The sequence below is a fragment of the Streptomyces mutomycini genome (assembly GCF_001700505.1).
GTDB classification, from domain to species: Bacteria; Actinomycetota; Actinomycetes; order Streptomycetales; family Streptomycetaceae; genus Streptomyces; species Streptomyces mutomycini.
The window spans coordinates 1-56685 of record NZ_MAPV01000022.1; the positions used below are offsets into that span (position 1 = coordinate 1).

General features: G+C 71.9%; 54 protein-coding genes (1 of these 54 only partly in view). 23 read left to right on the plus strand and 31 right to left on the minus strand.

The window, feature by feature from the left end; translation table 11 throughout:
- Window positions 1–580: 580 nt before the first annotated feature.
- Together BFF76_RS02560 and BFF76_RS02565 are read left to right on the plus strand one after the other, a co-directional pair.
- The gene (locus BFF76_RS02560; protein ID WP_079122293.1) at window positions 581–1420 is read left to right on the plus strand and encodes a GNAT family N-acetyltransferase; all 840 of its coding nucleotides are present in this window, start codon (window positions 581–583) and stop codon (window positions 1418–1420) included.
- A gap of 24 nt (window positions 1421–1444) precedes the next feature.
- Window positions 1445–2590 (plus strand): PP2C family protein-serine/threonine phosphatase, encoded by a 1146-nt coding sequence (locus tag BFF76_RS02565; RefSeq protein ID WP_053930061.1) that lies wholly within the window; start codon window positions 1445–1447, stop codon window positions 2588–2590.
- 212 nt (window positions 2591–2802) lie between these two features.
- Here the strand turns inward: BFF76_RS02565 and BFF76_RS02570 are convergent, their stop codons facing one another.
- Together BFF76_RS02570 and BFF76_RS02575 are read right to left on the minus strand one after the other, a co-directional pair.
- Complete coding sequence (locus BFF76_RS02570; RefSeq protein ID WP_244167204.1) at window positions 2803–3300, minus strand: hypothetical protein; 498 nt, start codon at window positions 3298–3300, stop codon at window positions 2803–2805.
- A gap of 101 nt (window positions 3301–3401) precedes the next feature.
- On the minus strand, window positions 3402–4670 hold the full coding sequence (locus BFF76_RS02575) for an esterase/lipase family protein (RefSeq protein ID WP_065847025.1): 1269 nt from the start codon (window positions 4668–4670) through the stop codon (window positions 3402–3404).
- Between the two features lie 32 nt (window positions 4671–4702).
- Here BFF76_RS02575 and BFF76_RS32835 point away from each other — a divergent pair, with 32 nt between their 5' ends.
- Window positions 4703–4858: a hypothetical protein gene (locus tag BFF76_RS32835; protein WP_167359463.1), complete on the plus strand. Its 156-nt coding sequence runs from the start codon at window positions 4703–4705 to the stop codon at window positions 4856–4858.
- 49 nt (window positions 4859–4907) lie between these two features.
- On the opposite strand, the gene BFF76_RS02580 is transcribed toward BFF76_RS32835, so the two are convergent.
- Together BFF76_RS02580 and BFF76_RS02585 are read right to left on the minus strand one after the other, a co-directional pair.
- On the minus strand, window positions 4908–5129 hold the full coding sequence (locus BFF76_RS02580) for a hypothetical protein (protein WP_141695562.1): 222 nt from the start codon (window positions 5127–5129) through the stop codon (window positions 4908–4910).
- A gap of 203 nt (window positions 5130–5332) precedes the next feature.
- Entirely contained in the window at window positions 5333–5839 is a 507-nt protein-coding gene (locus tag BFF76_RS02585; RefSeq protein ID WP_031095819.1) for an NUDIX hydrolase, read from the minus strand.
- 208 nt (window positions 5840–6047) lie between these two features.
- On the opposite strand from BFF76_RS02585, the gene BFF76_RS02590 reads away from it, so the two are divergent.
- Complete coding sequence (locus BFF76_RS02590; protein WP_065847029.1) at window positions 6048–9539, plus strand: phosphodiester glycosidase family protein; 3492 nt, start codon at window positions 6048–6050, stop codon at window positions 9537–9539.
- 213 nt (window positions 9540–9752) lie between these two features.
- Here BFF76_RS02590 and BFF76_RS02595 read toward each other — a convergent pair whose 3' ends face one another.
- The 4 genes from BFF76_RS02595 to dhaK all read right to left on the minus strand — a co-directional run bounded on the left by BFF76_RS02595 (window position 9753) and on the right by dhaK (window position 12771).
- Window positions 9753–10223 (minus strand): ATP-binding protein, encoded by a 471-nt coding sequence (locus BFF76_RS02595; RefSeq protein ID WP_141695563.1) that lies wholly within the window; start codon window positions 10221–10223, stop codon window positions 9753–9755.
- Between the two features lie 495 nt (window positions 10224–10718).
- A complete protein-coding gene (locus tag BFF76_RS02600; protein ID WP_031095824.1) occupies window positions 10719–11129 on the minus strand; it encodes a PTS-dependent dihydroxyacetone kinase phosphotransferase subunit DhaM in 411 nt (136 codons plus the stop codon).
- On the minus strand, window positions 11126–11743 hold the full coding sequence (gene dhaL, locus BFF76_RS02605; protein ID WP_031095826.1) for a dihydroxyacetone kinase subunit DhaL: 618 nt from the start codon (window positions 11741–11743) through the stop codon (window positions 11126–11128). Before dhaL ends, BFF76_RS02600 begins: the two co-directional genes overlap by 4 nt.
- A gap of 35 nt (window positions 11744–11778) precedes the next feature.
- A complete protein-coding gene (gene dhaK / locus BFF76_RS02610; protein WP_065847031.1) occupies window positions 11779–12771 on the minus strand; it encodes a dihydroxyacetone kinase subunit DhaK in 993 nt (330 codons plus the stop codon).
- Window positions 12772–13043: 272 nt separating this feature from the next.
- Between dhaK and BFF76_RS02615 the strand changes: the two genes are divergently transcribed.
- Window positions 13044–14132, plus strand: coding sequence for an NAD-dependent epimerase/dehydratase family protein (locus tag BFF76_RS02615; protein ID WP_065847082.1), 1089 nt, complete (start codon window positions 13044–13046; stop codon window positions 14130–14132).
- A 71-nt stretch (window positions 14133–14203) separates the two neighbouring features.
- Here BFF76_RS02615 and BFF76_RS02620 read toward each other — a convergent pair whose 3' ends face one another.
- Both BFF76_RS02620 and BFF76_RS02625 read right to left on the minus strand, forming a co-directional pair.
- On the minus strand, window positions 14204–15316 hold the full coding sequence (locus tag BFF76_RS02620) for a sensor histidine kinase (protein ID WP_031095831.1): 1113 nt from the start codon (window positions 15314–15316) through the stop codon (window positions 14204–14206).
- Between the two features lie 5 nt (window positions 15317–15321).
- Window positions 15322–16092 carry a response regulator transcription factor gene (locus BFF76_RS02625; RefSeq protein WP_065847033.1) on the minus strand — a complete coding sequence of 257 codons (771 nt, stop codon included), beginning with the start codon at window positions 16090–16092 and terminating at the stop codon, window positions 15322–15324.
- 114 nt (window positions 16093–16206) lie between these two features.
- On the opposite strand from BFF76_RS02625, the gene BFF76_RS02630 reads away from it, so the two are divergent.
- Genes BFF76_RS02630 through BFF76_RS02645 form a run of 4 tightly spaced genes read left to right on the plus strand, consistent with a single transcriptional unit; the run spans window position 16207 to window position 18619 of the window.
- The gene (locus tag BFF76_RS02630) at window positions 16207–16947 is read left to right on the plus strand and encodes a glycosyltransferase family 2 protein (RefSeq protein ID WP_381823259.1); all 741 of its coding nucleotides are present in this window, start codon (window positions 16207–16209) and stop codon (window positions 16945–16947) included.
- Window positions 16944–17603 (plus strand): TIGR04282 family arsenosugar biosynthesis glycosyltransferase, encoded by a 660-nt coding sequence (locus BFF76_RS02635; RefSeq protein ID WP_053930064.1) that lies wholly within the window; start codon window positions 16944–16946, stop codon window positions 17601–17603. The genes BFF76_RS02630 and BFF76_RS02635 overlap by 4 nt, the downstream gene beginning before the upstream one ends.
- The gene (locus BFF76_RS02640) at window positions 17600–18385 is read left to right on the plus strand and encodes a class I SAM-dependent methyltransferase (RefSeq protein ID WP_065847035.1); all 786 of its coding nucleotides are present in this window, start codon (window positions 17600–17602) and stop codon (window positions 18383–18385) included. The genes BFF76_RS02635 and BFF76_RS02640 overlap by 4 nt, the downstream gene beginning before the upstream one ends.
- A 54-nt stretch (window positions 18386–18439) precedes the next feature.
- On the plus strand, window positions 18440–18619 hold the full coding sequence (locus tag BFF76_RS02645) for a hypothetical protein (RefSeq protein WP_042836810.1): 180 nt from the start codon (window positions 18440–18442) through the stop codon (window positions 18617–18619).
- A gap of 76 nt (window positions 18620–18695) precedes the next feature.
- Here BFF76_RS02645 and BFF76_RS02650 read toward each other — a convergent pair whose 3' ends face one another.
- Complete coding sequence (locus BFF76_RS02650; RefSeq protein ID WP_065847037.1) at window positions 18696–19967, minus strand: molybdopterin-dependent oxidoreductase; 1272 nt, start codon at window positions 19965–19967, stop codon at window positions 18696–18698.
- A gap of 165 nt (window positions 19968–20132) precedes the next feature.
- Between BFF76_RS02650 and BFF76_RS02655 the strand changes: the two genes are divergently transcribed.
- A complete protein-coding gene (locus BFF76_RS02655) occupies window positions 20133–21545 on the plus strand; it encodes a hypothetical protein (protein ID WP_065847039.1) in 1413 nt (470 codons plus the stop codon).
- A gap of 45 nt (window positions 21546–21590) precedes the next feature.
- Here the strand turns inward: BFF76_RS02655 and BFF76_RS02660 are convergent, their stop codons facing one another.
- Both BFF76_RS02660 and BFF76_RS02665 read right to left on the minus strand, forming a co-directional pair.
- Window positions 21591–22784: a glycoside hydrolase family 26 protein gene (locus BFF76_RS02660; RefSeq protein ID WP_065847041.1), complete on the minus strand. Its 1194-nt coding sequence runs from the start codon at window positions 22782–22784 to the stop codon at window positions 21591–21593.
- 140 nt (window positions 22785–22924) lie between these two features.
- On the minus strand, window positions 22925–24187 hold the full coding sequence (locus tag BFF76_RS02665) for a cytochrome P450 (protein WP_065847043.1): 1263 nt from the start codon (window positions 24185–24187) through the stop codon (window positions 22925–22927).
- Between the two features lie 190 nt (window positions 24188–24377).
- Between BFF76_RS02665 and BFF76_RS02670 the strand changes: the two genes are divergently transcribed.
- A complete protein-coding gene (locus BFF76_RS02670; RefSeq protein WP_031095849.1) occupies window positions 24378–24851 on the plus strand; it encodes a tyrosinase family oxidase copper chaperone in 474 nt (157 codons plus the stop codon).
- 18 nt (window positions 24852–24869) lie between these two features.
- Window positions 24870–25730 (plus strand): tyrosinase family protein, encoded by an 861-nt coding sequence (locus BFF76_RS02675; RefSeq protein ID WP_065847045.1) that lies wholly within the window; start codon window positions 24870–24872, stop codon window positions 25728–25730.
- 37 nt (window positions 25731–25767) lie between these two features.
- Here the strand turns inward: BFF76_RS02675 and BFF76_RS02680 are convergent, their stop codons facing one another.
- The 9 genes from BFF76_RS02680 to BFF76_RS02720 all read right to left on the minus strand — a co-directional run bounded on the left by BFF76_RS02680 (window position 25768) and on the right by BFF76_RS02720 (window position 35552).
- Window positions 25768–26049, minus strand: coding sequence for a chaplin (locus BFF76_RS02680; protein ID WP_053930071.1), 282 nt, complete (start codon window positions 26047–26049; stop codon window positions 25768–25770).
- A 111-nt stretch (window positions 26050–26160) separates the two neighbouring features.
- Window positions 26161–27324 (minus strand): GNAT family N-acetyltransferase, encoded by a 1164-nt coding sequence (locus BFF76_RS02685; RefSeq protein ID WP_065847047.1) that lies wholly within the window; start codon window positions 27322–27324, stop codon window positions 26161–26163.
- Window positions 27321–27989 carry a YveK family protein gene (locus BFF76_RS02690; RefSeq protein WP_065847048.1) on the minus strand — a complete coding sequence of 223 codons (669 nt, stop codon included), beginning with the start codon at window positions 27987–27989 and terminating at the stop codon, window positions 27321–27323. The genes BFF76_RS02685 and BFF76_RS02690 overlap by 4 nt, the downstream gene beginning before the upstream one ends.
- Window positions 27986–29140, minus strand: a complete 1155-nt coding sequence (locus BFF76_RS02695) for a glycosyltransferase (RefSeq protein WP_065847050.1) — start codon at window positions 29138–29140, stop codon at window positions 27986–27988. Before BFF76_RS02695 ends, BFF76_RS02690 begins: the two co-directional genes overlap by 4 nt.
- Window positions 29137–29907 carry a polysaccharide deacetylase family protein gene (locus BFF76_RS02700; protein ID WP_031095860.1) on the minus strand — a complete coding sequence of 257 codons (771 nt, stop codon included), beginning with the start codon at window positions 29905–29907 and terminating at the stop codon, window positions 29137–29139. Before BFF76_RS02700 ends, BFF76_RS02695 begins: the two co-directional genes overlap by 4 nt.
- Window positions 29897–31528, minus strand: a complete 1632-nt coding sequence (locus tag BFF76_RS02705) for a lipid II flippase MurJ (RefSeq protein ID WP_053930075.1) — start codon at window positions 31526–31528, stop codon at window positions 29897–29899. The genes BFF76_RS02700 and BFF76_RS02705 overlap by 11 nt, the downstream gene beginning before the upstream one ends.
- Window positions 31525–32886 (minus strand): O-antigen ligase family protein, encoded by a 1362-nt coding sequence (locus tag BFF76_RS02710; RefSeq protein WP_053930076.1) that lies wholly within the window; start codon window positions 32884–32886, stop codon window positions 31525–31527. The genes BFF76_RS02705 and BFF76_RS02710 overlap by 4 nt, the downstream gene beginning before the upstream one ends.
- A gap of 3 nt (window positions 32887–32889) precedes the next feature.
- Window positions 32890–34380 (minus strand): sugar transferase, encoded by a 1491-nt coding sequence (locus BFF76_RS02715; protein WP_065847052.1) that lies wholly within the window; start codon window positions 34378–34380, stop codon window positions 32890–32892.
- A complete protein-coding gene (locus BFF76_RS02720; RefSeq protein ID WP_053930078.1) occupies window positions 34377–35552 on the minus strand; it encodes a glycosyltransferase family 4 protein in 1176 nt (391 codons plus the stop codon). The genes BFF76_RS02715 and BFF76_RS02720 overlap by 4 nt, the downstream gene beginning before the upstream one ends.
- A gap of 621 nt (window positions 35553–36173) precedes the next feature.
- On the opposite strand from BFF76_RS02720, the gene pgm reads away from it, so the two are divergent.
- The gene (pgm, locus tag BFF76_RS02725; RefSeq protein ID WP_053930079.1) at window positions 36174–37820 is read left to right on the plus strand and encodes a phosphoglucomutase (alpha-D-glucose-1,6-bisphosphate-dependent); all 1647 of its coding nucleotides are present in this window, start codon (window positions 36174–36176) and stop codon (window positions 37818–37820) included.
- Between the two features lie 39 nt (window positions 37821–37859).
- On the opposite strand, the gene meaB is transcribed toward pgm, so the two are convergent.
- From meaB to BFF76_RS02745, 4 genes are all read right to left on the minus strand, one after another.
- The gene (gene meaB / locus BFF76_RS02730; protein WP_053930080.1) at window positions 37860–38849 is read right to left on the minus strand and encodes a methylmalonyl Co-A mutase-associated GTPase MeaB; all 990 of its coding nucleotides are present in this window, start codon (window positions 38847–38849) and stop codon (window positions 37860–37862) included.
- An 11-nt stretch (window positions 38850–38860) separates the two neighbouring features.
- Window positions 38861–41098: a methylmalonyl-CoA mutase gene (gene scpA / locus BFF76_RS02735; protein ID WP_051834659.1), complete on the minus strand. Its 2238-nt coding sequence runs from the start codon at window positions 41096–41098 to the stop codon at window positions 38861–38863.
- Complete coding sequence (gene mutA / locus BFF76_RS02740) at window positions 41098–42954, minus strand: methylmalonyl-CoA mutase small subunit (protein ID WP_065847054.1); 1857 nt, start codon at window positions 42952–42954, stop codon at window positions 41098–41100. The genes scpA and mutA overlap by 1 nt, the downstream gene beginning before the upstream one ends.
- Before the next feature lie 163 nt (window positions 42955–43117).
- Window positions 43118–45502, minus strand: coding sequence for an ATP-binding cassette domain-containing protein (locus tag BFF76_RS02745; protein ID WP_065847056.1), 2385 nt, complete (start codon window positions 45500–45502; stop codon window positions 43118–43120).
- 373 nt (window positions 45503–45875) lie between these two features.
- Between BFF76_RS02745 and BFF76_RS02750 the strand changes: the two genes are divergently transcribed.
- A complete protein-coding gene (locus BFF76_RS02750) occupies window positions 45876–46370 on the plus strand; it encodes a DUF6325 family protein (protein WP_031095878.1) in 495 nt (164 codons plus the stop codon).
- A 106-nt stretch (window positions 46371–46476) separates the two neighbouring features.
- Complete coding sequence (locus tag BFF76_RS02755) at window positions 46477–47271, plus strand: tyrosine-protein phosphatase (RefSeq protein WP_031095880.1); 795 nt, start codon at window positions 46477–46479, stop codon at window positions 47269–47271.
- 80 nt (window positions 47272–47351) lie between these two features.
- Here BFF76_RS02755 and BFF76_RS02760 read toward each other — a convergent pair whose 3' ends face one another.
- Together BFF76_RS02760 and BFF76_RS02765 are read right to left on the minus strand one after the other, a co-directional pair.
- A complete protein-coding gene (locus BFF76_RS02760) occupies window positions 47352–47891 on the minus strand; it encodes a hypothetical protein (protein WP_031095883.1) in 540 nt (179 codons plus the stop codon).
- Entirely contained in the window at window positions 47888–48463 is a 576-nt protein-coding gene (locus BFF76_RS02765) for a hypothetical protein (RefSeq protein WP_031095885.1), read from the minus strand. The genes BFF76_RS02760 and BFF76_RS02765 overlap by 4 nt, the downstream gene beginning before the upstream one ends.
- Window positions 48464–48691: 228 nt before the next feature.
- Here BFF76_RS02765 and BFF76_RS32840 point away from each other — a divergent pair, with 228 nt between their 5' ends.
- The gene (locus BFF76_RS32840) at window positions 48692–48853 is read left to right on the plus strand and encodes a hypothetical protein (protein WP_167359464.1); all 162 of its coding nucleotides are present in this window, start codon (window positions 48692–48694) and stop codon (window positions 48851–48853) included.
- Between the two features lie 45 nt (window positions 48854–48898).
- Window positions 48899–49381, plus strand: coding sequence for a GNAT family N-acetyltransferase (locus tag BFF76_RS02770; protein WP_053930086.1), 483 nt, complete (start codon window positions 48899–48901; stop codon window positions 49379–49381).
- Window positions 49382–49457: 76 nt separating this feature from the next.
- Here BFF76_RS02770 and BFF76_RS02775 read toward each other — a convergent pair whose 3' ends face one another.
- The gene (locus tag BFF76_RS02775; protein WP_031095891.1) at window positions 49458–49844 is read right to left on the minus strand and encodes a VOC family protein; all 387 of its coding nucleotides are present in this window, start codon (window positions 49842–49844) and stop codon (window positions 49458–49460) included.
- Window positions 49845–50144: 300 nt separating this feature from the next.
- On the opposite strand from BFF76_RS02775, the gene BFF76_RS02780 reads away from it, so the two are divergent.
- Window positions 50145–50693, plus strand: a complete 549-nt coding sequence (locus BFF76_RS02780) for a DUF6328 family protein (protein WP_051834660.1) — start codon at window positions 50145–50147, stop codon at window positions 50691–50693.
- Window positions 50694–50735: 42 nt separating this feature from the next.
- On the opposite strand, the gene BFF76_RS02785 is transcribed toward BFF76_RS02780, so the two are convergent.
- Together BFF76_RS02785 and BFF76_RS02790 are read right to left on the minus strand one after the other, a co-directional pair.
- On the minus strand, window positions 50736–51563 hold the full coding sequence (locus BFF76_RS02785) for a VOC family protein (RefSeq protein WP_031095895.1): 828 nt from the start codon (window positions 51561–51563) through the stop codon (window positions 50736–50738).
- Between the two features lie 194 nt (window positions 51564–51757).
- Window positions 51758–52096, minus strand: coding sequence for a DUF6479 family protein (locus tag BFF76_RS02790; RefSeq protein WP_031095898.1), 339 nt, complete (start codon window positions 52094–52096; stop codon window positions 51758–51760).
- An 88-nt stretch (window positions 52097–52184) separates the two neighbouring features.
- Here BFF76_RS02790 and BFF76_RS02795 point away from each other — a divergent pair, with 88 nt between their 5' ends.
- From BFF76_RS02795 to BFF76_RS02815, 5 genes are all read left to right on the plus strand, one after another.
- Window positions 52185–53150, plus strand: coding sequence for an LLM class F420-dependent oxidoreductase (locus BFF76_RS02795; RefSeq protein WP_031095899.1), 966 nt, complete (start codon window positions 52185–52187; stop codon window positions 53148–53150).
- Between the two features lie 298 nt (window positions 53151–53448).
- The gene (locus BFF76_RS02800) at window positions 53449–53844 is read left to right on the plus strand and encodes a hypothetical protein (protein ID WP_031095901.1); all 396 of its coding nucleotides are present in this window, start codon (window positions 53449–53451) and stop codon (window positions 53842–53844) included.
- A 34-nt stretch (window positions 53845–53878) separates the two neighbouring features.
- Complete coding sequence (locus tag BFF76_RS02805; protein WP_065847058.1) at window positions 53879–54451, plus strand: 2Fe-2S iron-sulfur cluster-binding protein; 573 nt, start codon at window positions 53879–53881, stop codon at window positions 54449–54451.
- On the plus strand, window positions 54448–55443 hold the full coding sequence (locus BFF76_RS02810) for an FAD binding domain-containing protein (RefSeq protein ID WP_031095904.1): 996 nt from the start codon (window positions 54448–54450) through the stop codon (window positions 55441–55443). The genes BFF76_RS02805 and BFF76_RS02810 overlap by 4 nt, the downstream gene beginning before the upstream one ends.
- Before the next feature lie 41 nt (window positions 55444–55484).
- A protein-coding gene (locus BFF76_RS02815; RefSeq protein WP_065847060.1) for a xanthine dehydrogenase family protein molybdopterin-binding subunit crosses the window boundary here: on the plus strand, window positions 55485–56685 show its 5' portion. It continues 896 nt past the right edge of the window; only the first 1201 of its 2097 coding nucleotides appear in the window; the start codon lies at window positions 55485–55487; its stop codon lies beyond the right edge, outside the window.

Below are 56685 nucleotides of genomic sequence, written 5' to 3' on the forward strand. Positions count from 1 at the left end.
GTCCTCGATCCAGGGAAGTCCGTCCGGAGCGCCTGCTCGTTCCGCGGCTGCGGTCGGTGCAGTATGCATGGTCATCCCGTCACGCTCCTCGGATTGTGGGCCGTGAGGTTGAGACGCCTGCCCGATCGGCCACAACTCATGCGCAATCAAAAGGATTTGAGTAACACGTACCCAGGAATCGGCCGCGGACAGCCTGATCGTCCCCAGGGGCCGTCGCTGCGGCACCGCGTGAGCCCGGCAGCGCACAGAACCGCCCCACCGGTACGGGGGAGCCCGGTGGGGCGGTCGTACCCAGAGTGCCACAGGCCGGTGCCGGTTGGGGCAGTATCGCGCGCAGTGGTGCACTATTCGCCGGACCGGACGCGGCGCGGCCGGCCTGACGCGGTGTGGTCTGCGGTACATGCCGGGCGCCGCGCGCGAGCGGAGAGCGCGCCGGCGACGCGGCGTCCACCCAGTTCCCCCGCCGCACGCTCGTGGACGGCCCGGCGTCCGGGTGCCCGGGTGCCCGGGAATAGGCGAGGGGCGGATCAGCCTTACATCCCTGTCGCGGATACCCGTACCGACCGGAGTGAGAGAGCCCATGCCCGAGGCCACGCCCCTGCGCACGAACCCGCCCGGGGCGGGGACAGCGAACCACTCCGCGTCGTGGGCCACCGGCCCCCGTACGGGAGCCGAAAGGCCCCATCCGCTGGACAATCCTGTCCGCGCCGCCCTGACCGGTCCGCACGCCCACTTCGCCGAACGGCGAGGGCGCATCCTGCGCTACCGCCCCGACGTCACCCCCTGGCTCGCCCTGCCGGACGACCCCGACGCCCAGGACTGGGCCGACGTCGCCGCGCTGGCGGGCCCCGGCGGGTCCGTCACCCTCACGGCCTTCCGCGAGCCCCCGCCGGCCGAGTGGGAGGTCGTCTTCCAGGCCGAGGGCGTCCAGCTGGTGAGCGAGGCGGACACCGCCCCCGACCCGGAAACCGTGGTCCTCGGCCCCGCGGACGTGCCGGAGATGCTCGACCTGGTCGAGCGCACCCGTCCCGGCCCGTTCCTGCCGCGCACCGTTGAGCTCGGCACCTATCTCGGGATCCGCCGCGCCGGGATCCTCGTCGCGATGGCGGGGGAGCGGCTGCACCCGCCCGGCTGGACCGAGATCAGTGGCGTGTGCACCGACGGGTCCGTGCGGGGCCAGGGACTCGCGACACGCCTCGTCGGGGCCGTCGCCCACGGCATCAGGGAGCGGGGCGAGACGCCCTTCCTGCACGCCGCCGCGTCGAACACCTCCGCCATCCGGCTCTACGAATCCATCGGCTTCACCCTGCGCCGCAGGACCTCATTCCTCTCGGTGACCGTCCCCGCGGACTCGGAGCCGCCCGCCGACGCCGAGACCCGGGGCCCGGGGGCGGGTAGCTTGGAACACGTGGGGCGGTAGGGACGGACAGGCGGGAGGCATGCCGTGGTCATGGGGTTCCTCCGCCCGTCGGCGGCGCGCAGACCGCCGCTGCCCGGTTCGGATCCGGGAGACACGGAGGCGGGCGCCGCCCGGATCGGGAACTGGGCACTCGCACTCTGGCTGTTCCTGCTGACCGTGGCGGTCGTCCTGCTGGACGCCCTCACCGGCGAGGACCTCCCACTGGTCCCGCTCCTGGTCGTGCTGCCCGCGCTGGCGTCGGTCTTCTGCACGGTCCGCCAGACCACCGCCGTGGCGGTATGGGTCATGCTGGTCGTCGTCGCCTCCCGGATCGCCTCGACAGGCCCCTTCTGGGACGTGGCCTTCCTCATCGGCTTCACGGCCCTCGCCAGTGGCCTGGGAGTCGCCGCCTGCGCCGCGCGGATCCGGCACGCCACCGAGGTCGCGCGGCTGCGCTCGGCCGCCGTCGCGCTGCAGCGCCAGATCCTGCGCCCGCTCCCCATCGTCACGCGGCAGCTCCGTGCCCACGGCCTCTACGAGCCGATCGAAGGGGACCGTTTCGTCGGCGGTGACATCTACGAGGTCGTGCAGTCGCCCCACGGGACCCGGGTGATCATCGGGGATGTCCAGGGCAAGGGGCTCCCCGCGATCGGGGCAGGGTTCGCCGCGCTCGGCGCGTTCAGGGAGGCGGCCGTGAGGGAACCCGAGCTCACCGCCGTGGCCGACTCCGTCGAGGACGCGGTCGTCCGGCACAACGCTTTCTCCGCCGAGACCGGTGAGACCGAACGCTTCGTCACCGCCCTGGTCCTGGGGTTCGACGGCGGTGACCGGATGCAGGCCGTCAACTGCGGGCATCTGCCGCCCCGGCTGCTGTGCGACGGGGCTGCGTCGGTGGTCACCCTGCACCGTACGTCCGTACCCCTGGGCATGGCGGATCTCAGCGGTGAGGCGCGCGCCACCGAGTGGGTCGGCTTTCCACCGGGAGCGTCCCTGCTGGTCTGCACCGACGGGGTGACCGAGGCGCGCGACGCCACGGGTGGCTTCTACCCGTTCGACGAGCGGCTGGGACGATGGGTCGGCCGCGAGCCGGACCAGGTCCTGGACGCGCTCCAGGCAGACCTGGAGACTTTCTCCGGCGGAGTGCGCCGTGACGACGTGGCGGTGCTCGTCCTGAGCAGGCCGCCGGTGTGAACACGGATGAAGCACGTCGTCACCTACTTCAGTACTCCAGCCGGAACGGCCGCGGCACACGAGCCGCCCTGCGGGGCGTACACCGACCCGGTTCAAGCCCTCACGCGCGCTCGCGGCCCAAGTGCAGAAAGTGCCATGGGTTCGTACTACGACTTCTCTGATACGCGGCCGGGACGCCGACCACTTGCCGCCTGACTCACCGGAGCGCCCTCTCAGTCGTCGGCGATCTGCAGGACCAGTGTGAAGTGCTGACCGTCCATTCCTGCGAGCAGGCTGTCGAACAGTGGGGTGAGTCCATTCACTGCGCCGCATTCGGCGTCGTGGTTGGTCCACCATCCGGCCGTCGGTCCGAGCAGGGACACCACCCGGTCCGCCGCGCGCTTGGCGGTCTCGACGGGCAGGTGCCGGTGGCTCGGCCAGACCAGGTCGACGGCCGCGACCTGGGCCAGGAACGAGGCGGCTCCGTGCGTCTCCACCGCTTCCAGAGAGGCGCAGATCTCCGGGACGGACGCCGGGGTGTACCCGGGCAGGAATCGCCGCCAGGCATCGTCCGCCGCGATCGCGGCCAGCAGTGTGCGGATCCGGGCTGCCAGCTCTGGAAGGTCGGGTTCCGGCTCGGTGAATCGCCCGGCTGCCACGTACACCCGCATGGGCGTGGACAGCTCTGCCATGCCGGCTTCCAGCTCGGTCAGCACCCCCGTGGATGTCACAGCGTGATTCTGCCGTACACCATCGCTCAGTCACATGGGGGTCCGGGACCGTACGGTCCCGGACCCCCACGAGGGGACTTCCGTCGGCGGTTGGCCGGTGGTCACGCTTCCTTGAGCTTGTTCACGATCCACTCGCCGAGTTCGCGGGTCATGGTGGTGTGGCCTTCGTTGGTGGTGGCGCAGTGGTAGTCGTGGAGGTCGCTGTGCTGGGGGTCGATCTTGCTGTAGAGGGCGTCGTGGTTGTCGATGCGGGCTGAGGACACGGCGCTGACGGTGGGGACGAAGGTGGAGGCGTTGTGCGTGAGTTCAGCCTCGGTCTTGTTGACGAGGCCGGCCAGCATGGCGGCGATGCCGAAGTTGGCGGCGTGGTTCAAGGCGGGAGCCTGGGGGAAGAGTCCGCCGGGTGCACCGTCGAGTTCGGGGAAGCCGGTGGTGCGGATCTCTGTCGGCTCCTGGCCCGGCCTGTCCATCCGGGCGACGGTCTGCGAGCCCGTGCCCTGGGCGTCGAGCCGGCCGATCAGATGCGGTCCGTAGGCTTCCATCGCGGGGTGGCCGGAGGGGATGTCGTTCCCGGCACCGGTGCCGGTGCCGTTGGCGACGCCGAGCAGGCGGGGAATCTGGGGCCAGTCGCCCATCTGCTCCAGGGCTTCCAGGAAGTCGGTCCGGTCCTGGTGCTGGCCGGAGGCGACGTCGAGGGTGGTCCCGGTGGCGCTCTCCAGGTGCCAGCGCAGCATCTGGCGGGCGGCGGGGCTGTTGACCAGGTTGGAGAAGGAGTTGAGGACCGGCTTGCCGACGCCTCCCCAGTTGTCCTTCACGTAGTGGGCGAACGCCTGGACTCCCAGGGGCAGCCATGCGCCGCGGTGCGGGGTGTCGTAGGAGAGGTAGGTGGCGGTTTCGTGCCGCATCCGCTGGCGCTCCAGCTTGGCAAGCGCGTAGCGGGTGATCAGCCCTCCCATGCTGAAGCCGCCGACGGTCAGCGGGTGCTCGCCCTCGCGGTCGGCGATCGCCCGCATGATGCACTGGATCGCTACCTCGGCGTTGTCGAGGATGGAAGCGGTGCGGTCGGCGAAGCCCAGCAGCACGACGTCGAAGCCGGCCTCGCGCAGCGTGGAGACGAACGGGTACTCCCCGTTCTGCAGGCCGTCGTACAGATCGTCGACGTTGGTCCCGCCGGGGGCGAAACCGTCGGCGAGGATCACCGGACGCTTGAGGGTCTTGTCGCCAGGTGAGCAGTAGAAGACCCAGGCGGTCCCGCTGGTGGTCCTGCTCCCGAGGTCCCACTTCGTGTCCCAGGGGGCGGGGGCGGCTTGCGCGGCTGCGGGCGCAGCCTCTTCAGGGGAGCCCCAGATGTTGACGACAGGCTTGGACATGCTTCGGCGTCTCCTTGGCGGTGCGGACGATCATGGCGATCACCGCCATCGTGTCGACGTTCGTGCCCGCCTACCACCCGAATCAGGTCGAATCACTCTCGCGGGTACGAAACGCCCTGTTCATGCCCGCCCGCCCGCACATCTCGCGTATGCGGGCGGAGCGGCGGACCTGGCTGGTCAGGCGTTGAAGAGGGCTGACGGGTGACCCCTCCACTGCGATCTGGAACGCGCCGGGCATCAGGGGCGGTGCAGTACGCGCCCGGGTTGCCGGTTGGGCGCTGCCTCGGGGAGGTGCCACAGGATGGGCAGAGCGGTGACTGCGACGAGGGCGACCATCGCTCCGGGCACGAGGCTCCAGCCGGTGGCCAGGATGGGATCGTCGCTCGTCACCAGGCCCGCGGCGGCCTCACGTTCCTGCACAGCCCGGCGGCCCTGTGCCTCGTCGGGGACCGACGTCACGTCGGACCACCCCGGACGCAGGCGCTGCAGTTCCTCCATCGCCTGCGGCTCGGCCCCTGTGACGGCGATCTTCGCGTGATGGGGCGTGCCGTGTGCCGTGACGCCCGCAACCAGCGGGTGGGTCCGGTCGGACGCTCGTCCCGCGGGGTGGGGGGTGAAGCGGAAAGCCTCGAACTGCGGGCGGGCCGGGCCGTGACGGACCTCTACGCATCCGAGGGGGCGCGCCCCTCACGCACGTAGGCACGCAACCGCTCGACGAAGACCCGCTGGCCCGCCACCAGCCGTGCGAGGGCGACGTCCGGTGCGCACCAGGCGAACCGGTCCATCTCCGGGAACTCACGCAGCACACCGGACCCCTTCGGCCACTCCATGCTGAAGGTGCCGGGGACCGCCGCGTCAGGGTCCAGCCCGGCTTCCACGGCCCATACGGTCACGGTCTTGCCCCCCGACTGGCGTGTCTCACCCAGCGACACCCAGGTGCCGTCCGGGAGGGGCAGGCCGAGTTCCTCCTCGAACTCCCTCCGCGCGGCGGCGGCGGGCTCCTCGTCGGGTCCGTACTCGCCCTTGGGGATGGACCAGGCGGCCGTCTCACGGCGGGCCCAGAACGGTCCGCCCATGTGGCCGATCATCACTTCGGCGTCCGGGTGGCCGTCCCTTCCGGTGACGACCCGGAAGAGCAGAATCCCCGCGCTGCGCCTGACTGTCGACATGTCGTCAAGTGTGCGGGGCTGCGGGGCGGAAGGCCACCGGCGCGGGGATCAGTGAAGCCCCGCCGTCCGGGACCGCGGAGGTCACCCCTCTGCCGCGCGCTGTTCCTCCTGATGTCCCCGTTGTCCTCTGGTGCGTCCCACCGAGCCCGGTCATGCTGTCCGCCGACACCGTATTCCGCGTGCAATCCGCTCCGCACCAGGAGGATTTGTGGGCCCAGGCACTTTCCGCGGCACCCGGCGGTCACTCGTGCTGCTGGCGGCCGTGGCGGCGACGGCGGCCGGGGCCGTCGCACCCGCAGCAGCCGACTCGACACCCGACCCCCGCCCGCACACCACCGCCGAGATCCTCAGACCCGTCGCCCCGCCGGCCGCGAGCGGCTCGTCCGGGCAAGCGAGATCCGTCGTGGACGGCGACGGCATCGAGACCGCTCGCGCCTCCCGCCCCGTCGCCCCCGGCGTGCGTCTGAGCTCGTACGACCGCCTCGAGTCCGACAAGTGGCTGCGGGTCGACACCCTCTCGGTCGACCTGGACGGCAGCGGAGTACGCGCCGACTACCTCTCGTCGGGCAAGGTCGCGGACCGGCACACGGTCTCCGAGCTGGCCGCCGGGCATGACGCGGGGAAGGGGCGTCGTACAGTCGCTGCGATCAACGCGGACTTCTTCGACATCAACCAGACCGGAGCGCCCCAGGGGCCCGGGATCAAGGACGGCCGGACGGTCCACTCCCCGGCCCCGGGTGTCAACCGAGCGGTGGGCATCGGGCCGCAGAACGCCGGCCGCGTCCTGCAGCTGTACTTCGAGGGCACAGTGACCCTCCCTTCCGGCGCGCACCCGCTGGCGGCGTACAACGCGGCGAACGTTCCGGCCCAGGGCGTGGGCGCATACACCTCGGCCTGGGGCAGTGCCGACCGGGCGCTGACCGTCGACGGCGCACAGCCCGTGGCGGAAGTCGCGGTGCGGGACGGCAAGGTCGCCTCCGTGTCGGACACCCCAGGAGCGGGCCCGGTGCCCGAGGACACCGTGGTCCTCGTCGGCCGTGAGGCGGGAGCGGGGCTGCTGGCCGCCCTGGAGCCCGGTGACCCGGTCGGCATCGAGTACCGGGCCCGCACCGACAGCGGAGCCGTCCCCCGCACCGCCGTGGGCGGCCGGGAACTGCTCGTCGTCGACGGGGTGGCACAGGACCACGAAGGCGAAGGCAACAACACCGCGGCGCCCCGCACCGCGGTCGGGTTCTCCGCGGACGGCCGGACCATGCAGGTCATCACAGTCGACGGCCGCCAGACCGACAGCGGCGGTGTCACCCTCACCGAACTCGGTGTGATGATGCGCGAGGCCGGCTCTCACAGCGCGCTGAACCTCGACGGGGGAGGCTCGTCGACCCTCGTCGCGCGCGAGCCGGGCAGTGACGCGCTCCAGGTCGAGAACAGCCCGTCCGACGGCAGCGAACGCACCGTCCCCAACGGTCTCGCCCTGACCGCTCCCGACGGCAGCGGGCGGCTCGAGGGCTTCTGGGTCGAGACCCGTACACCGTCCGGCGCGGCCCCCGGCGACGACCCCGTCGGCGGCGGGCACCCCGAGCGGGTCTTCCCCGGCCTGACCCGGCAGCTCACCGCCGCAGGCCATGACGAGACGTACGGCCCTGCCGAGGGCGCCCCGCACTGGCGTGCCGTCAGCCCGGCCGTCGGCATCGTGGACGCCCGGGGCACGTTCACCGCGCACCGCAGCGGCACCACCGACGTCCGCGCGGAACGCGCCGGCGTCCATGGCGACACCCGGCTCACCGTCCTGGACCGGCTGGACCGTATCCGGCCCACCACCGCGCGCGTCGGACTGGCCGACGAGGAGGCCACCGGCAGCTTCGGCATCGTCGGATTCGACGCCCACGGCACGAGCGCGCCCGTCGAGCCGGGTGACCTCACCCTCGACTACGACCGCACGCTGTTCGCCGTCGCCGACGACGGCCTGGGGTCCTTCACCGTCAGGTCTCTCACCGGCTCCGGGGCAGGCCGGATCAAGGCCACGGTGGCCGGCGTGGCCACGACCCTCGCCGTGAGCGTCGGCCTCACCGAACAGCCCGTGTCGGACTTCGACGACGCCGGATCCTGGAAGTTCAGCCAGGCCCGCGCGGACGGCGCGCTCGCCGCTACGCCGGACGGGCACACGGGCACCGGCCTCCGCCTCACCTACGACTTCACCAGGTCGACGGCGACGCGCGCCGCCTACGCCGCTCCGCCGCAGCCCGTCGCGGTGCCGGGCCAGCCGCAGGCGTACACCCTCTGGATCAAGGGGGACGGCAACGGAGCCTGGCCGACCCTGCACCTCAAGGACGCGGCAGGCTCCGACCAGCTGCTGCGGGGTCCGTACATCACCTGGACCGGCTGGCGCCAGGTCACCTTCGCCGTGCCGCCGGGCGCGGCGATGCCTTTGTCGGTGCACCGCTTCTACCTCGCCGAGACGGCGGCGGCCCGGCAGTACACCGGCGAGGTCGTCATCGACGACCTGACCGCCCAGGTGCCTCCCACGGTCGAGCTGCCCGAACAGAGCCGATCCGCCGACCCGTTGATCGACACCGCGGCGGTCACGGAGGGCCGGGACTGGCAGTTCGCGGTGATGTCCGACGCCCAGTTCGTCGCACGCGACCCGGACAGCGCGATCGTCGAGCAGGCCCGCCGCACCCTGCGCGAGATCAAGGCGGCGCGTCCCGACTTCCTGGTCGTCAACGGCGACCTCGTCGACGAGGGTTCGCCCGCCGACCTCGCCTTCGCCCGGCAGGTCCTCGACGAGGAACTGGGTGACTCCCTGCCCTGGTACTACGTGCCGGGCAACCACGAGGTGATGGGAGGCAGCATCGACAACTTCATCACACAGTTCGGTCCGGCCCGGCGGACGTTCGACCACAAGGGCACCCGGGTCATCACGCTCGACACGTCGAGTCTCAGCCTGCGCGGCGGCGGATTCGCCCAGATCAAGGAATTGCGCGCCCAGCTGGACGCGGCGGCGAAGGACTCATCCGTCGGCTCCGTGATGCTGATCGAGCACGTGCCCCCGCGCGATCCGACCGTCCAGCAGGGCAGCCGGCTGAGCGACCGGAAGGAGGCGGCCCTCGTCGAACAGTGGCTCGCCGGCTTCCGCCGTACGACGGGCAAGGGCGCGGCCTTCATCGGCAGCCATGCGGGGGTCTTCGACGCCTCGCGCGTGGACGGAGTCCCCTACCTGATCAACGGGAACTCCGGCAAGGCACCGGCAGGGCCCGCGGACGAGGGCGGATTCACCGGCTGGTCCCTGATCGGCGCCGACCGTGTGGCGCCCGGCGAACAGGCGACGGCGCGCCGGCAGCCGTGGCGGGGCGGATCCGACTGGGTCTCCGCGCAGACCCGCGCCCACGTCGACGCGCTGGCCCTGGACGCCCCCACCGCGCTCGTCGCGGGGGAGCGCACGACGGTCGGGGCGTATGTCACCCAGGGCACACGGACCGTGCCGGCGGCCTTCCCGCTGAGCGCGGACTGGACCGGCTCACCCAACATCCGCATCGGGAAGCCGGACGGCGCCCGTCCACGCCACATCGCGACGCTGGACCCCGCGACGGGCACACTCACCGCGCTCCGGCCGGGCAGCGTCACGCTCGCGGTGACGGTCAACGGCGTCACCCGGCAGACAGAGATCCGGATCGCGGCCACGGCGGTGACACCCGCCGCCTGACGCCCGCCGCTCCGCCGCTCGAAGCCCCACCGCACGGCTCCCGGACCGCTCCGGGAGCCGTGCGGTGTCCCCGGTCCCGTACGCACCCGAGTCGCCGCGTCCTGCCGTGGCCCGGCCTGGTGCGCCGCCCTCGCCACCACGGTGAGGCCCGCCCACGCCCGGCACCCTGCTGTGCGAGGGCCGTGTCCGGCTCGCGACGCCGTCGGGGCGGGTTCACATCAGGGGGACGAGGACGGTGATCCGCTTGCCGTCCGGGCGAGGGCTGATGGCCACGTGCCTGGACAGACGGCAGACGAGCGGCCATCCGAACCCACCTCGCGTGAGGCCGTCCGAGGCGGACGGTGCCGATGTCGTCGGTTGTTCCGGGGAGCCGTCCTCGATGTCGAGGCGGAGTCCGTCGTCGACGAGCGCGGCCCTGAAGCCTGTCAGGCCCCTGCCGTGCCGAATCGCGTTGGTGACGAGTTCCGAGGTCACCAGCAGTGCGTCCGCGACGACGACGTCGAGGTCCTCGTTCCTCAAGTCGCAGAACGCGGCGCCGAGAAGCTCGGCCACGCGTTCCCTTGCCTCACCGGGGGTTCTGGGAACGGCTTGCCGGGCGAAACCGTGATCAGCGCTGCCGGCGGTGCGCCCAGCGATCGCTCCGGGCATCTCACCGCCCTCGGGGAGCGCGCCTGTGTCTGTCATCGTCTGCATCGGCTGCCCCATTCCCGCCGTCCCATGCCGGATGGGGCGGACCTGGTCCGAGGAGCTGGGAGGAGTCGTGACCCGCTCCCACCGGCACTCCCACCAGGGCGATCGGGCTTCGGCTCCTCACGCTTCGGTGCCCAGGCCGTTGTGTAGCCTGTCGATCTGTTCGAACGGGAGGGCTGGACGTGGAGCAGCTGGTGGACCCGACTGTCGCGCAGGCGCTTCACGCCGGAGGCGGCGAGGCCGTCCGCCTGTACGTCGCCTGATGAACACCGGCTCCAGTCCCACTCGCTGAGCGGTGACGCCTCAGATCTGTGGCACACGAACGTCAGGGCCGGCCGGGACAGATTCCGTGCGGTAGTGCGCCGCCTGCCCCGCTGAAGCGTGTGCAGAAGGCGCGCGGAGGTCTCGTCACCTCTGCGAGCCCCCCGACCGCGTCATCGACCACCGCGCCCGATGTCCACCGGCGTACGGAAGCCGGCTCGGCCACCCTCATGCCTTCCGGTAGTCGTACGCGTCCGTGGCCGCGGCCTCCACGGTCCCCAGATCGCCCCCCGCCGACGCCGTCACCAGTGCCGCGACCGCGCCCTCCACGAACGGGGCGTCCACCAGCCGCGCCCCTTCGGGCAGTTCGTCGCCCTCCGCCAGCATGGACTTCACCGTGAGCACCGCGCTCCCGAGGTCCACGATCAGCGCGACCCCGGCGCCCCTGTCGACCGCCCTCGCAGCCGCGGCGATCAGTTCCGTGCTCGTCCCCAGGCCGCCGGCCGAGGTGCCCCCCGCCGCTGCCACCGGTGCCGTCGCACCACCGGCCGCCAGCCCTCTGGCCAGCTCGGCGACGGCCTCCGCCACCGGCCGGCTGTGCGAGACCAGCACGATCCCGACCTGCTTCTCCTCGCTCATGCGCCGCCTCCACCGTTCGGTCCGGCGGCCTCGGCGAGTGCCCCGACCAGCAGCGCCGCCGAAGCCGCCCCCGGGTCCTGGTGCCCGATGCTGCGCTCGCCCAGATAACTCGCCCTGCCCTTGCGGGCCAGCAACGGCACGGTCGCCAGGGCGCCGGCCAGTGCCGCGTCCCGGGCCTCCCCGAACGAGCCGCCCAGCACCTCCACCGCAGGGAGCAGTGCGTCGAGCATCGTCTTGTCCCCGGCCTGCGCCCCGCCGAGCTGCGCCACCGCGGCCACCCCTGCCCCGAGGGCCTCGGCCAGCTGATCCGAGGTCACCTCCGGCGCATCGCCCAACGCCTTCCCGGTACGGCGCAGCAGCGTCCCGTACAACGGCCCCGACGCCCCGCCGACCGTCGAGATCAGATGCCGGCCGGCCAGTGTCAGCACGGCCCCCGGTGCGGCGGGGGCCTCCTTCTCCAGTACGTCGCTCACCGCGGCGAAGCCGCGCCGCATGTTGCTCCCGTGGTCGGCGTCCCCGATCGCGGCGTCGAGCTCGGTCAGCCGGTCCGCCTCACGGTCGACGGCGGCCGCGGTGGCGGCCATCCAGCGACGGAAGAAATCGGTGTCGAGCACAAGATCTCCTGTTCCTCGTACGGTGGAAAGTCCGTTCACCGGCCCCAGCGCAGCGCGGGCGTCCGTACCGGTGCGTCCCAGAGCCGCACCATCTCCTCGTCCACCTGGCAGAGCGTCACCGAGCAGCCTGCCATGTCCAGCGACGTCACATAGTTGCCCACCAGCGTACGAGCGACCGCCACCCCCCGCTCCGACAGCACCCGCTGCACCTCCGCGTTGAACCCGTACAGCTCCAGCAGCGGGGTCGCGCCCATCCCGTTGACCAGCACCAGCACGGGACCGCTGGGGCGCAGGTCCTCCAGCACCGCGTGGACCGCGACATCGGCGATCTCGCCGGACGTCATCATCGGGCGGCGCTCCCGGCCGGGCTCGCCGTGGATGCCGATACCCAGTTCCAGTTCGCCGGCGGGCAGGTCGAACGTCGGCGTGCCCTTCGCCGGAGTGGTGACGGAGCTGAGAGCCACCCCGAAGCTCCGAGAGGACTCGTTCACGCGCCGGGCCATGCACTCCACCCGCTCCAGCGGCGCACCCTCGTCGGCGAGGGCACCGGCGATCTTCTCGACGAACAGTGTCGCCCCGGTGCCGCGCCGGCCCGCCGTGAACGTGCTGTCGGCCACCGCCACGTCGTCATCGACCAGGACCCGGGCGACCTGGATACCCTCGTCCTCGGCGAGTTCGGCCGCCATGTCGAAGTTCAGCACGTCCCCCGTGTAGTTCTTCACGACGAACAGCACGCCGGCGCCGCTGTCGACCGCGGCGGCCGCCCGCACCATCTGGTCCGGCACCGGCGAGGTGAACACCTCCCCGGGACACGCCGCGGACAGCATCCCGGGCCCGACGAACCCGGCGTGCAGCGGCTCGTGCCCCGACCCGCCGCCGGACACGAGTCCCACCTTCCCGGCCACCGGGGCGTCACGCCTGACGACGACGCGGTTCTCGACGTCCACGACGAGCTCAGGGTGGGCGGCGGCCATTCCGCGGAGTCCGTCCGCGACGACTGTCTCCGGCACGTTGATGAGCATGCGCAACGGTTCCTCCTGGGGAGTGCGTGACGGTCGGCCGTCAGCGTGAATCCGGTCCTCTTGTCTCAGGTGCGTACGGCACCAGTATCGAAGAGACCCGGATGACGGGGAAGCGACGCGTCCGAGTGACCTGCCCCGAGCAGTCGGAGAGCGGCTACGGCCTGACCACCTTCCGGGCGGAGCCCGGCGGATCCGCGTCCCGTGGGCGTTCTTACGGTCCGGTGACGTGGGCGTGCCGCACCGTCCGTCCCGGCTTCCGGCGGCCTAGCGTGGCGGCCATGCGCGTACTGGTCACCGGCGGAGCCGGGTTCATCGGGTCACACATCGTCCGGACTCTCGCCTCCGCCGGGCACGAACCGGTGGTCCTCGACGCACTGCTTCCTTCCGCGCACGGACCGGCCGGGTCCAGCGCTTCGGCGGCGGGTGACCTGCCACCGGGTGTCCGGACTGTCGTCGCGGACGTGCGGGACGGGGCGGCGGTGGCAGGAGCGCTGTCCGGGATCGACGCCGTGTGTCATCAGGCGGCGATGGTAGGTCTCGGCAAGGACTTCGCGGACGCGCCGGAGTATGTCGGGTGCAACGACCTCGGCACCGCAGTGCTGCTCGCGGAGATGGCGGCGGCAGGGGTCCAGGGCCTGGTGCTCGCCGGTTCGATGGTGGTCTACGGCGAAGGGCGCTACGACTGCCCCCGGCACGGGTACGTCAGGCCCGGACCCCGGGCGGTGGCCGACCTGGACGCCGGCCGGTTCGAGCCGCGGTGCCCCGCCTGCGGTGCGGAGCTGGTGCCGGGGCTGGTCACCGAAGCGGCGGCGGGCGACCCGCGCAACGTGTACGCGGTGACCAAACTCGCGCAGGAGCACCTCGCCGCCGCCTGGACGCGGGCGACGGGCGGCCGGGCCGTCGCGCTGCGCTACCACAACGTGTACGGCCCCGGGATGCCGCGCGACACGCCGTACGCCGGTGTCGCGTCGTTCTTCCGCTCGGCCCTGGCCCGGGGTGAGGCACCCCAGGTGTTCGAGGACGGCGGCCAGCGCCGCGACTTCGTGCACGTACGGGACGTGGCGGCGGCCAACGCCGTGGCTCTCGCGGTACTCGGGGAGCGGGGGCCCGGCACCTTCGACGCCTACAACACGGGCAGCGGCACTCCGCACACCATCGGCGAGATGGCGTGCGCCCTGGCAGCGGCCCATGGCGGTCCGGCACCCGTCGTCACCGGTGAGTACCGGCTCGGTGACGTCCGCCATGTGACCGCGGATTCACGACGCCTCCGTGAGGAGCTCGGCTGGAAGCCGGAGACGGATTTCGCCGAGGGCATGCAGGAATTCGCCCTGGCGCCCCTGCGGAACACCGGCCGAACGGACGGGTAGGGCGGCGGGCCGGCCGTCCTGGGCCGGTGCCGCCGGGTGTGTGCCGTCGCTGCCGGGCCGGGCTTCCGGCCTCAGCCCGATGCGGCCGGGAGGGTGACTTCGAAGCAGCAGCCACCGGCCACGTTCCGCACGGCCGTCCGGCCGGAGTGCGCCTCGACGATCCCGCGGACGATGGCGAGTCCGAGGCCCGCTCCCGCCGGCGGGGTGCGGGCCGGGCTGCCCCTCCACCCCGTGTCGAACACGCGCGCGAGATCCTCCTCCGGGATTCCGCCGCACCCGTCGGTCACCGACAGCACGAGGCCGTCGGGCGACCGCCGCGCCGTCACCGCGACCGTGCCATCGGACGGGGTGCGCCGGATCGCGTTGATCAGGAGGTTGCCCATGACCCGGCTCATCTCCTTGCTGTCGACCTCCACGGGCACCGCGTCGACCTGGTCGCCCACGAGGAGGACCCCGCGCTCGCGGGCCAGCGGATCGGCCCCGGCGAGCGCGTCGCCCACCAGGTCGTGGGCGGACACCCGGGTGGGGGTCAGCGTGAGTGACCCCGCATGGATCCGGGAGAGCTCGAAGAGGTCACCGACCATGTCGTTCATCCGCTCCACCTCCCTGCGGATCTGCCGCAGATAGCGCCCGGAGTCCGCGGCCATGCCGTCCTCCAGAGCCTCGGACATGGCACGCAGACCGGTCAGCGGGGTCCGGAGATCATGTGAGATCCAGGCGACGAGTTCCCGGCGCGAACTCTCCAGGGCACGCTCGCGCCTCCGGGAGCTCTCCAGTTTCGCGCTGGTGGCCGCCAGCTCACGCGTGAGCGCGTCGAGTTCCGCGGTTGCCTGTCCCTCCGGGGCCGCGAACGTACCTCCCTCGCCGAAGGAGCGAGCGGCCAGCGTCAGGTCCCTGCTCCTGGCTGCCACCCAGCGGCCCAGCAGCATCGCCGTCGCGAAGGAGACCGAGGCGGCCATGGCGACGACGGTCGTCACCACCGTCAGATCGTGAGGGGAAAGGAACATGGCCCAGGCCACGGTCAGGGTCCCGGCGAGCATCGCCGTCACCGCCACCGCGGCGACAACGGTCAGGGAGACCACCAGGGGACGGTGCCGTAGCAGCCGCAGCGCCAGGGCGCCCAGCAGCCCGGCCGCGGCGGCGCCCAGAAAGGCGAAGAGAGCGATGAGCAGGATGTCGGCCACGTCGCTCAGTACCCGGAGGCGTCGTGGTCCGGCAGATCCATTCGGTAGCCCACACCCCACACCGTCTGGATGAGACCGGGACGGGCCGGCTCGGTCTCCACCTTGCCGCGCAGCCGCCGCACATGGACCGTCACCGTCGACAGATCGCCGAAGTCCCAGCCCCAGACCTCCCGCATCAGCTCCTCACGGGTGAACGCCTGTCCCGGGTGGCTCAGGAAGAACGCGAGCAGATCGAACTCGCGCAGCGTGAGGCACAGGTCCCTGCCGTCACGTGTCGCGCGGCGGGCAAGAGGCTCCAGACCGATGCCGGCTCCGCCGAGCCGGGCGGGGGCGGCGGAGCCGGCGCGCCGGCCCCGCCGCAGCACCGCCTCGACCCGCAGCACGAGTTCGCGCGGGCTGAAGGGCTTGGTCACGTAGTCGTCCGCACCGGTCTCGAGCCCGAGGATCCTGTCGTCCTCGTCCCCTCTCGCCGTCAGCATGATGACCGGCACGGGGCCCTGGGCGCGCATCCGGCGGCACACCTCGAAGCCGTCCATGCCGGGCAGCATCAGGTCGAGCACCACCAGATCGGGCCGCAGTGCGGCGAAGCGTTCCAGCGCCGCGGGCCCGTCCTCCGCCTGCTCGACGTCGTAGCCCGCGCGTTCCAGATACCCGGCGGCGACCTCGGCCACGGTCGGATCGTCATCCACGACGAGCACGCGGCCGTGCGGCACAACGTGCCCGCGACCGGTCGGTGCCACGGTGTCGGGGTCCGGCGGGGAGGAGATGTTCTGCATGGTGTCACTGTGGCACTACCGGCCGTTCGCACGCATGGTCCCGGGCTGCCACATGGCCGACGTCCACGTTTCGTAAGAATCCGAAGCCCGGAATGTCGGTTTTCGCTCCGTAGGGTGATCGGCGTGACTCACTACGCACCGGCTGAACCCGCCGGCCCCGTCCACGCCGACATCGTGTTGCCCTGCCTCGACGAGGCCGAAGCCCTGCCCCGGGTACTGGCGCGCGTTCCCGAGGGGTGGCGGGCCATTGTCGTCGACAACGGCTCCACCGACGGGTCGGCGGACATCGCGCGCTCGCTCGGCGCGACCGTCGTGCACGAACCCCGCCGCGGCTTCGGCTCCGCCTGCCACGCGGGGCTGCTCGCGGCAGAGGCGGAATACGTCTGCTTCTGCGACTGCGACGGCTCGCTTGACCCGGCGCTGCTCCGCGGCTTCGTCCGACGGATCGCCGACGGGGAGAGCGACCTGCTCCTCGGCCGGCGCCGCCCCACGACCCGCGGTGCCTGGCCTCTGCACGCGCGGGCGGGCAACACCGCCCTGTCCAGCATGCTCCGCCGCCGCACCGGCCTGCGGCTCCGCGATCTCGGGCCGATGCGGGCCGTACGCCGTGAGACGCTGCAGGCGCTCGGCCTGACGGACCGTCGCAGCGGATACCCGCTGGAGATGGTCGTGCGCGCCTCGGACGCCGGACTGCGCGTCACCGAGACGGACGTGCCGTATCTGCCCCGGACAGGGAAGTCCAAGGTCACCGGCACCTGGCGGGGGACCTGGCACGCGGTCCGGGACATGAGTGCGGTGCTCCGGCAGCCGGGGACGCCGGCCCCGATCAGCGCCCGGACAGAGGCGACCCGATGAGCGCACGGACACCGCAGGCCGGCGCGACGACGCTGCTGGTCATGGCCAAGGAGCCGGTCCCCGGCCGGGTCAAAACCCGGCTCACGCCGCCCTTCAGCCCGGCCCAGGCCGCGGAGATCGCCGCCGCGGCGCTGGAGGACACGCTGCGGACCGTGCTCACCCTGCCCGCCCGGCGGCGGGTCCTGGTCCTCGACGGGCGCCCCGGTCCCTGGATGCCCCCGGGTTTCGACGTACTGCCGCAGAGGGCGGGCTCCCTCGACGAACGCATCGCCACCGCATTCGGCGCCTGTACGGGACCGGCCCTGCTCATCGGGATGGACACGCCGCAGATCACCTCCGCCCTGCTGGGCCCCGCGCTCTCCCCGGGCGGCTGGGACGGATGCGACGCCTGGTTCGGACCGGCCGAGGACGGTGGCTTCTGGGCCCTGGGCCTGGCCGCGCCCGACCCCGCTCTCGTACGAGGCGTCCCGATGTCCCGCCCCGACTCGGGCAGACTTCAGCGGGCCAGGCTGACGGACGCGGGCCTCGACGTCCGGGACCTGCACCCCCTGCGCGACGTGGACACCGCCGAGGACGCGCGGCACGTCGCCGCCGCCGCGCCCCACGGCCTGTTCGCCGAGGCATTCACCCGCATGGGCGGGGCGGTGGTCCGATGAGCACGCTGCTGCCACCGGCAACCCCGGGCCCCGCGCCCTGGGCGACCGATCCGTACGCGCGAGCTCTGAGCCAGGGCCGGGGCCCGCTCTTCCTCCGCCGGGACGACGGGTGGCTGCTGCCACTGGACGTCGAACGCTGGTGCGCGGACGCCGACGCGGCGGACCTGTCGGCACTCCACCGCGCTGAGGGGCCGGTTCTCGACATCGGCTGCGGGCCCGGGCGGCTGGTCGCCGCGCTGGCCGCGCGAGGACACCGCGCCCTGGGCATCGACGTGAGCGAGGCCGCCGTCGGCCACACCCAGCGGATCGGCGGATCGGCTCTCCGCCGCAGCGTGTTCGAACCGCTGCCCGGGGAGGGCCGCTGGGGCACCGCCTTGCTCATCGACGGCAACTTCGGAATCGGCGGCGACCCGCGGGCCCTGCTCCGACGGGTCGCCACCGTACTGGCACCGGGGGGACTGCTCATCACGGAGGCCGCGCCCCACGACGTGGATGAGCAGGTCCAAGTGAGTCTCGACGACGGCCGGCCACAGGCAGGCACCGCACCCCACTTCCCCTGGGCCCGTGTCGGCGCGTCCGCGCTGCTCGGGTACGCGCGGTCGGAACACTGGAGGCCCGTCGATCAGTGGGAGGCCGACGGCCGCCCGTTCCTCGCGCTGCGCCGCCGCGCCCGGACGGTGCACAGAATGAGCCGGAGCGCCGACACCGCGAACAGCGTGGCCGTGATCAGAAGCCAGTTCCCCAGAAACCTGTCGGGGGACATCCCGCTCGCCGGTTCGTAGCGCTCCGTGTGACGTGTGATCAGGGGAAACCACACCAGTAGGAGCAGCCCGGACATGAGCAGCGGCACACGTACGAAGTTGACCGCACCGGGCCGTCGCGCGAAGGGGAGCCGCAACGCCCGGTCCGCCACCGAGTACAGCGGCACCAGCACCAGGTCGTGCACGAACGCGGCGCCCACGAACCACACCAGGATCATCAAGGTGTCCCCGTCGAGCAGCCGTACCCCGGCGTAGCCCGCGAGGGCGAACGAGGAGACCATCAGCAGCAGGTGCAGTGGCCCCTCCCCGTACCAGCGGCGCAGCAGCCTCGTCACAGCTCTCCGAACGTCAGGCGGCCGACCCATTTGGTGTTCATCACGCCTGGGGCGGCCGGCACGATGACGCGCGCCGGGTAGCCGTGATCCGGTGACAGGTCCTCACCGTTGACGCCCAGCGCCAGGAGTGAACGCGGATCCCGCACCTGGTTGTCCCGGAGCGCCACCGTCCGGAACGGCCCGCTGCGCTGGATGGACGCCACCAGCACCCCCGGCGGTCCGTCCGGGAACCCGGCGAGCGCGGCGAGGTCGCGCAGGCGGACCCCGCGCCACCACTGGTCGGAGGTCGACCAGCCTTCCACACACGCGATGGGCAACGACGCGCTGTGCTGTCGCATGGCCAGCAGTTCCGTCCGCGACAGCCGGATCTCCCCGGCCGGTCCGACGACCGTGAGCCGCCATGGATCCCCCGTCACGTCCGGGGTGATGCCCGCCTTCGCCGCGGTCTTGTTGATCTGGAAGCCGTTGGGTCCGGAAGCCGGCTCGGCGCCGCCGCGCGGCGTCAGCAGGGCGGTCCGCCGCAGCCCGCCGTCGAAACTACGGCCGGCGGAGGTGGCCAGCAGAAGCAGCGACCCCGCCCCCACGACGGCCAGGGCACTGCGCCGGGAGACGGTCGGCTCCGAGGGACGCGGTGAGGCAAGTTCGTCGTCCTGCCCCGTGGGGAGCCCCTGGCGCAGGACCTGCAGCGCCCGGGGGAGCTTGAGGCAGGTATGGGCGAGGAACGCGGCGAAGAAGACCCAAGCACCGTAGAAGTGCAGTGGGTAGAAGGACCCGGGGAACAAGTACTCCAGCTGGATGTTGAGCAGGCCCGTGACGAACTCGAAGAGCGCCCCGCCCACCAGCAGCAGCAGCGACAGCCGCTCCAGCGCATGACCGGCCGACCGGGCCGGCGGCAGTGCGAAGAGCTTCGGTGCCACCGACCACAGCTTGGCCAGCAGGACGGGCACGAGCACGATGCCGAGGGTGACGTGGATCCCTTGCGTCATCCGGTACAGCCAGTGGGGGCCCGTGGGCCAGGCGAACAGGTAGAAGCCCAGCCACCCCTTGTCGGGCGTCTTGTCGTTCACGGCGGCCAGGTCCGGGTTGTACGCCGCGTACGACAGAAGGCCGGTCACGAACAGCAGGGTGATACCGGCGAGGAGTGCAAGGCCGAGTACGGCCGTGAAGCGGACCCCGCGCACCGGACTGCGCCAGAACGCGGGCTCGGTGGGAAGAGGAGGGCCGGGGGAGGGGAGGCGCACTCCGGCGTAAGGGCGTCTGTCGCGCATGTCGTCGACGCTATGCCGTGCACACCGCCCCAGGGGCGTACGACTCCTGACGAAAGTCTGACATCGGCCCACGCCGGGGCGGGCGTCCCCGCAGCGGATCTGACGGTTCGGTGACGCGGGGGCGTCGTACCTCACTGGGGCCCCGCCGGTGCGTAGCGTGCCAGCGTGACGACCGAGGAACGCAGCGCCCCGACCCGTACCGCCGAACCCGCCGAACCTGCCGCCCCGACCGGTACCGCCGGAGGGCGCCGGGACCTGGCAGCGGCCGCAGCCGGAGTGCTGCTGGTCGCCCTGGCCATCGGGGCCGGATGGCTCATCCAGCAGGGTGACGGCAGCCTGCAGGTCCAGTGGCCGCCTCTCCTGGCCTCCTGGGACCCGCACCTCGGTCCGGGCACCCCGGCCGCCGTGGCCGTGGCGGTGGCGGTGGTCGCGTACGGCCCACGGCTCGCGGGCCGACTCCCCTGGCGGGCGCTGCTCCTCACCTGCTGGGCCGGCTCGGTGGCCTGGATCCTCTCGCTCGCCCTGATCGAGGGCTGGTACCGGGGGGTAGAGCGCAGGCTGACCACCAAGCACGAATACCTGCGGGTGATCGACCGTTTCGACGACATCGGCGCCGCCCTGCGCGGCTTCACCGACCACATCGTGATCGGACCGCCGGGCAACTGGCCCGCCCACGTCGCCGGGCACCCGCCGGGCGCCACGCTCACCTTCGTCGGCCTGGACCGGGCCGGACTCGGGGGCGGCGCCTGGGCCGGTACGTGGTGCATCGTCCTCGGAGGCTCCGCCGCGGTGGCCGCGATGGTCGCGCTGCGTGCCCTGACGGGCGAGCACCTCGCCCGGCGCGCGGCTCCGTTCCTCGTCCTCGCCCCGTTCGCCGTCTGGACCGGAACCTCGGCTGACGGCTACTTCACCGCCGTAGCGGCGTGGTCCGTGGCACTGCTGGCCCTCGCGGCCACCCGCACGGCCCGGCACCCGGCGGGCGCGGCGCTGGGCTCCGGGCTGCTGTTCGGGCTGACCTGCTACCTCAGCTACGGTCTGACGCTCCTCGCCGCGCTCCTGACAGCCGTCCTCCTGCTCGGCCGCACTGCTCGTCCGATCGTGCCCCTCGCGCTGGGCGCACTGGTCGTACCCGCGGCCTTCACCCTGGTGGGCTTCAACTGGTGGGCGGCCTACCATCTGCTGGTCGAGCGCTATTACCAGGGCGCGGGAGGAACCCGTCCATATTCCTACTGGGTCTGGGCGAACTTCGCGTGCACCACGCTCGCCGCGGGGCTCGCCACCGTCGCGGGTCTGCGGCGTGCGGCGGTGGCGAGCCCCGCCGCCGTACGCGGACTGCGTTCCGGCGCGTCTACCGGCGCCCAGCGGCTGGCGTTCCTCACCCTTGCCGCACTCCTGACGCTCGTCGTCGCGGACCTGTCCGGGATGAGCAAGGCGGAGACGGAGCGCATCTGGCAGCCATTCGTCGTCTGGCTGATGCCCGCCGCCGCTCTGCTCCCGGACATCGGCCGACGCGGCTGGCTGACCGCCCAGGCGGTCGTAGCGCTGCTGGTCAACCACCTCCTGTGGACCGGGTGGTGAGCGACGGGCGGGGCAACAGCGGGGAAGGGCCAGGCAGACAGCCCCTCAGCCGGGCAGACAGAATTCGTGATCGGTGAGCCACTGGCCGAACCAGTCGCTCAGCGGGAACGCGGCGCACCATCCGGTCTCGTTGGGGTCCGGTGCCGGCTCCGTCGGTGCGGGCTTGCCGGGCTTGGGCGCCGTCGGCGTCCCGCTCGGGTCCGGCGCGGGTACCGACGGCCCGGCGTCCGGCAGCCCGCTCAGCATCTCCCTGAACACCGCGGAGGACTCGGGGTTGTCGGCGCACTGCCACACCCCGTGCGGGCAGTAGTCCGTGATCGTCTGATACACCGGCTTGTGCTGGTCCATCCACTCCAGCATGCGGCGCATGTACTCGGGGTTGTCGCCGTTGCGGAACAGGCCCCACTCGGGGAACGAGATCGGCTTTCCGTGCTCGGCCGCGAAGTCGACCTGCTTGCGCAGCCCGTACGGTTCGTTCACCTGTTCGTCGAAGGTCCGCGCGGGAGGCTGGTCGTAGGAGTCCATGCCGATGATGTCCACGACGTCGTCACCCGGATAGCACTCCGTCCATGGCACGGCGTCCCGCCCTCTGCTCGGTGCGAAGTCGAAGCGGAACTCCTGGCCGGAAACGGACCGCATCGCCGTGACGATGCGCTTCCAGTACGCCTTCCACGCGGCGGGATCGGGGCCGCACCGGTGTGTGTACGTCGTGCCGTTCATCTCCCAGCCGAGGACGATCACGGTGTCCGGGACCCCCCGCAGGACCAGGCGCTCGGCCAGTCTGCGGAAGTGCTCGTCGAACTGCCCCTCGGCGCCCGCCCGCAGCAGGCCGCGCACCTCGTCGTCGGGGACTCGCTCCTCGTTGCGCTCCAGCATCGGCGTGTTCAGTACGAACATCCGGTCCTCCGAGGCCTTGCGCCAGGCCGCCCACGAGGAGAGGAAGCCGGGACGCCCCTCGATGTTCTCCCACAGGTCGCCCGGGAGGTAGCTGTGCCCGACGCGCAGCTCTGTACCGCCGAGCCACCGCGACAGCTCTTCCATCCGCTGTACGCCCTTCGGCCCGTAGTCCAGATAGGCACCGATGGCGGTCGCCCTGTCCGGCTCCGGCGCTCCCCGGGCGGCACCCTTGCCGGCCTGGCTGTCCGGCGCGTCGTGGCCGGCGAGGACCGCGCCGCCCACGAGGAGGCAGAGCGCGGTCGCCCCGATGCCGAAATTGATGAGACGGCGCTGTGCGGGCACGGCTCCTCCTAGGATTGCGGGCCTGACTGCGACCCTGCCGACCCTATGGAGAAGGATTCAACGATGGGCTGTGGGACCGCCCGTGAATAGACCATTCGCTACGCGTGTCGGTTTCGGTGTGCGCCGTTCGGGTGACACATCTAGAAGGTGAAGGGAAGTGATCCGACGCGGTTGTCGAAATTCGAATCGACCAGGCCGGGTTCGCCCGATGTCCGCACCCCTCCGAGCCGTGTCAGCATTTCGCGGAACAGAGCTTTCATCTCCAGCTTCGCCAGGTGCGCACCCAGACAATGGTGAGGACCTCCACCGCCGTATCCGAGGTGCGGATTGGGGGACCGGGTGATGTCGAAGGCGTCGGGGTCGCCGAAGACGGAGGCGTCCCGGTTCGCGGACGCGTAGAGGAGCACGACCTTCTCCCCGGGCAGGAAGGTGTGACCGCCGAGCGCGCATTCGGCTGCCACCGTCCGGCGGAACTGGATGATCGGCGTCGAGTGGCGGACGATCTCGTCGACCGCGCCGTCCGCATACCGGTCGAAGTCGGACTCCAGCAGGGCCCGCTGCCCCGGATGCGCGGTCAGCAGGACCATCCCGTGGGCGATCGCGTTCCGGGTGGTCTCCACACCGGCCACGAGCAGCAGCGAGAAGAAAGCGCCGAGCTGTCGCGAGGAAAGGGCCTGTCCGCCGACATCCGCGCGCACGAGCGCCGAGATCACGTCGTCCGCAGGGACGCGACGCCGCTCACGTGCGATGCCCGCCATCTCCATCTGCATCCGGGCCAGTGAGCGCAGACCACGTCCCGGGACCCGCAGCCGGGCGCGGCCGCGCCGCTGTACGCCGACGTACTCCGAGGCGTGATCGATGCGCGCGGCGATGCCGGCCCGGTGGCGCCCGGGGATGCCCATCAGGTCGCAGATCACCTCGAACGGCATGCGCGAGGCCGCCGAGCGCATGAAGTCCCCCGGGCCCTCGGCGGTCATCTCGTCCACCAGCCGCCGGGCGACGGCGCCGATGTTCTCCTCGGCGGCCGCGAGCAGCCTGGGTGTGAAGGCGCGGGAGATGGTCCTGCGCAGCCCCGCGTGCTCGGCGCCGTCCATGTTGACCATGGAGTTGCCGAACACCGCCTTGGCCCAGGGCGCCGGTTCCGGCGTGGTGACACCGGGCGCGCTGGCGAAGACCTGCGGCTGCCTGCTGGCCGCCCTCACGTCCGCGTACTTCACCAACGCGTAGAACGGCGTGCGCGAGCCCGTACGGGGAACGAACCGTACCGGCGCATCGAGCTCCCGCAGGCGGGTGAACGCTGACAGCCGCTCCTGCCGCGGCAGACGCCAGAACGCGGGATCGGCCAGATCGGCGCCGCCCGTCACTCGCACACGGTCCGTGGGCACCTGCGTCGGCGCGTTCATGCACAACCTCCGGGAGTTCGAACGGCCATGCTGGCCCGGCGGGCGGCGCGGAACGGCCGACACGGCCGGACCGGCATGAGAATTCCCACGGTCGCGTGATACCCCCGGACGAGAACCGTTCGCGCCCCGTCTCGTTGCCCATGCGAGCGAGACACCTCGCAGGAGCGGACGAGAAGGAGGTACACCCCCCATGAATCCGACCACCGGCACGCCCAGGGAGCCGGCCGGCGCCCCGCGGCCGGCCCGCCGCGCGGTGCTGCGCACCGTCTTCACCGCGGCCGTGATCGCCGGCACAGGCGCCGCGCTCGCCCCGGTGCTTCTCGAAGGCCACGGGGCCGCAGGCCGCGCCCAGGAGCGCGACGCCGTGGGCCCCGAGCGATTCTCCGAGCTGTACAGGGGCCGCGAGATCAAGGGCACGGCCACGGCCGTCGTGGCGGCCGGCGCACAGGCCGACGCCGGAGAGGCCGGAGCCGTCACCGCGGCGCCCGGCATCGACGTCCGTGTGGACGGGAGGGCGCTGCACGTGATGCGGCGCGCCGACGGGAGCTATCTGAGTGCCGTCAACCACTACGAGTCCTTCCCGACACTCCTCGAAACGGCCCGCGCGGCGGTCGACGAACTGGGCACCGCCCAGTTGTCAGCCTCCTCCCCGCACACGATCTGAGCCGAAGGGCGAGCACGCGTGTACAGCCGCAAGAATCAGCGAGACCTCACGCGCACCGAGAAGAAACGCCTGGTCGACGCGATCCTGGAGCTCAAACGCACGGGACGCTACGACGAATTCGTCACCCAGCACCGGCAGTACTACGTCACCGACGCCCAGAGCGGACCGCGGCCCGCCCATATGACCCCGTCGTTCTTTCCCTGGCACCGCAGGTACCTGCTGGAGTTCGAGAAGGCGCTGCAGGCCGTCGACTCCCGTGTGTCGATTCCTTACTGGGACTGGACGCGGGACAGCACGGCGAGCGCGTCCCTCTGGGCCGAGGGCTTCCTCGGTGGCAACGGAAGGCCGGGCGACCGGCAGGTGATGACCGGGCCGTTCGCCTACCGGCAGGGGAACTGGCGGATCCGTGCGGGAGTCACCGACGACCCCTTCCTGCGGCGCAACTTCGGCCGGCCCTCCGCGCCCGTCACACTTCCCGTGGCCGCGGACGTGAAGCGCGCGCTGAGCGATCCCGTGTACGACGCCGCACCCTGGAACAGCCTCAGTACCACCGGCTTCCGCAACAGGATCGAGGGCTGGGGCATCCGAGGGGGCCGCGGTGTGGCCAACCACAACCGGGTGCACCGCTGGATCGGAGGGTCGATGGCAGGCGCGGCATCGCCCGACGACCCGGTCTTCTGGCTGCACCACGCCTTCATCGACCTGCTCTGGGCCCGCTGGCAGAAGGCACATCCGCGCTCCCGCTACCTGCCGGCCCGCGCGCTGCCTGCCGAAGACCCGCAGCGGGGCCGGATCTTCACGCTCGATCAGCCGATGCCCCCGTGGGACGTGGCTCCCTCACAGCTCATGGACCACACCCGGTACTACCGGTACGTCTGAGCGGCGCCGGGCCGTGCCCGGACCGGTGCCGGCGGGATCAGTGGCCGTAGCCGTACTCGCCCTTGTCCTCGTGGCTGTCCGACACGTTCGCGCAGGTGTTGCCGAACGCCGGGTTCAGCAGGGCGATCACGTTCACCGTGTTGCCGCAGACGTTGACCGGGATGTGCACGGGCACCTGGACGGCGTTGCCCGAAAGGACACCGGGGGAGTGGGCCGCGACGGCCCCCGCTCCGGAGTCGGCGGTAGCCATGCCGGCACCGCCGGCGATCAGGGCACCGGTACCGGCCATGACGGCGGCCACCTTCGAGATACGCGACATCAGTTCTCCTTGAGAGGGTTGAGACCGGCTGCCGAACGTGCGGCCGGTATGCCTTGAGAACGCGAAAATCGACAGACGGTAACGGACCAACTCAAAAGTCATCATCCCGGGTCAACTCCGGCCGATGAACGCCAACCCGTCCGGTAGCGCGCTGAGCCGCCCCCGCCAGTCCCGCGCGGCGGGAAAGCGTGACTTCACCGACTCGGCCGCCCGGTCCCGCACGGTCAGTTGCGTCTCGCGCAGTCTCAGCAGCGGTTCGAGCGAGGAACGGGCCAGCAGCAGACGCTGATTGACCACCGGAACGGGCGCCCAGTGGTTCTTGTACTGCTCCGAGCCGCGCAGGAGACTGAGCACGCCGCGGTCCAGGCCCTGCGCCTCCCGCGCGATCTCACGCAGCAGCATCGACGAGACGTCCACCTTCCTCTCCCTGAGCCGGGGGTCGGCGCCGTAGAGGTAACCCCCCGTCAGGTGCGCCGACCGGAACGACAGGTCGGCGGCAACGACCTCGCCGTCGAGCACGAACTCCCTGACCGAGGCCTCGCCGTCGCGCACCATCCGGCGGGCGGAGCGCACCAGATGCGCGCAGAAGCGTGGCCGCAGGTGCTCCGGGTTGACCGCTCTGCCGGCCCACTGGAGCTCGTGGAGCCGCAGCAGGTTGCCGATCGCGACCGACACCCGGTGGACCGGGGCCGTGCGGCACTCGATGCCCAGCGAGTCGATCCTGCGCAGCTTGGCCCGCGCACGCTGGGCACGCGGACCCGGCATCCGTCCGACGAGGACGTCGATCGGCTCGGCGGGCAGCTCCATGCACGTCGAGTCGGTGCGGCTGCTCCGGGCGCCGGACCACGCCTCGAACAGCAGGTGTGCCGAGGCGCCGGGACGCACCTCCCGCAGGTCCACGACCGTGTGCGCGGCCGCCCGCCCGACCCCGTGCTCCAGCGCGGTGACGGCTGCCACGCTGTCCTCGCCGTCCACCAGGATGTCGAAGAAGTCGGAGATGGCACCGCCCATCGGGACCAGCAGAGGCATCGGACGGTGCGCGAGCATCAACGGGACCGCGCCGATCAGACGTCCTCCCCGGCGCGCCAGTACGACGCGGAGCCGGCCGGGGGTTCCGTAGGAGAGCCACCAGGAGTGGAGCCACGCGTGACTCTGGAACGGTGTGGCGGTGGGGCAGCGGCGATGCAGGTCACCCCACTCCGCGGCGAGGTCGGCGAAGTCCGGCAGGTCCCTGCAGAGTGTGACGGTGAGCTGCCCATTACGGTCTGTGTTCATCGTGCGAACTCCCTCTCGTCGGTGGTCCCGCCCTGTGCGGGGCCCGGTACCTGGGCTGTGGCGCCCCGGCGTCCGGGGCGGGGGCGGACGAGCAGGACCAGCCCGCCCACCAGCCCGCCGGCGCCGGCGCCCACAGCCGTGCCGAGCGGCACGGAGGGGGAGACGGGTTCGGCCGGCGGCACGGCGTGCGAGAACTTGATCAGCTTCACGCCGGTGTCCTTCGCCACGTGCCCGCTGCTGACGACGACTGCCTCGGTCACCGCGTTCGCGATGTCAGCGGCACGGTCCCTGTCGTCCGACGTACCGGTGACCGCGATCATGGGTGAGTCGGGGGAGGTCTCGGACCGCACATGAGTGCGCAGTTCACGCACCGGCTCCCCGGCCGCCCCCTTGGCGTAGGCCAGGGTGGCGTCGCTGGTGGCCAGCCGGCCGTACGACTGCGCGTACCCCAGCGCCGCCGCCGGATCGATGTCCTTGCCGGCGGTGACCACCGCGTAGCTGGTCGCCGCGTACTGGGGCTGGGCGAGCATGCCGTAGGACAGTCCGCAGGCCGCTCCGAGCAGGACACAGGCAGGCAGGGGCCACCAGCTGGGCCGTACGAATGCGGGGCGGAGCCGGCGGAAGTGTCCGGGGACGGCCCGCTGCTGCTCGGGAGACTCGGTCATGGGTGTGCTCTCTCGGTCGGGGGAACTGGGGCGGTGCCGACGGCCTGCGCGTAGACGTCCATGAGGCGCCGGCTGCTGAGCCTGATGTCGTAGTGGGCCACGGCGGGGGGCGGCGCCAGCCTGCGGACGCCGCTCTCCATGCGGTGCCGCAGCACGGCGGTCAGCTCGTCCGTGGGATCGGCGGCGCCGGAGGCACGTCCGATACGGGTGGCACCGGGCACGCGGCCGCCGCCCGGCAGGTCCTCGATGGCGGGGCAGGCCGCGTGCACCACGGGGAGCCCCGCGGCCAGGGCCTCCACGACGGCGAGACCGAAGGACTCCTCGCGGGACGCCGAGACGAAGGTGTCCACGGCGCCGAGCACCGCGGGGATGCCGGGAGCGGCGTCCATGGTGCCGCACTCGCCGAGGAACGTGACACGCCCGGACACACCGAGCCGGGCGGCCAGGGCGCGCAGCGATCCGGCCTCCGGGCCGTCCCCGGCCAGCAGGAGCCGGGCGCCGGGCAGCGAGGCGACGGCGCGGATCAGCAGGTCGAAGCGTTTGCCGGGGACCATCCTGCCCACGCCGCCCACCACGAAGGCCGCGTCGGGAAGGCCCAGCGAGGCCCGTGTGGCGCGCCGTCGCACGGGGTCGAAGCGGAAGGCGGCCGCGTCGATGCCGTTGGGCACGGTATGGATACGGGCCGGCGGCACACCCCAGTCGCGCAGTCTGCCCGCGACGGTGTCGGAAACGGCGACCGTCGCCGCCCCGAGCCGCTCGGTGCGCAGATAGAGCTCCCGCGTACCACGGGTGAGGGGCCGCCCCTCGATCTCCGCGCGCCCCAGCGAATGCTCCGTCGACACGACGGTGGTCCCGGCGAGCCGCGCGGCGATCCGGCCGTAGACACACGCCCGGTAGAGGTGCGTGTGAACGAGGTCGTACGCACCCCGGCGGATGAGGCGGGCCAGCCGGGGCACCGCGCCCAGGTCACGGTTGCTCCGCATCCCCAGGTCCCGGACACGGACGCCGTCGGCACGCAGCCCCTCCGCGACCGCTCCCGGGTTGGTGAGCGTCACGACGTCGCAGCGCACCGGCAGATGACGCAGCAGCAGCCGCAACTGCTGTTCGGCCCCGCCGACACCGAGTCCCGTGATGACGTGCAGTGCCTTCACCCGGCGTCACCCGGCCCCATGGTGCCGGCCGACCGGTACCTCAGCCGGTGCCGGATCTCCTTCGCCCGCATGCGTGCGCCTTGGTCGGCGTGGCTGATGTGCGTGCGGGGAAGGGCGAGCGGTCCTGACAGTGCGCCGGGAGACAGCGCGCAGCCGTAGGTGTATCCCGCCTCCCGTACGGACTCGGTCACCCGCAGGTCGGCCGTTCCGTACGGGTAGCAGAAGCCGGACGGCGCCTGCCCGGTGATGCGGCGCAGCGCGTCCCGGCTGCCGAGGGTCTCCCGGCGCAGTTCGTCGTCGGACAGCGCCGTCAGGTCCTGGTGGAGCATCCCGTGCGAGCCGACCTCCATCCCCGCCGCGGCGACGGTACGGATGCCCTCCTCGTTCAGCAGCGGCCGGCGCGGGCCGAGCGGATCCCAGGCGTTGGAACCACCGGGACGGCCGGGCAGGACGAACACCGTCGCGGCGCAGCCGTGGGCGAGCAGCACCGGGAGCGCCTCGTCGACGAAATCCGCGTACCCGTCGTCGAAGGTGAGCCCGACCAGCCCCCGCTTCCCGGTGGCCCAGGCGTCCAGCAGCGCCGTGACTCCCACGCCGGTCAGCCCCCGGCGCCGCAGCCAGGTCAGCTGCTGGTCCAGGCGGTCCGCGGAGACGGTGATGCCATAGGGATCGTCGGTGGGATCGCTCACCGAGTGGTAGGTCAGGATCCACGGCTGGGACCGGAGGGGGATCGTACGGGCACGGGGCGGCGAGGTGTCAGCGGCCATGGGGGAACCTCTGTCGGATGAGGGCCAGCAGATGAACGGCTTCCGGGGCCCGGAGTGCGAGCCCCGTGAGAAGGAATGCCGTGGGTACGAGAAGGCAGCCGGCCGCCAGACCCGGCAGCGGCCCCGGCACCAGGCCCGTGGCCAGCGCGCCGGAGGCCGCGGCGACCGCCGCGGCGGCCGCCGGCCTGGCGAGGGAGAGGGCGACCGCCCCGGGCCGTACGGCGACCGCCCGTGAGCCCAGCCCCATGAGCATGAGCACGGCGGCTGCGCTGATGCCGAGGGCGTTGGCCGCCGCGATGCCGTCGACGCCGAAGGGGCCGGCCAGGAGCAGCCCGGCCGCGGTGGTGACCAGCAGCCCGCAGCACATCGCGCCGAGCGGGTACCAGGTGGGCCGGCCGGCCGAGAAGAACGGCCTGCACAGGGCACCGACCAGCGTGTGGCCGAGCAGACCGAGCGCGTAGACCCGCATGACACCGGCCGTGGCGGCGGTGTCCGCGGCGTCGAAGGCGCCGCGCTGGAAGAGGACTTCGACGATTCCGGGCGCGCAGCCCAGCACCGTCGCCGCGCCCAGCAGCACCACCGTCCCGGCCAGGGCGAGATCACGTTCGACCCGCCGCCGGGCACCCTCCCGGTCCCCGGCGGCCATGGCCCGCGCGACGACGGGGAAGGTCACCGTGCAGATCATCATGGACAGCACCATCGGCAGCTGCGCGACCTTCTGCGCGTAGTTGAGATGGGAGATCGCCCCGTCCGGCAGGGACGAGGCGAGGAACCGCTCGACCAGGACCTGCGACTGACGGCTCACCACGAACAGCACGACCGGGGCCAGGACCGTCGCCCCGAACAGCGCGGGACCCCGCTCCCGTGCCACCCGCTTCCCGCTCCGTCCCGGCATCAGCCGCAGGAACGTGGGCAGCAGGGTGAGGATCATCAGCAGGCTGCCGACGGCGACCCCCGCGGCCGCGGCGCGCACACCCCAGACGGAGTGCAGCGCCAGGGTCGTGCCGATGATGCCGACGTTGTACGCGATGTAGACACCGGCCGGCGCCAGGAACCGGCCGTGCGCCCGCAGCGCCGCGCTGAAGTACCCCGTGACGCCGAAGGTGAGCACGGTGACGGCCGTCAGACGCGTGCAGTCCACCGCGAGCCGGGGATCGTCCAGTCCGGGAGCCAGGATGCCGACGGCCCACGGGGCGCCCCAGACCAGCAGCCCGCCCGCGCAGGCCAGCGAGGCGAACAGCCGGGGGAGGGTGCCGGTCACCAGGGCGCGGACCGGATCCGTCGCGTGGCCGCCGGCGGTGCGCTGTGTCAGGGCCAGGCTGAACGCCGGCACGAGCAGCAGCGCCATGCCGTCCTCGATCAGCAGCGTGGCCGCCATCTCCGGCACCGTCCAGGCGATGAGGAAGGCGTCGCTGGCATGGCTGGCACCGAAGAGCCTGGCGACGGCCTGGTCACGGACGAGCCCCAGCAGGGCGGCGACCACGGTCAGCCCCGCGGCGCCGCCCGCCGCCCTGGCCAGGAAGCGGCCGGACCGTACCTGAGCGTCCGGCGTGCAGGGTCCGGCGGCCTTCATCCCGGCGGCCGTCGTCTCCGCGGCCGGATCCGTGGCGGTCCCGCTCACCCGGCACTCGTCCTCTCCGGTCCGCCGAGCGCCCACCACGCGGAGAGGCCGAGCACGATCCCGGTCAGGACGGTGGAGGGGCCGCCGATGTCCGCGTACAGGAAGTCGACCGTCTGCCAGGTCATCAGCCCGACGGCGGCGAGACCGCAGTCGACGGCCGCGGCCCCCCGGGCGCGTGCGGGCACCAGCCTGCGCACCCCGCCCGCCAGGAGCGCCGCCCATGAGCCCACCAGCGCGGTGAAGCCGATGAGGCCCTGCTCGCTGAGCACCAGCAGATACATGTTGTGAGGGGAGAGCAGCGGCTGCTTGCGGAACTCCTGTCCGGCCCCCGCCGTGTCACTCCCGGCGGAGAGCCCGATCGAGGCGTGCCCGTCCCGGTGCGCCGGAAAGCCCTTGAGGCCCACGCCGGTCGCGGGCTGCTCGCGCCACATCCCCGCCGCGGCTGCCCACATGGTGTAGCGGTCGCTGACCGACCGGTCCGGGGCGCTGGTCACCTCCGTGATGCTGGTGAGCCGCTGCGAGACCATCTCGGACCCGACGCCGAAACCACCGACCAGCACGACTCCTGCCGCGCCGAGCACCGCCAGCGCGCGGACGGCCTGCCGGAGCCCGGTCAGCGCGATCACCGCGAGTACTCCCGCCGCCGTCGCGATCCACGCACCCCGGCTGAAGGACAGGGTGAGCGGGACGACCAGCAGCGCGGCGGTCACGGGAGCCCACGGCCTCAGCCTGCGAGGCGTGCCGGCGGGGGTGCGGAGCGCGTACGCGGCGGCCGCGACCAGGCCGTAGCCGACGACCGTGGCCATCCCCATCACATCGCCGGGCCCGAACGTGCCGACCGCGCGGATGTCCTCCCCCATGTAGGAGGCGCCGGAACCGGTGACGTACTGGTGGACACCGGTCGCGCCCTGGACGACCGCGAGCAGGACGAGCGCGCCGGCGACGGCCCGGAAACCCCAGGCGTCCCTGACCAGGAGGAGGACGGCGGCCGGCACCAGGACGAAGACCTGCAGATACCGCACGAACCCCGGCAGGGCCGCGACCGGATCCGCGGCGGTGACCGTGGCCAGGGCCAGGCCCACGGCCGGCAGCCCCAGCACGACCGCCGCGGCGGGAGTCAGCGGGCGTCGTCGCAGGAACAGCAGACGGCCCACGCAGACGAGCACCGCCGCACCCGAGAGGAGGTCGGCAGCCGGAACGCCGAGGACGGTGCCCCCCACAGTGCCGTCGGCGGGTACCCCCACGAGCAGGACCGTCGCGATCAGCGGCAGCAACGGCCATCGGACACCCCGCCCCCCGAGGGATGTCCTCCGCCGGGTGATCGGTACGGCGGGCGCCGCGGCCTCGGTGAGTGTCACGGTTCAGCTGCCTCCGAGCCGGAACACCGAGCCGGCCGTGCGCGCAAGCACGCACACGTCCTGCCACAGTGACCAGGTCTCGATGTACCGGTTGTCGAAGCGGGCCCGGTCCTCGATGGAGGTGTCACCGCGCAGCCCGTGCACCTGGGCCAGTCCCGTGATGCCGACGGGCATCCGGTGCCGGGACCGGTAGCCCGGGTGCATACGGTTGAACTGTGCGACGAAGTAGGGGCGTTCGGGGCGTGGTCCGACCAGGCTCATGTCGCCTCGCACGACGTTCCACAGCTGGGGAAGCTCGTCGAGGGAGGTCCTGCGCAGCATCCGGCCGACGCGGCTCATGCGCCGGTCCGCCGACACGTTCCACCGGGTGGCCGACTCGTGCGCGTCGCCCGGGCGCAAGGTGCGGAACTTCAACAGGACGAACGGCCGTCCGTGCTCGCCGATCCGCTCCTGCCGGAAGATCACGCCCGGACCGTCGCACATGCGTACGGCGAGTGCGCATGCGCCCATCACCGGGGACGCCGCGACCAGGGCTACCGTGGCCAGGACGGCGTCCATCGCCCGCTTCACGCGGTGAGCCGCCGGACGGTGCGGCCGGGGATGCAGCGAATGCGCCGCGAATCCCCATACGTGGTCCGGCCGGGCCGCCGGCCGGCAGTCCGCGACCGTCCCCTGATCGGTGATCAGCCACACGCGGCAGCCGTGGCGCGTGAACAGAGCGAGGAGTTCCGCCCCGTCGGGCGTGGCCTCGGGCGGGGCCGTGAAGACGGCGTGCCGTACGGAGTTCTGCACGACCGCCCGTGCCGCGGCCTGCACCGAAACGAGGACGGGCAGCGGTACTTGTCGCGTGGACGCGCCTGCCGCCTCTTCCGCGTCCGTGCCTGAGCCCACGACCCGGCCGACCGGCCGCATCCCGTAGCGCGTGTGCTCCTGCAGGACGGCGACGACCCGGCCGGCGACCGGACCGTCGCCGATCACCAGGGCGGACTGCGGATCGCGTGCGGCCGACCACATCCGGAACCGGTGGACGAGGGCGCGTGCGCCGCAGCACACCACGGCCTGGACGCCGGACGCGCAGCCGAGCGTCACCCATCCCGCTGCACGGCTGGAGTCGTACGCGGCCACCGCCTCGGCGACGGCGTACCACTGCACCGCGGCCAGCCCGGCCAGCGCGGGCAGTTCCGCCAGGGCGGACGGGGAGAGCCCGGGCCTGTAGAGGCCCCGGTAGGCGTGCAGGAGCAACTGGACGGCCGGCAGCAGGAGGAGGACGAACGGTGGCCACCGGTCGGGGCCGGCCAGTGCCACGGCCAGGCCGAGCGCGAGCACGTCGGAGACCATCAGCGCCGCCGGTGCCCGCCGTCGAGTCGCGCCTCCGGCGGTCCGTGGGACCCGAGCGTCCTCCCCGCCGCTGCGCGGCGGGCTGATCACGGCAGCCGCACGCCGTACGGCGGTTGCCTGGGCGGCTCGCGGGGCAGGTGCACTCTCCGTCGTCATCGCTCGGTGCGCTTCCTCGTCGTGGGGCGGGACATGCCGACAAGTTCCTCGTAGAGGCACAGGACCGCCGCGGCGGTCCTCGTCACGTCGAAGACCGACCGGGCGCGGCTCTGTGCCGTGACGCCCAGCCCGGCCCGCAGCGCCGGATCGCCCAGCAGCGCGGTCAGGGCCGCAGCAAGGGCAGGGGGGTCGTCCGGAGGCACGAGACAGTGGGACAGCTGTCCGGGCGGCAGGCTCTCCCTGGCCCCGTTGACATCGGTCAGCAGGACGGGCGTGCCGCAGGCCATGGCCTCCAGGGGGGCCAGCGCCATCCCCTCCCAGCGTGAAGGGCCAACCAGCAGGTCCGCCGCGTGGATCCAGGGCCGTACATCCGCGCTGGCCCCCGCGAACAGCACGCCGGGGGGCGCGGCGCGCCGCAGTTCGTCCCCGTACGGTCCGTCACCGACCAGAACCAGCCGTGCACCGCCCACCGCTGCCGTCCGCCAGGCTCGCAGCAGCACGTCCTGGCCCTTCTGCCGGCACAGGCGCCCGACGCACACCACGAGCGGCACGCCGGGCGGGACCGCCTCCGGCAGCGGGAGCGAGGCGCGGGCCGACGCGGCGGCGTCCTCGCGCGCGGGCCGGAAACGGCCGAGGTCGATACCGTTGTGGATCACCGACCAGGGTGCGGTGATTCCCGCGCGCTGCCCGGCCAGGCGCTCCGACTCGCTGACGCAGAGGATGCGGTCGCTCCACCGCGCCCCGAACCGCTCCCACGCCCTGGCGAGTCCGGCCGCCCTGCCCTCCAGGGCCTCGAACGACCAGGCGTGCGGCTGGAAGACCGTGGGAACCCGGCCGCGTACGGCCAGGCGGCCGGCGAGCCCCGCCTTGGAGCTGTGGGCATGGATCACATCGGGAGCGCACGCGCGGACCAGACGGCCCGCCGTGAGGACCTCCCGGGCCAGCCGGGGACCGGGGGAACGCTCCGCCGGCCAGGAGCACACCCGCGCCCCCGCGGTGCGGGCCGCGGCCGCCAGCGGTCCGTCGGGCGGGCAGGCGACGACGGACCGCAGCCCTGCGCGCACCTGTGCCGCGACTAGGTCGGTCACGACCCGTGCGACTCCCCCCTCCACCGGCTGGACCAGGTGAAGGACCGTCAGGCGACTTCCGTCGGTGAAACTCTTCTGCAGCACACACGGCTCTCTTTCACATGCCCCCGAAGAGCCGGTCGGGTAAACACCGGCGGCGTTGGATATGGCGGCGGAGATCAAGTGGGTGAAACCGAACTGAACTGTGGCAGACCGTGCGTGGGAAAACACGTATGACTCGCGCTCGCGCCCGGTGAATTACCCTCGGTCAGGACGCCGCTCGTGGCTTCCCCGAATTCTGCGGCGTGTCAGATGAGCATGACTGCCGTTGCCCGTCACCGTGCCGCATGATGACGTGCTGTGCGCCTCTGCTCATATGCGGAGCGAATCCCGGGGGCGTAACAGGGAACGTATCCCGATGGCCCCGGATGCGACTGGCGTTAATGGGCGGAGATATTCCCGGAGTTGAGAGCCCGAATTGCGGCTGCCCGCGTTACGGATGCCCGGCGCGGCATTCTCCGGCCCCGTCGTCTCCGGGCGCCGCTTTACGAGCGAATCGGCCAACCGTCGCGAAACGGGCCCGGGATCCACCGTTCGCCCGATGTACTGCCGGTCCGGGCCCCGTGCCCGTAAGCGCGGTCGAAGAGGCAGTATCGGGTACAACTCGTGGTGATCGTCCGCCCTGTGGCGGTCCGCGAACGGCCGATGAGGACTTGAGGAGAAGCGATGGTTCACGAACGGGCCGGGCAGCCGGCGCAGCCGGGCGACCTGGTTGACGTGGCACGGCTGGTGACGGCCTACTACACGGTCCACCCCGACCCGGCCGAGCCCGGCCAGCGTGTGGCCTTCGGTACCTCGGGGCACCGCGGGTCGGCGCTCGCGGCGGCGTTCAACGAGGACCACATCGCCGCCACCACCCAGGCCATCTGCGACTACCGGGTACGTCAGGGCACCGACGGGCCGCTGTTCCTCGGCGCGGACACCCACGCGTTGTCGGAACCTGCCCGGATCACGGCGGTGGAGGTCCTTGCCGCCAACGGCGCTGCCGTCCTGATCGACAGCGACGACGGTTACACCCCCACGCCGGCCGTCTCGCACGCGATCCTGGCTCACAACCGGGACCGCACGGCCGGTCTCGCCGACGGCATCGTCGTCACGCCCTCGCACAATCCGCCCGCCGACGGCGGGTTCAAGTACAACCCGCCGCACGGCGGGCCGGCCGGCTCGGACGCCACCTCCTGGATCCAGGACCGGGCCAACGCCCTGATCGAAGGCGGTCTCAAAGAGGTCCGGCGCATCCCCTACGCCCGTGCCCTCGCCTCCGACACCACCGGGCGGCACGACTTCCTGACCGGCTACGTCGACGATCTCCCGGCAGTCCTCGACCTCGACGCCGTACGCGACGCCGGGATCCGGATCGGCGCCGATCCCCTGGGCGGCGCCTCGGTCGCGTACTGGGGGCGGATCGCCGAGCGCCACCGGCTCGACCTCACGGTGGTCAATCCGCTCGCCGATCCCACCTGGCGGTTCATGACGCTGGACTGGGACGGGAAGATCCGGATGGACTGTTCCTCGCCCTATGCCATGGCCTCCCTGATCGAGCGGCGCGACGCGTACACCATCGCCACCGGCAACGACGCCGACGCCGACCGGCACGGCATCGTCACGCCCGACGGCGGTCTGATGAACCCCAACCACTATCTGGCCGTCGCGATCCGCTACCTCTGCTCCCACCGTGAGAACTGGCCGGCCGGCGCCGGGATCGGCAAGACCCTGGTCTCCTCCTCCATGATCGACCGGGTCGCCGCCGACCTCGGACGGCAACTGGTGGAGGTCCCGGTCGGTTTCAAGTGGTTCGTCGACGGGCTGTTCGGAGGCACCCTGGGATTCGGTGGCGAGGAGTCCGCCGGGGCGTCGTTCCTGCGCCGCGACGGCCGGGTGTGGACCACCGACAAGGACGGCATCCTGCTCGCCCTGCTCGCCTCGGAGATCACAGCCGTCACCGGCTCCACCCCCTCCCAGCACTACGGCGAACTCACCGCCCGGTTCGGTGACCCGGCCTACGCCCGGGTCGACGCACCGGCGACCCGCGAGCAGAAGGCGGTGCTGGCCCGGCTCTCCCCGGACCAGGTCACCGCGGACACACTGGCCGGTGAGCCGATCACCGCCGTGCTCACCGAGGCGCCGGGCAACGGCGCGGCCCTCGGAGGCCTGAAGGTCTGCACCGACAGCGCCTGGTTCGCCGCCCGCCCCTCCGGCACGGAGGACGTCTACAAGGTGTACGCGGAAAGCTTCCAGGGCGCCGAACACCTGGCCAGGGTCCAGGACGAGGCCACGGCCCTGGTCTCCGACGCCCTGGGCGCCACGGGCTGAGCGGGCTGACCGGGCGGGCGGGCCGGGGCCCGCCCGCTCTCAGCCTTCCCCGCGGAACGCCCCGAGGATCCGCTCGGCGGCCAGCGTCGCCGTCAACTCGCCTTCACGAACGCGCTGTTCGAGCTCCGGGGTGAGCGCGCGCACCGCCGGGTGGCCCCGCAGACTGTCCAGCAGTTCGTCGCGGACCATCGCCCAGGTCCAGTCCACCTGCTGCTCGCGGCGCTTGGCCGACAGCCGCCCGGTGGTCTCCAGGAGCGTCCGGTGCTGCTCCAGCCGCTCCCAGAGCGCGTCCAGTCCGGTTGATTCCCTGGCGCTGCACGTCAGTACCGGGGGAGTCCAGGCCGCGTCCACGGGGTGCATCAGCCGCAGTGCGCCCGCCAGTTCGCGTGCCGCCGCGCGGGCGTCGTGTTCGTGCGGGCCGTCGGCCTTGTTGACCGCGATCGCGTCGGCCAGCTCCAGGACCCCCTTCTTGATGCCCTGCAGCTGGTCCCCAGTACGGGCCAGGGTGAGCAGCAGAAAGGTGTCGACCATGTTGGCGACCGCCGTCTCCGACTGCCCCACCCCGACCGTCTCCACCAGCACCACGTCGTAGCCCGCCGCCTCCATGACCACGACGGACTCGCGGGTCGCCCTGGCCACCCCCCCGAGCGTCCCCGCGGTGGGGGAGGGACGCACGAACGCCCGTGGGTCCACCGCCAGCCGCTCCATCCGGGTCTTGTCACCCAGGATCGAGCCGCCGTTGCGGCTGGACGACGGGTCGACGGCCAGCACCGCGACCCGGTGCCCGAGGCCCGTCAGCAGGGTGCCCAGCGCGTCGATGAACGTGGACTTCCCCACCCCCGGCACCCCGCTGATGCCGATACGCCGGGCCCGGCCCGAGTGAGGCAGCAACTCGCTCAGCAACCGCTGCGCCGACACCCGGTGATCGGGACGGGTCGACTCGACGAGAGTGATCGCTCGGGCCACGAACGCCCGCTTCCCGTCGAGCACACCCTTGACGTACGCGTCGGTGTCGATGTGTCGCGCCATCCGTCAGCGGCTCACAGCTCGTGGCCGAGCGCGGCACCGAGCCGCGTGACCAGGTCATGGGCGGCGTCCGGGATCACGGTGCCCGGCGGGAACACCGCGGCGGCCCCCGCCTCGTGCAGCGCGTCGATGTCCTGCGGCGGAATCACCCCGCCCACCACGATCATGATGTCCTCCCGGCCCTCCGATGCCAGCTCCTCACGCAGCGCGGGCACGAGCGTGAGGTGGCCGGCGGCGAGCGAGGAGACGCCCACGATGTGCACGTCCGCCTCGACCGCCTGCCGGGCGACCTCGCCGGGCGTCTGGAACAGCGGGCCGACGTCGACGTCGAAGCCGAGGTCGGCGAAGGCCGTCGCGATCACCTTCTGGCCGCGGTCGTGTCCGTCCTGGCCCATCTTGGCGACGAGAATGCGCGGACGCCGTCCCTCCGCCTCCTCGAAGTCTTCGACCAGCGTGCGGGTGCGGTCCACGGACGGGGACTCTCCTGCCTCTTTGCGGTACACCCCGGAGATCGTACGGATCTGGCCCGCGTGCCTGCCGTACACCTTCTCCAGCGCGTCCGAGATCTCCCCGACCGTGGCCATCGCCCGGGCGGCGTCGACGGCCAGCGCCAGCAGGTTGCCTTCCAGTCCCGGCCCGGGGTCCCGCTCAGCCGCTGCGGTCAGGGCGGCCAGGGCGTCCTGGCAGGCCGCCTCGTCACGCTCCTCGCGCAGCCGGCGCAGCTTCTCCACCTGCTGGGCGCGTACCGAGGAGTTGTCGACCTTGAGCACGTCGATCTTCTCGTCGGTCTCCACCCGGTACTTGTTCACGCCGATGACGGGCTGGCGTCCGGCGTCGATCCGCGCCTGCGTGCGGGCCGCGGCCTCCTCGATCCGGAGCTTCGGGATGCCCGCGTCGATGGCCTTCGCCATGCCGCCGGCCGCCTCGACCTCCTCGATGTGCTTCCAGGCCCGCTCCGCCAGATCGTGCGTCAGCCTCTCCACGTACGCGCTGCCGCCCCACGGGTCGATGACCCGGCAGGTGCCGGACTCCTGCTGGAGCAGCAGCTGGGTGTTGCGGGCGATACGCGCCGAGAAGTCCGTCGGCAGGGCCAGCGCCTCGTCGAGTGCGTTGGTGTGCAGCGACTGGGTGTGCCCCTGGGTCGCCGCCATCGCCTCGACACAGGTGCGCGTCACGTTGTTGAACACGTCCTGCGCGGTCAGCGACCAGCCGGAGGTCTGTGAATGGGTACGCAGCGACAGAGACTTGGCGTTCTTCGGCCCGAACTGCTCGACCAGCCTCGCCCACAGCAGCCGCGCCGCCCGCAGCTTCGCGATCTCCATGAAGAAGTTCATGCCGATCGCCCAGAAGAACGAGAGGCGCGGGGCGAACGCGTCCACATCCAGGCCCGCGGCCTGCCCCGCCCGCAGGTATTCCACGCCGTCGGCCAGCGTGTACGCCAGCTCCAGATCGGCCGTCGCACCGGCCTCCTGGATGTGGTAGCCGGAGATGGAGATCGAGTTGTAGCGCGGCATCTTCTGCGAGGTGAAAGCGAAGATGTCGGAGATGATCCGCATCGAGGGGCCTGGCGGATAGATGTAGGTGTTGCGGACCATGAACTCCTTGAGGATGTCGTTCTGAATGGTCCCGGCCAGCTTTTCGGGCGCGACGCCCTGCTCCTCCGCGGCGACGATGTACAGGGCGAGTACGGGCAGCACCGCGCCGTTCATCGTCATGGACACCGACATCCTGTCCAGCGGGATGCCGTCGAAGAGCTGCCGCATGTCGTAGATCGAGTCGATCGCCACGCCCGCCATGCCGACATCACCCGTCACCCTGGGGTGGTCGCTGTCGTAGCCGCGGTGGGTGGGCAGGTCGAACGCGATGGACAGACCCTTCTGTCCGGCGGCGAGGTTCCGCCGGTAGAAGGCGTTGGACTCCTCGGCCGTGGAGAATCCCGCGTACTGACGGATCGTCCAGGGCTGGTTGACGTACATCGTCGGGTACGGGCCGCGCAGATAGGGCGCGATGCCCGGATAGGTCCCGAGGAAGTCCAGCCCTTCCAGGTCCCGCCCCGTGTACAGCGGCTTGACCTCGATGCCCTCCGGAGTCTCCCAGAGCAGCTCGTCCTCGGACAGGCCGCCCGACTCCTTCACCGCGGCGTGCCACTGCTCCTCGGTGGCCCCGGTGGAGGCTCCGCCGGTCAGCGCGACGTCGGAGAAGTCCGGTACGGGGGTCCCGGGAGACACGGTGGTTGTCTCGGGGGTCTGCATCACGCCACTCCCATGCGGTCGAGTTCGGAGGAGAGGACGGCGACAACGTCGCAGCCGGCGAACACGTGGACGTCTGCGCCGGCGTACTCGCCCGGCCGCCCGGCCAGGAAGATCTGCTCGGCGCCGGCGGCCCTGAGGGCGGAGGCGACGGTGTCGCCCTGTTCGGCGTAGAGCGTGTCCGTCGAGCAAAGGCAGGCGATCGTCGCCCCACTGGCCTCGAAGGCGGCGGCAGCGGTCGACGCGTCCACGGACACCGGTTCGTGGACGGGCTCGATGCCACCGGACAGGAAGAGGTTCGCCGCGAAGGAGGCCCGCGCGGTGTGCACAGAGGCGGGCCCCAGCGCGGCCATGAACACCCTGGGGCGGCTGCCCGTGGCCGCGAGGTGCGCGTCGGACCTGGCCCGCAGCGCCTCGAACGCCTCGTCACGCCGGACCCTGGGCAGCCCGCCGGCCGGCGGCCCGGCGGGCGCGGGCTCGCGCTCCACCGGCCGCTCGTGGAGGGCCGGGAATTCGCTCACCCCGGTCACCGGCTCCTTGCGCCGCGCCAGATCCCTGCTCCGGGCCGCCCAGGTGGCCGCGAGCCGTTCCCGGACCATGCCGGAGCGAAGGGCGGCGGCCTGGCCGCCCGCCTTCTCGACCTCCTGGAAGAACACCCAGGCCGCCGCGGCGAGTTCATCGGTCAGCCGCTCGACGTACCAGGAACCGCCCGCGGGGTCCGTCACCCGCGCCAGATGCGACTCCTCCACGAGGATCGTCGAGGTGTTGCGGGCGATCCGCCGGGCGAACGCGTCCGGCAGGCCCAGTGAGTGATCGAACGGCAGTACGGTGACCGACTCGGCTCCGCCGACACCCGCGCCCAGACAGGCAAGCGTCGTCCTCAGCATGTTCACCCATGGGTCACGGCGCGTCATCATCACCGGCGACGTCACGGCGTGCTGCCGCTGCGCACCGGCGGCCGGGGCCCCGCAGACCTCGGCGACACGGGCCCACAGCCGCCTCGCCGCGCGCAGCTTCGCGATCGTCAGGAACTGGTCGGCGGTCGCCGCGTACCGGAACTCCAGCTGTGCGCAGGCCTCTTCCACGGAGAGTCCCGCGGCCGTCAGCTCCCGCAGATAGGCGACACCGGTGGCCAGCGAGAGCCCCAGCTCCTCGGCGGCGGAGCCGCCCGCCTCGTGGTACGGCAGTGCGTCCACGGCCAGGGCGCGCAGCCCGGGGTACTCGTGGGAGCACAGCCGCGCCCAGTGGACGGCGGACGCCGCGTCCGGCTCCGTGCCCGTGCGCGCCGACTGACCGAGCGGATCCACCCCGAGGCTGCCGCGCACGGCCCCCTTCGCGACTCCGCGGGCCTCGTAAAGCCCCAGCAGCTCGCGGACGGCGGGCCCGGGATCGGCGCCCGCGTCGAGCGCGACGGGCGCGAGGTCGAGATGGACACCTTCGAGTGCACGGGCGAGGCCGGAGACCGGAACGCCGCCGGGCCCGCCGACGGCGAGCCAGAGCGACGTGACGCCGTTCTCCAGGTCCCCCAGTACGGCCTCGTTCAGGCGCACGGGATCGGCCAGTTCGTGGCGCTGGCGCACGTCCCAGCCGTCCGCGGTGCTGCCCGTGACCCTGCTGCCCCGGGTGAAGGGTGCGAAGCCGGGCAGACCGGGGTCCGGCGAGGCGTCGGCGGAGGTGTACAGAGGGCGGACTGTGAGCCCGTCCCCGAGTGCGGTGGACAGCGCTTCCTCGGCGGCCGCGCCCCTGAAGTCCTTGCCCGAACGTCGCAGTACGCCTTCGACGAGGCTCTGCCACTGATCGTGGGAAGGACCGGGGAACTCGGTGGCCGGAGAAAGCCCGTCAGCAGGCTGGACCGTCATGCTCAGATGCTAGGTCAGCACTCTGACGAGCAGCAGGGCCACCGGCTGTGACCTTGCACTCTCCGAAATGAGAGGAATCCCCTGGCTGGAGCGTCCTTGTCCTTCACGGGGCCGGAGGCGAAGCCCGACGCCGGGCAAGGGGGTTGGCACCGGGCCGCCTCGCTCAGGCGCCTACGTAGGCCGCGAGGTGCTCGCCGGTGAGGGTGGAGCGGCCGGCCACGAGGTCGGCGGGTGTGCCCTCGAAGACGATCCGGCCCCCGTCGTGACCCGCGCCGGGACCGAGGTCGATGATCCAGTCGGCGTGCGCCATGACCGCCTGGTGGTGCTCGACGACGACGACCGACTTGCCCGAGTCGACGAGCCGGTCGAGCAGGCCGAGCAACTGCCGGACATCGGCGAGGTGAAGGCCGGCGGTCGGCTCGTCCAGGACGTAGACGCCGCCCTTGTCCGCCATGTGGGTGGCCAGCCTGAGCCGCTGCCGCTCGCCGCCCGACAGCGTGGTGAGCGGCTGGCCGAGGCTGAGATAACCGAGCCCCACGTCGGCGAGCCGACGCAGGATGCGGTGCGCGGCGGGCGTGTGGGCCTCGCCGTCGCCGAAGAACTCCGCCGCCTCGGTCACCGGCATGGCGAGCACCTCGCTGATGTCCCGTCCGCCGAAGCGGTACTCCAGCACCGCGGGCTGGAACCGCTTGCCCTCGCACTCCTCGCACGTCGTGGCGACGCCGGCCATCATCCCCAGGTCGGTGTAGACGACGCCTGCGCCGTTGCACTCGGGACAGGCCCCCTCGGAGTTGGCGCTGAACAGCGCCGGCTTCACCCCGTTGGCCTTCGCGAACGCCTTGCGGATCGGGTCGAGCAGCCCCGTGTACGTCGCCGGGTTGCTGCGCCGTGAGCCGCGGATCGCGCTCTGGTCGACCGACACCACGTTCTCGCCCGGAGGGATCGACCCGTGCACGAGCGAGCTCTTGCCCGAGCCCGCGACGCCTGTGACGACGGTCAGTACACCGAGCGGGACGTCGACGTCGACATCGCGCAGGTTGTGCGCGTTCGCGCCTCGGATCTCCAGGGCGCCGGTGGGTTTGCGCACCGTCTCCTTGAGGGCCGCCCGGTCGTCGAAATGACGGCCGGTGACGGTGTCGCCCGCCCGAAGTCCCGCGACGGTGCCCTCGAAGCAGACCGTGCCGCCCGCGGACCCCGCGCCGGGACCGAGGTCGACGATGTGGTCGGCGATGGCGATCGTCTCCGGCTTGTGTTCCACGACGAGCACGGTGTTGCCCTTGTCCCGCAGCCGCAGCAGCAGCTTGTTCATCCGCTCGATGTCGTGGGGGTGCAGACCGATGGTGGGCTCGTCGAAGACGTAGGTGACGTCGGTGAGCGAGGAGCCGAGGTGACGGATCATCTTGACGCGTTGCGCCTCGCCACCCGAGAGCGTGCCCGACGACCGGTCGAGCGAGAGGTAACCGAGGCCGATCTCCACGAAGGAGTCGAGGGTGCGGCGCAGCGCCGCGAGCAGCGGCGCCACCGACGGCTCGTCGAGACCGCGTACCCAGGTGGCCAGATCGCTGATCTGCATCGCACAGGCGTCGGCGATGCTGATGCGCTTGATCTTCGACGACCGTGCGCCCTCGCTGAGCCGGGTGCCTCCGCAGTCCGGACAGGTGGTGAACGTGACCGCCCGGTCCACGAACGCCCGGATGTGCGGCTGCATCGCCTCCTTGTCCTTGGACAGGAACGACTTCTGGATCTTGGGGATCAGTCCCTCGTAGGTGAGGTTCACGCCCTCGACCTTGACCTTGGTCGGCTCCCGGTGGAGGAAGTCCCGCATCTCCTGCTCGGAGAACTCGCTGATCGGCTTGTCCGGGTCGAGGAGCCCCGACTCGGCGTAGACCCGCACGGTCCAGAAGCTGTCCGACTTCCAGCCGGGGATGGTGAAGGCCCCCTCGGCGAGCGACTTGGAGGCGTCGTAGAGCTGGGTGAGGTCGATGTCGGAGACCGTGCCCCGGCCCTCGCAGCGGGTACACATGCCGCCGGTGCGGTTGAAGGTCGCCTTCACCGTCTTCTTGTTGCCCCGCTCCACGGTGATCGCCCCGCTCGCCCTGACCGACGGGACGTTGAAGGCGTACGCCCCCGGCGGCCCGATGTGCGGTCTGCCGAGGCGGGAGAAGAGGATGCGCAGCATCGCGTTGGCGTCGGTGACGGTGCCGACCGTGGAGCGCGGGTCGGCTCCCAGCCGCTGCTGGTCGACGATGATCGCCGTCGTCAGCCCCTCGAGTACGTCGACCTCGGGCCGCGCCAGAGCCGGCATGAAGCCCTGGACGAAGGCGCTGTAGGTCTCGTTGATCATCCGCTGCGACTCGGCCGCGATCGTGCTGAACACCAGCGAGCTCTTGCCCGAGCCCGAGACGCCGGTGAACACCGTCAGCCGGCGTTTCGGGATCTCGACGCTGACGTCCTTGAGGTTGTTCACACGGGCACCGTGCACGCGGATCAGATCGTGGCTGTCGGAAACATGCGGCGCGGGCGACCCCGTGTCCGTACTCGTGGTCATGCTCGTCGTCTCTCCATCCGTTCGCGGGGCCGCCTGCGCGGTCGCCGTCGGCGTCGCCCGCGCGCTCGCGGCAACGGTCGTGGTCCAGCAGACCAGCGGCGCGGGCCGGGGCGCAATCACCTGCGCGGACCCGACATCGTTGATCTCCGTACGAACGACGCTACGGGCGGCGGGAGGCTTTCGCTTCTTCATTCCTGACCGGTCGGCGACCTCCCTCGCCCTGATGCCGGCGTGCCGCCGAGGGGCGGTCCGGGCACGGCAGGGCAGCCGCCATGACACTCGACGGCCTGTTTGTCATTGTTTTTCACAGTGCGTTACTGATCGTCCGAAGTTAAGCTGCTGCTGATCCATCACCTCAGGGGAAGGACGCACCGTGGCCGTGGGACCTGTGGAGTACCTCGTCGTCACCTTTCCCGGTGGCCGTTTCGCCGACGCCATCGCGCCCGTATTGGCCGACGCCGTCGCGTCCGAGACGGTACGCATCCTCGATCTGGCCTTTGCCCGCAGCGTGGCGGGCGGCGCCCTGGAGCCTGTCGGTCTGCGGGAGATGGACCCCCAGGGCCTGGTGCCGTTCGATCCGCCGGACGACCGGCCGGCCGGGATGCCGCAGATCACCGAACTCGATGCGCTCGAACGTCTGCCGGAGGAGAGCTCCGCCGCGCTGATCGTGTGGGAGGACCTCTGGTCGGTACCTCTCACCCGGGCGGTCCAGGGGGCGGGCGGCCGGCTCCTGGCACACGAGCGGGTCCCGGCGGACGGCGGGGACGACGTCATCACGCTGCTGGAGCGGCTCGCCGATTTGAGGCAGCGCGGTGTTCTCACCGACGCCGAATTCGCGGAGCAGAAGACACGCGTCCTCGCCGACTGATCCCCCTCGTGCGCCGCCCCGGTACCTCACGTTCCCTTTGTCGATATCCGCACGCCGTGCGACGTTGATTCCGACCTGCAGTCTGTCGGGAAAGAGGCAGTTCATCGTGCAGACCGCCCGGGCCGTCCCCGCGTCAACCGTCATCAACCTGCGCGATCTGGGCGGTATCGCCCTGGGCCGCGGCCGCCGCCTGCGGCAGGGCATCCTTCTGCGCTCGGGTCAGCTGAGCGAATTCGAGCAGCACGACATGGCGGTGGCCGCACTCGGCATCCGCACCGTCGTCGACCTGCGCACCGCCGACGAGCGCCGATGGGCGCCGGACCGGCTTCCTGCGGGGGCGAGGCTCTTCGTGGCCGACGTCCTCGGCGACGATCCGGGGGTCGCGCCGGCGCGGCTCAAGGCGCTGCTCGGTGACCCGGACGGAGCAGCGCGCGTACTCGGCGGCGGGCGGGCCGAGGAGCTGTTCGCACAGACGTACCGGAGGATGGTCCTCTCACCGGGGGCGTCGGCCGCCTACCGCGCCTTCCTGGACACCGTCGCCGACCCCCGGGCGAGACCGCTGCTCTTCCACTGTGCGACGGGCAAGGACAGGACCGGCTGGGCCACCGCGCTGCTGCTGATGATGGCGGGCGCACCGCGTGATGCCGTACGCGCGGAGTTCCTCGCTGTGAACCAGGCGGTGCGCGCAGCCTTCGGGCCCGCAGTACGGCGCTTCCTCGCCGACGGCGGTGACCCGGACATCGCCTATGCGGTCATCGAGGCCCGGCCCCGCTACCTCGAGGCGGCCCTGGACGCGATGGATGAGCGCTGGGGCGGACTCGACGGCTACCTGAGCAAGGCGCTGCGCCTTCCCCCGGCGGTGGCCGAGCGGCTCCGTGCCGACCTGGCCGTCGCCGTCTGACGGACTGCCCGCGGCAGGGGCCGGCCCGGGGCCGCGTCGCAGGGACGCGGGCCCGGGCCGGTGAGCGGCGACGGGGCCGCTCAGATCTTCAACAGCTGTTCGCTGATGTCGCGGTAGCGCTGAAGCGCCACCCGCAACTCCTCCGTCTGCGCCTCTGTGTCCTGTCCCTGCCATCCGGCGCGCAGTACCCGCTTGCGTTCCGTGAGGGCCTCGGTCAGCCCGGACACGATCTGGTCGAACGTGCTGTCGGCCTCCTCGACCGCCCGGCGGGGGCTCTCGACGAAGTCGGTGACCGCCTGCTGCATGCGCCGGGACAGCTCATCGCGTTCGCCCCGGGGAACCAGATGTCGCTCGGCGCCGACGGCCTCGTGGCGGCCGGCCCGCTCGGCGGACGGCGTGTCCGGGGCCTCCCGGGGGGCGGGAGGCACGCCGAGGTCGCCATGGCCCGTGAGCTTCGGCCCGAGGCCCTTGCTGTCGCCGGGCGTGCTGTCGGCCGCCGTGCCGGGTGACCTGCCCGGCGGGTTCCGAAGTCCCCTCTCAGGTGCGGACACCGGGGTGCCGGTGTTCCGGGGCTCCGTGATGAAGACGGGCTCCGTAGTGCGCTCGGTGTGGTCGGTCATGCTGCTGCACCGCCTTTCGCCTCATGCCGGTCCGTCCGGGCCGGCTCGTCCGCTGTGTCCGCGAGAAGTACGTCGAAGAGCGCCCGGGACTCGATCAGGGCCTTCCGCATCTCCTCCGTGCCCCCCTGGCCGCGCACGGCCGTGTGCACCCTGCGGTAACCGTCGACCTGTGCGGCGTGGTGGACCGAGAGCGCGTCCGTCTGCTCCTGGAAGCTGTCGCCGTCCGGGAAGCCCCGGTCACGCGCGAGCTGTGCCAGAAGCGCGTCGGCCTCGACGACCGCGTCCCTGGGGGAGTCGATGAACCGTTCCTGCACCTCGGCCCAGCGGCGGGCGTACGCCTCGCGGGCCTCGGGCCGCAGGGGCCGCTCGGAGAGGGAGCCGTGCAGCTTCACCCGCTCGGACAGTTCGTGCTCGGCCGCTTTGGTATCGCCGTCATGACGGGCGACCGTCCGGTCGTACTCGGGTCCGAAGCGGCGCTGCAGTCCGCGCCCGCCGGTCCTGCGGCCCCGGACGAGGAAGAAGGCGAGCGCTGCCACCAGGACGACGGCGACGATGATCAGCACGGTCGTCATGGCCGACGCTCCCGTCGGCTCGCGGTCGGTGCGTCGTGCTGTTCCACTCTCGTCAACCCCTTCCGTTTCGAGCCCGGTCCGGTGTACGGCCGGGCTGCGTGCACCAGGCGTGTAACCCCCTGGACGCCGTTCATGCCGGGAACCCTCCCGGTATCGTCGAGGACACCGGACCGGACGTGCCCGGCCTGACACGGAGCTGTCCGGCACGACTTGCGAGAGGGGCACGCGGTGACCGAGCGCAAACCCGCAGGGGTCAGCTTCGAGACATGGGTGGACCGGCAGATCCGCGAGGCACTCGTCAGGCCGCCGGAGGGCCCGCCGCTGAACCTCACGCCGTTCGACATCGACGCGGTCGTGGGGGAGTGGCGGGCCGGGCGGCGCGGACACTGAGTACCTCCGTGCCGCCGTGTGCCCGGAGTGCGTGATACTCCCCGTATGAGATCGCGCATCACGGACCGGTGCGCCGGCGTCCGGATCAGGCGGGCCGTCGCGCGCGACGCCAAGCGGCTCACCCGCCTGGTCACGACCTCACGCGCCTACGAGGGCCCGTACGCGCACATGGTCGAGGGGTACAGGGTCGGCCCGGACTACATCGAGGCACACGCCGTCCACGTGGCCGTGGACGACGGAGGCCGGGTGCTCGGGTTCTACGCGCTGGTCCTGTCCCCGCCTGAACTCGACCTGATGTTCGTCGCCGACGGCGCCCAGGGGCGCGGCATCGGGCGGCTCCTCATCGGCCACCTGCGCGAGGAGGCGCGCCGTGCCGGCCTGGCCGCCGTACGCGTGGTCGCGCACCCGCCGGCCGAGGGTTTCTACCGCGGTGTGGGCGCCGAACGCACCGGCACCGTCGAGGCCCGCCCGCCCGCGGTGAGGTGGGACCGGCCCGAGCTGATGCTCATGACCGACGAGGGCACCTGAGCCGGACGGCCCGGCCGGATCCCTGATCGCGGCGGGGCCGTCCGGACTGTCCGGGCTTTCCAAGAACGGGGACCCGCTACGACCAGCCGCCGTACGGACGGGTGATGATCTCCATCCCGTGACCGCTCGGATCGGGGAAGTACACCCCGCGTCCCCCGTCGTTGTGGTTGATCTCGCCGGGGTGCTTCCGGTGGGGATCGGCGTAATACGCGATCCCCTGCTCCTCGATGTGCCCGAAGGCCGTGTCGAACTCCGCCTCCGAGATGAGGAACGCGTAGTGCTGCACGGTGATCGACTCGGCGGGCACGGTCGCGAAGTCCAGCGTGACCCCGTTCGCGAGAACGACAGGGATGAACGGGCCCCACTCGGTTCCGACGGTGAGACCGAGGATGCGCGCCAGGAAATCGGCGGATTCGCGGTTGTCCCGGCTGTGAACGATGGTGTGATTCAACTCGACTGACACTGTGGAATGCCTCCAGTGGGCATCTCACGGGCTACCTCCACGCCTCACCCGGACGGTGACCGACGCGCGATGCCGTAAGACGATCCTAGGCGAGTTGTCACGCTGCGTCGAGGTTTGGCCTCGGCCGGCTCCGGTTCCCCGGCCTGTCCTTTCGAACACCGGTGGTGCTTCTCCAGGCTGCTGCCACCATGGAGGACATCGGCAGGCGCGCCGTCCCGCGGCGGTCCGAACGCGGTGTCCCAGGATTCACTCCGGCTCCGCGGGGAACCAGTACCACCTCTGAGAGGTGGGGAGGAAGCGATGGGACAGACACCGGCGGGCCATGGCGGGACCGGGGGAGACGAGCCGGGCACCAACCCGCGCAGCGGACGGCGTGAGACCGAGGAGGAGAGGGCGGACCGGCAGTGGAGCGACCTGCTCCAGGAACTCAGGGTCGCGCAGACCGGCGTGCAGATCCTCTTCGGCTTCCTGCTCGCGGTGGTCTTCCAGCCACGCTTCGCCGATCTCTCCACCGTCGACCGGAACATCTACGTGGTGACCGTCATGCTCGGGTCGGGAACCGCCGCCGCGCTGATAGGACCCGTGTCCTACCACCGGCTGCTGACCGGACGCCGGATGAAACCGCAGACCGTCACCTGGGCCTCACGCCTCACGAAGCTGGGGCTCGGCCTGCTCTTCTGCACGATGTGCAGCACGCTGCTGCTCATCCTGCGGGTGGCACTGCACAACGTGGCGGCACTGTGGCTGGTGGGCGGGATGGCCCTGTGGTTCCTGGCCTGCTGGTTCGTGTTCCCGCTGTGGGCGATAGCCCGGGACGGCGGCCGACGGGCGACCGGCCGGCAAAGGTGACGCCCCGGACACCCCCGACTCCGACCTGCGTACCTGACGCCGTCAGTCCTCGTCCAGGCCCGCCGGGCTGCGTACGTCCGTCACGGTGAAGAGCCCGCCGTCCGGGTCCCGCAACGTCGCCTCGCTGCCGTACCGCACCTCGCGCCGTTCCATCAGCGACCCTCCGTTCCGCTCCGCGGCGAAAACCGTCGCGCCGACATCGGCGACCGGGAACTGCACCTGCCAGTGCGGACGCACCTGCGGGTCGGGAGCGGCCTCCACCGCGCCGGAGCTGATACGGGCCAGCGGGCGCCCGTTGCAGCGTACGAGCACCTCCTCCTTCACGTACGCCACCTCGCAGCCGCCGGACTCCCCGCTCTCCCAGCCGAGGACCTCCCCGTAGAAGATGGCGGCGTCGAAGGCGTCCCTGGTGCGGAGCCGGAGCCAGGCGTGTGCCCGGGTGCCGGACGGCGCGAGCGTGGCCGCGCGCCCCGTCCACTCCCACACGCCGAAGGACGCCCCGTCCCGGTCGGCGGCCAGGACCGCGCGGCCCTGCCCGACCGTCAGCGGGCCCACCGCCACGGTGCCACTGCGTTCGCGGATACGGGAGGCGACCACATCGGCGTTCCGGACCGAGAAGTACGGCATCCAGGCCACGGCCACCTGGTAGGCGGACGCGACCGCGCCGATGCCCGCCACCGGAACGCCGCCGGAGCGTGCCATCAGATAGTCCCTGCCCAGCGGCCCGCGACGGAACGTCCAGCCGAGGACGTCGCCGTAGAAGCGCTGAGCGTCGTCCAGGTCGCGGGTCACCAGGTGGACCCAGCACGGCGCGCTCGCACCGCTCAGCACCGCCGGTTCCGGTGCGGTCCGCGGATCGCGAGGAGTCATGGTCCACTGCCCTATCGGTTCTGCGGCATGACTTCTTCGGTGCCGCGCGGCCAGGACCAGCCTCATGCGCCTCGGCGACTCCCGCAACACGCGGCGGGCGCGACCGCGGCCCGCCCCGTCGCACACGTCCGGGCCCGCTCCATGGCGGGCCCGGACGTGTGCGACCCACCGTTGACCGGTGGGGGAACGGCGGGTCAGTTCGGCCGGGGCTCGTCCTCCGGCGGCGGGATCACCTCGTTACCGTGGTCGCTGAGCTCGTACGGTGTGAGGGCGCGGCCGCTCTCGGGGAAGTGGTCCGAACCGTGTCGGCCGCTCTCCTGGATCTCCGTCCGGTGGTCCGGCCGGAGCGGCTGCTCATCGGGGCGCGGCGGCCGCGATTCCTTGTCGCGACGCCTCATCCCGAACCAGAAGCCCCCGAGCAGCAGAAGCACCACGCACAGGCCGACGATGCCGATGATCACGCCTACCGCGCCCGGCCCGTCGGCTCCGCCGGTGCTGGCGAGCGATTCCCATGCTCCGTTCGTTACGTCCATGCTTGGCGCATACCCCGGGGAATCGATCACAGACAGCCATTGACATGAATTCATGTTTTATGGCGATGTCACGGTAAATGTGTTTCATATGGTTCAAATCGGCTACACGATGATGACCGAGCAAGCCGGTCCCCGCGCACTCGTCCAGGATGTGGTCGCCGCGGAGGAGGCCGGCTTCGACTTCTCCGTCACCTCCGACCACTACTTCCCCTGGCTGGCTTCCCAGGGACACGCGCCCTACGCGTGGTCGGTCCTCGGAGCCGCCGCGCAGGCCACCTCCAGAATCCCGCTGATGACGTATGTGACCTGCCCGACGACCCGCTACCACCCGGCTGTGGTCGCGCAGAAGGCGGCGACGCTCCAACTGCTCGCCGAGGGCCGTTTCCGGCTCGGCCTCGGATCCGGTGAGAGCCTCAACGAACACGTGGTCGGCGCGGGGTGGCCCGCCGCCCATGTCCGGCTGGAGATGCTCGAGGAGGCCGTGCACATCATCCGCGCTCTCTTCGACGGGGACTACGTCAACCACCACGGCACCCACTTCGATGTCGAGAACGCCAAGCTGTGGGACCTGCCCGAAAAGCGGGTCCCCGTCGGCATCGCGGTCTCGGGGGAGCGCTCCTGCGCACTCGCGGGCGCACTCGCCGACCTGGTCATCGCGACCGAACCCAGGAGCGAGCTGCTCAGCGCGTTCGACCGGCACGGCGGGGCCGGGAAGCCCCGCGTCGGACAGGTGCCCGTCTGCTACGACACCGACCGGGACACCGCGATCGCCCGCGCCCACGACCAGTTCCGGTGGTCGCTCGGGGGCTGGAAGGTCAATTCGGAGCTGCCGAATCCCCCGGCGTTCGATCAGGCGACCAAGTTCGTCCGCGAGGACGACATCGCCGGATCGATCCCGTGCGGCCCGGACGTCGAGGCGTTCGTCGAGGCCGTGCGCCCCTACAGCGAAGCGGGCTTCACCGAGGTCGCCCTCGTCCAGATCGGCGGGGCGGAGCAGCGGCCCTTCATCGAGTGGGCGCGGAGCACGCTCCTGCCGGCGCTGCGCGAACTGTAGGCGAGGACCGGCACAGGGCGCGGGCAGGCCCACGTTTCCCCGCCTCCCGCCGGGTACGAGATCTATCGCGGGGCCGCCCCGTCCGAGCCTTCGCTCGTGTCGCCGACACGGGGCCGTGGGGCGAGTCTGGAGTCAGTCCCCGGACCGCTGGAGACGACACCGCGTCGTCCGGATCGAGGGCGAACCGGACTCTCCGGCCGGCAGCGAGCCCTTGCACCACGCCCGGCCACGCGGTCGGCGCCCGGCGGCGGGAGGCCGCCAGGGGCGCCCACAGTGCTCCCAGTGAAAGGAACCCAGGGTGAACAGCACGCAGGAACACACACAGGAACACCGGGAGAGCGGCGACGTCGTGGTGGCGGTGACCGGCTGCCCCAAGGAGGACGCGCGCACCGTGTTCGACGTACTGCGCCGCTCGTTCGCCTCCGACCGTCCGGCGAGCGACGCCCCCGAGGAGGCGTCCGACACGCGCCCCACCGTGTGGACGGCGACCGTCGACGTCACCGAGACCAGGACGGGCTCCGGGCCCGCGCGGCTCTCCACCCCGGTGACGGTCGAGGCGCAAGGTGGCTACTGGGCGGTCGACCGTCTCCGCAAGCACCTGACGGAGGCGTTCACCGTCCGGCTCGTCGGGACGGCGGCGGGCGACCAGGAGCAGGAGATCCGCCTGCGGCTGGAGAGCCACCGACCCGCGTGACCACCGCACGTCCGAACCCGGAAGGTACATACCCATGGCTGCCACCCCGGGGATCACCGACGCGGAAGAGGCACACGTGCCGAATCCCGTCGACCGGTCCACCTTCACCCTGTACGTCAACGGAACGGAACGGACCCTGACGCTCGATCACCGGACCACCGTGCTGGACGCGCTCAGGGAGCATCTCGGTCTCACCGGTGCCAAGAAGGGCTGCGACCACGGTCAGTGCGGAGCCTGCACGGTTCTCGTCGACGGCCGGCGCGCAAACAGCTGCCTTCTGCTGGCCGTCGCCCAGGAGGACGCCCACATCACCACGGTCGAGGGGCTGGCCGAGGGCGACCGGCTGCATCCGCTGCAGAGGGCCTTCCTGGAGAGGGACGCGCTCCAGTGCGGTTACTGCACCCCGGGGCAGATCTGCTCCGCCGTCGGCATGCTCCGTGAGGCCGAGGACGGCTTCCCCTCGCACGCGACCCCGCGGACTGCGCTCGCCGGCGAGGGGCCGGCTCCGCTCGGCGCGGACGAGATCCGCGAGCGGATGAGCGGCAACCTCTGCCGGTGCGGCGCCTACCCGCGCATCGTCGACGCCATCGAGGACGTGGCCCCGTGAAACCCTTCGCCTACCTGCGCCCCGCAACCGTGTCCGAAGCCGTCCGAGCGGGCGCCGGGCACCCCGGCTCACGCTTCCTCGGCGGCGGCACCAACCTCGTCGACCTCATGAAACTCGGCGTGGAGACGCCCGGCCTGCTCATCGACGTCAGCCGGCTGCCGCTGGACGGAATGACACGGACGGACGACGGCGGTCTCCGGATCGGCGCAACCGTACGCAACAGCGATCTCGCAGCCCACCCCGAGGTGCGGAACCACTGGCCCGCCCTGTCGCAGGCCCTGCTGGCAGGCGCGTCCGGGCAGCTCCGCAACACCGCCACCACCGGTGGGAACCTGCTCCAGCGCACCCGGTGCCCGTACTTCCAGGACGTCTCCAAGCCCTGCAACAAGCGGATTCCCGGCTCGGGCTGCCCAGCCAGGGAGGGAACGCACCGCGATCTCGCGGTGCTGGGCCACTCGCAGGACTGCGTCGCCACCAACCCCTCGGACATGGCTGTCGCCCTCGCGGCCCTCGACGCGACCGTCCAGCTGCACGGACCCGAGGGAGTGCGGACCGTGCAGGTGACCGACTTCCACCGGCTGCCCGCCGACAACCCCGACCAGGACACGGTGATCCGCCCGGGCGAGCTCATCACGGAAGTGGTGCTGCCCCCGCCTTCCGCCGGTGCAGTCTCCCTCTACCGCAAGGCCCGGGACCGTGCCTCCTACGCCTTCGCCCTGGCCTCAGTCGCAGCCGTACTGAGCGTGCGTGACGGCCGCGTCGACCGTATCTCGCTCGCCTTCGGCGGGCTCGCGCACCGCCCGTGGCGTGCCCGGGTGGCCGAGGACCTGCTGCGCGGGGCGTCCACGACCGGGGACGCCTTCGCGCGTGCGGTGGACGCCGAACTCGCGGCGGCCAGGCCACTGCGCGACAACGGCTTCAAGGTGGACCTGGCCCGCCGGCTGGCCATCGGCGCCCTCGTCGAACTCACCACCCGGGCCGCATCCACCTGATCCGCCGGCCCGCACACCCCGACGAACCGAGGACTTCCGTCATGAGCGACTCCCCCCGGGCGCTGGGCGCGCCCGCAGTCCGCCGCGAGGGCCGGGACAAGGTCACCGGCACCGCCCGATACGCAGCGGAGCACACCGCGCCGGGCTGCCTGTACGGCTGGATCGTGCCGGCCACCGTCCCCACCGGGCGCGTCACCGCGATCCGTACAGCAGGCGCACTCGCGGTGCCCGGGGTGCACACCGTCCTGACGCACGACAACGCGCCGCGGCTGAAGGAGCCCGACGACCCGATTCTCGCCGTGCTCCAGGACGACCGGGTGCCGCACCGGGGCTGGCCCGTCGCCCTCGTACTCGCCGAAAGCCTGGAATCCGCCCGGGCCGGTGCGGATGCCGTGTACGTCGAATACGCCACCACCGAGCACGATGTCGTCCTCACCGGGGACCACCCCGGCCTCTACACCCCGAAGGAGGCGAACGGCGGCCACCCGGCTCTGCGTGAACGCGGCGACGCCATGAGCGCGTTCGACGCCGCGCCCGTGCGGATCGACGCCACCTACACGCTGCGGGGCCTGCACAACCACCCCATGGAACCGCACGCCTCCACCGCCCGGTGGGCCGACGGACACCTGACCGTCCACGACTCCAGCCAGGGGTCGACCGCCGTGCGCAACAGCCTCGCCACCGCCCTCGGGCTCGACCGGGACCGCATCACCGTCATCTCCGAACACGTCGGCGGCGGCTTCGGTTCCAAGGGCACCCCGCGCCCGCAGGCCGTCCTCGCCGCCATGGCCGCACGGCACACCGGGCACCCGGTCCAGCTCGCCCTGCCCCGGCGGTACATGGCGGCGATCGTCGGGCACCGGGCACCCACCCTGCAGCGGGTGCGGCTGGGTGCGGACCGGGACGGCGTCCTGTCCAGCGTCTCCCACGAGATCGTCACGCACACCTCGCGGATCAAGGAGTTCGTCGAGCAGGCCGCCGTACCGGCCCGCGTCATGTACGCCTCGCCCCACAGCCGTACGGAGCACCGGGTGGCGGCACTCGACGTGCCCAGCCCGTCCTGGATGCGCGCACCGGGGGAGGCCTCGGGGATGTACGCGCTGGAGTCGGCCATGGACGAGCTGGCCTGCGCCCTCGGCATCGACCCCGTCGAACTGCGGCTGCGGAACGAACCCCGGACGGAACCCGACAGCGGCCTTCCGTTCAGCAGCCGCAACCTCACGGCCTGTCTGAGCGAGGGCG

Excerpts from the sequence above, each read along its gene's own strand:
- BFF76_RS02560 (WP_079122293.1), top strand. The coding sequence starts at position 581 with ATGCCCGAGGCCACGCCCCTGCGCACGAACCCGCCCGGGGCGGGGACA.
- BFF76_RS02575 (WP_065847025.1), bottom strand. The coding sequence starts at position 4,670 with ATGTCCAAGCCTGTCGTCAACATCTGGGGCTCCCCTGAAGAGGCTGCG.
- BFF76_RS32835 (WP_167359463.1), top strand. The coding sequence starts at position 4,703 with ATGGCGATCACCGCCATCGTGTCGACGTTCGTGCCCGCCTACCACCCG.
- BFF76_RS02585 (WP_031095819.1), bottom strand. The coding sequence starts at position 5,839 with ATGTCGACAGTCAGGCGCAGCGCGGGGATTCTGCTCTTCCGGGTCGTC.
- BFF76_RS02595 (WP_141695563.1), bottom strand. The coding sequence starts at position 10,223 with ATGACAGACACAGGCGCGCTCCCCGAGGGCGGTGAGATGCCCGGAGCG.
- BFF76_RS02600 (WP_031095824.1), bottom strand. The coding sequence starts at position 11,129 with ATGAGCGAGGAGAAGCAGGTCGGGATCGTGCTGGTCTCGCACAGCCGG.
- BFF76_RS02615 (WP_065847082.1), top strand. The coding sequence starts at position 13,044 with ATGCGCGTACTGGTCACCGGCGGAGCCGGGTTCATCGGGTCACACATC.
- BFF76_RS02625 (WP_065847033.1), bottom strand. The coding sequence starts at position 16,092 with ATGCAGAACATCTCCTCCCCGCCGGACCCCGACACCGTGGCACCGACC.
- BFF76_RS02635 (WP_053930064.1), top strand. The coding sequence starts at position 16,944 with ATGAGCGCACGGACACCGCAGGCCGGCGCGACGACGCTGCTGGTCATG.
- BFF76_RS02640 (WP_065847035.1), top strand. The coding sequence starts at position 17,600 with ATGAGCACGCTGCTGCCACCGGCAACCCCGGGCCCCGCGCCCTGGGCG.
- BFF76_RS02645 (WP_042836810.1), top strand. The coding sequence starts at position 18,440 with ATGAGCAGCGGCACACGTACGAAGTTGACCGCACCGGGCCGTCGCGCG.
- BFF76_RS02650 (WP_065847037.1), bottom strand. The coding sequence starts at position 19,967 with ATGCGCGACAGACGCCCTTACGCCGGAGTGCGCCTCCCCTCCCCCGGC.
- BFF76_RS02665 (WP_065847043.1), bottom strand. The coding sequence starts at position 24,187 with ATGAACGCGCCGACGCAGGTGCCCACGGACCGTGTGCGAGTGACGGGC.
- BFF76_RS02670 (WP_031095849.1), top strand. The coding sequence starts at position 24,378 with ATGAATCCGACCACCGGCACGCCCAGGGAGCCGGCCGGCGCCCCGCGG.
- BFF76_RS02680 (WP_053930071.1), bottom strand. The coding sequence starts at position 26,049 with ATGTCGCGTATCTCGAAGGTGGCCGCCGTCATGGCCGGTACCGGTGCC.
- BFF76_RS02685 (WP_065847047.1), bottom strand. The coding sequence starts at position 27,324 with ATGAACACAGACCGTAATGGGCAGCTCACCGTCACACTCTGCAGGGAC.
- BFF76_RS02690 (WP_065847048.1), bottom strand. The coding sequence starts at position 27,989 with ATGACCGAGTCTCCCGAGCAGCAGCGGGCCGTCCCCGGACACTTCCGC.
- BFF76_RS02700 (WP_031095860.1), bottom strand. The coding sequence starts at position 29,907 with ATGGCCGCTGACACCTCGCCGCCCCGTGCCCGTACGATCCCCCTCCGG.
- BFF76_RS02715 (WP_065847052.1), bottom strand. The coding sequence starts at position 34,380 with ATGACGACGGAGAGTGCACCTGCCCCGCGAGCCGCCCAGGCAACCGCC.
- pgm (WP_053930079.1), top strand. The coding sequence starts at position 36,174 with ATGGTTCACGAACGGGCCGGGCAGCCGGCGCAGCCGGGCGACCTGGTT.
- meaB (WP_053930080.1), bottom strand. The coding sequence starts at position 38,849 with ATGGCGCGACACATCGACACCGACGCGTACGTCAAGGGTGTGCTCGAC.
- scpA (WP_051834659.1), bottom strand. The coding sequence starts at position 41,098 with ATGCAGACCCCCGAGACAACCACCGTGTCTCCCGGGACCCCCGTACCG.
- mutA (WP_065847054.1), bottom strand. The coding sequence starts at position 42,954 with ATGACGGTCCAGCCTGCTGACGGGCTTTCTCCGGCCACCGAGTTCCCC.
- BFF76_RS02745 (WP_065847056.1), bottom strand. The coding sequence starts at position 45,502 with ATGACCACGAGTACGGACACGGGGTCGCCCGCGCCGCATGTTTCCGAC.
- BFF76_RS02760 (WP_031095883.1), bottom strand. The coding sequence starts at position 47,891 with ATGACCGACCACACCGAGCGCACTACGGAGCCCGTCTTCATCACGGAG.
- BFF76_RS02765 (WP_031095885.1), bottom strand. The coding sequence starts at position 48,463 with ATGACGACCGTGCTGATCATCGTCGCCGTCGTCCTGGTGGCAGCGCTC.
- BFF76_RS02770 (WP_053930086.1), top strand. The coding sequence starts at position 48,899 with ATGAGATCGCGCATCACGGACCGGTGCGCCGGCGTCCGGATCAGGCGG.
- BFF76_RS02780 (WP_051834660.1), top strand. The coding sequence starts at position 50,145 with ATGGGACAGACACCGGCGGGCCATGGCGGGACCGGGGGAGACGAGCCG.
- BFF76_RS02785 (WP_031095895.1), bottom strand. The coding sequence starts at position 51,563 with ATGACTCCTCGCGATCCGCGGACCGCACCGGAACCGGCGGTGCTGAGC.
- BFF76_RS02790 (WP_031095898.1), bottom strand. The coding sequence starts at position 52,096 with ATGGACGTAACGAACGGAGCATGGGAATCGCTCGCCAGCACCGGCGGA.
- BFF76_RS02795 (WP_031095899.1), top strand. The coding sequence starts at position 52,185 with ATGGTTCAAATCGGCTACACGATGATGACCGAGCAAGCCGGTCCCCGC.
- BFF76_RS02805 (WP_065847058.1), top strand. The coding sequence starts at position 53,879 with ATGGCTGCCACCCCGGGGATCACCGACGCGGAAGAGGCACACGTGCCG.